This is a genomic window from Pauljensenia sp. 20925_1_27, from assembly GCF_041432835.1.
Taxonomy (GTDB): Bacteria; Actinomycetota; Actinomycetes; order Actinomycetales; family Actinomycetaceae; genus Pauljensenia.
Genome location: NZ_JAPWAH010000016.1, coordinates 1 through 45661, shown reverse-complemented (window position 1 = coordinate 45661; position 45661 = coordinate 1). Strand labels below are relative to the sequence as shown.

Genomic DNA, 45661 nt, shown 5'->3' with positions numbered 1-45661 from the left:
ATTCTCGGGCCTGGGGCGCGCTCATGAGTCGGATCGCGCCCCCAGCCCTGGTCATCACCGACGGGGGCAGCGGGTTTGCGAGGGCGTGCAAGAAGGTCTGGCCGACCACGCGCGTGCAACGCTGCACCTTCCACGCGTATTGCCGTATCCGTCAAGCCACCACAACGCGCCCCAAACTGGAGGCCTCGCGCAGCTTATACGCTCTGGGACGCCAACTTACCCACGTGACAGACATCGAAGGTGCTCAGGAATGGATAGGCGCCTACCAGGGGTGGTGCACGCGTTGGAAGGGCTTCTTGGAGGAGAAAACACGCAGGCCTGAGGGAGGATGGGAATACACCCACGAACGTCTCGTGCGGGCTCGTAACAGCCTCAACAAGCTCATCTCCCAGGGGCTCTTGTTCACGTACCTGGACCCCACCTGGACACATCAGATGCCCGCGATGACCAACCAGATCGAAAGCACGAACGCGCGCCTACGCCAGATGCTGCGCGACCACCGCGGCATGCGCCTGACCCGACGCATGAAAGCCGTGTTTTGGTGGTGCTACATCCACTCTCCTCACCCGCAACCAGCAGCGAGGATTCTGGCGACCATGCCCACCGATGCAGCCCTCGAAAATGCCTGGTACCAGGCCTGTCAAACCCACCAAGCCACCGGCACCATCCCCGGCTGGGGCGACGCAATCTGCTTCAACGAACTCCACCACACCACCCCCTACCACAACACCTGGGACTAACCCCAGCAACACGAAATGTCCTATAACCCGACTTTTCGGCTTTCTGGTGCGGGAAAGTCGGTGTTTTAGTTGGTTGGGACCAACTATGAGGATGGACAAATCGTGTTGCTAGAGGGGTGACTTTTCGGCTTTGTTGCGCGGGAAAGTCACGATTTTAGTTGGTTGTGTTTGCCTCGTTCCTGTGAATACTGCGTCAAGCCCTGTGTATGGGCCCCTGGCGCATGCAGGCCCGATGACCTGCACCTGGGCCCGACGACATGTGTGCGGGCAGCGCCGCCCACGTGCATGTCTAGTGGTTTAGGTGCGTATCAAGGGGTTCAGGCGCACTTTCAAGGGTTAACGTGCGGCCGCGCAGCTGAAGGCGAGACGGAACTCGTCCGGCATTGCCGCTGTGGAGCGTATTCCGTGACAAAATTCGCCCGGCGTGGCCGGTTGGGGGTGCTTGCGTGACAAAATTCGCCCTGCTCGCCAAAATACGCGCATTTTGGGTCGTTTTGCGCATGCAGGGAGAGTTTTGTCCCGTTTTGGCTGCGAGCAAGCTGAGCGGGGAGAGTTTTGTCCCGCGGCCCGGTTGGAGGCCGCTGCGCAACTCGTGGAGGACAGCGGTGAGATGTTGGGACTGGTCACCGCGCCCGTGGGTGGGCAGCTCCCAGGCGTCAACACGCACGCGGATAGGTAACGAGCATCCGGATAGCTTATTAACCTATCCGGATGCGCATAACCTATCCACGTGTGCATAACCTATCCGGATAGTGCTCAGACGCAGAGCACTGCAGGGGTGGCAGCACATGCACAGGGTTAGCCGCACGATCGGAAGCGGCTGCATCGCTGAAGGATCCCACTTTCGAAGCTCGCGGCGGTGGCGGGGCCCGGCTCCATAAATTTCGCATGCAATTCGATTTGGTGAAGATTCAACAAAGTGTGAAAACGTTGCAATTCCAACGCTGTGAATTCATAGTTTGAAACAATTGCGAGGGAATTGCATGCGAAATTGGTGGTAGACCCAGCGATGAGGGATGCGAGGCCTACGGGATGATGGTCGGGCCTGGCTGTGGTGCCGTTGGGCCGCGGGCCAGGGTGGAGAACGAGGCGACGCTCCGAGCAACCGATCAGCCACCAGGTGCCACTGGTGTGGAGGGTGCCGGAGGGCCTGGCCGGACAACGAGTCGACGCGCCGAGCGAAGCTCGCGGCGCGGACGGTGAGCGGGCGGGCCGCCGCCCACGGGCACATCAAGCAGCCCGGCCCGGCAGGGCAAACAGAGCAACCCGGCAGGGCGTACGAAGCAAAACCTCAGGAACTGGGCGGCGTCACGACCCACGGCTCGGTCGACAAGGAACGCAATCCGGAAATCCCCAGCGCATCCGCGATGTCGGAGGCGCAACGCGCCCCGGGCACTCCCAGGGACGACCCGATAAAAGAAACGACGTCGGTGGTGGACCAGCCCAGGCCTCGTAAATCGGCGAGCGTGACCGCGCCGTCGCGCTTGGCTAGGCGCGCCCCCGAGGGCGCGAGCGCGAGGGGCACGTGCGCGTAGGTCGGCTCGGGCGTGCCCAGCAGGTGCGCGAGCTGCGCCTGCGCGGGTGCCTGGGAGAGCAGGTCGAAGCCGCGCACGACCTGGTCGACGCCCTGGTAGGCGTCGTCGACGACGGCTGCCAGGTTGTAGGCGGGCACGCCGTCGGCGCGACGTACGACGAAGTGGTCGACGGGCCCGGTGTAGGAGCCGTGCAGCTCATCGAACACGGTCCACTCGGGTGATGGCGCGGCGAGGCGCAGCGCGGGCTTGCGCCCCAATGCGGCCAAAGACGCGCGCTTCTCGTCGCGCTCCGACTCACTCAACGACAGGCATGTGCCCGGGTAGTGGCCGGGCGGCACGTGCGGCGCGGAGGCGGCCTCGCGGATGTCGCGGCGCGTGCAGTAGCACTCGAAGATGAGGCCGCGCGCGGCCAGCGACGCCAGGGCGGCCTCGTGGGCGTCGGCCCGTGCGGTTTGGATGAGGGGTTCGCCGTCCCAGTCGATGCCGATCGCTTGCAGGTCCTCGATCTGGTGCCCCGCGGACCCGGCGCGTTCCCGGTCGATGTCCTCGATGCGCAGGACGAACCGCCGCCCGGTCGTGCGCGCCCACGCCCACGCGAGGATCGCGGTGCGCAGGTTGCCCAGGTGGAAGTCGCCCGTGGGGGAGGGCGCGAATCGTCCGGTGTTCGTCATGCGCCCAGTGTACGAGGCTGTGGCCGCCTCCCGGGATCCGCCTCCCCGGGCGCTAGGGTCGCAGGCGTACAGTGGGTGCATGGTGAGTTTTCGAGTGCCCGACTGGGTGGCGGTTTTCGTGGGTGGCGTCGTGGGGACGGCGGCGCGCGCCGGCTTGGATGAGGTGGCGAAGGCCTCGCCCGTGCCCGGCCTTTTCCTGTCGTGGTCGACGCTGACGGTCAACGTGGTGGGCGCGTTCCTCCTGGGCACGCTCGCCGCGTGGGTGGCGGGGCGCCTCGCGCGCGGCGCGGGGGATCCGGCGTCGTTGAAGACTCTGAAGCTCCTGGTTGGCACTGGTTTCGCGGGCGCTTTCACCACGTACGGGACGTACATTGTCGCGTCGGTGGGCTACGTGTCGCTCAACGGCATTGTCGAGGCCGTCTCTCAGTCCCTGGGTCTCCTCGCCCTGGGCGGAGCGTGCGCCTGGGTGGGGATGCGCGTGGGGGAGTGGCTGTGCGGCCCCTCGGCGGCCTCAGCTGCCTCCTCGGTTTCTGCGACGTCCGTGAACGACGAGGGGGAGCGAGCGTGAGCCCGGTGACGTTCCTGTTTGTGGCCCTGGCTGGCGGCGTGGGCGCGTGCGCCCGCTTCTGGCTGGATCGTGGTGTGCAGCGCGCCCTGGACTCGTGGGGTGACCCGGCGGGGGCGAAGCTCGGCATCCTGGTGGTGAACGTGATCGGGTGTTTCCTGGCCGGGGTGGCAACGCAGCTTGCCCCAGCGAGCATCATGCCGATCGTGTCGACGGGGTTCCTCGGTGGCTTCACGACGTTCTCGACCGCTCTCGTGGACGCTGTGACCCTGTGGGCCGACGGATTCCGAGGACGTTCGTTGGCGCTCGCGCTGGGTACCTGGGCGGCCTCCTGGGGAGCGGCGCTCGCGGGCATCGCCGTCGCGTGAGCCTCGTCGGGGCGTTCCGGGCTCTGCTTGTTATCTGGCTCTGTTTGTTATCTGGCTTTGCTTGTTATCAGCCATTGCGCGCGACTGAGCGCAGGCCTGGCCTGCGCTCATCCTTACCCAAAATGTCGCATGCAATTCCCCTGCGTCTATTTCAGAATTTGAATTGTGATCGTTGGGATTGCAACGCTTTCTCGGGTCCTAAGAAAAGTAAGGGTAGCCAAATTGCATGCGACTTTTGGGGGTGGGGGACGAGGCCGGGGGCGGGATCAGGGAGGAGGAGGGGATGCAGGAGGAGGGGATGCAGGAGGAGGGGATGGAAGAGGGGATGCAGGGCGCTCGTGGGTATCGCTTGCGCCGGATAGGGAGTTTTCCGCGTAACTACAGCCGCGATGTGGGCTGTTCGGTGAGGGTTTAGCCACGATACGGAGTTTTGTAACAGCATTCCGAGCGCTGACGCCGCTGGCCCTCATATGCTGATGATGCGGGCCGCGGGGCCCAGTAACGGAGAAGCACATGATTGACCTCACCGGGGTGTCCAAGATCTACCCCGTGAAAGGCGGCGGCCAGGTCGTCGCGCTCGATGGGGTAAACCTGCACGTCGATCGCGGTTCGATCCACGGGATCGTCGGCCGTTCTGGTGCGGGTAAGTCCACGCTCATCAGGTGTCTGACGGCGCTCGAGAAGCCCACCGAGGGCCGCATCGTCGTCGACGGCCTCGACCTGTCGACCCTGTCGGGTTCCGCGCTGCGCGCCGCCCGTCGTCGCATCGGCATGGTGTTCCAGGCCGCAAACCTCCTGGACGCTCGCACTGCCGCCGACAACATCGGCTACCCGCTCAAGCTCGCCGGCGTGCCTCGTGCGCAGCGCCGTCAGCGCGTCGAGGAACTCCTCGCCCTCGTGGGGCTCGAGGGCCGGGGCGACTCCTACCCGTCTCAGCTGTCGGGCGGCCAGCGTCAGCGCGTCGGCATTGCCCGCGCCCTGGCCGACGACCCGGCTGTGCTCCTCTGCGACGAGCCGACGAGTGCCCTCGACACGGAGTCGACCGCCCAGATCCTCTCCCTGCTGCGCCGCGTGCGCGACGTCGCCGGCGTCACCGTCGTCATCATCACCCACGAGATGGCCGTCGTCCGCGAGATCTGTGACTCCGTGACCCTCCTCGGCCATGGCCAGGTCCTGCAGACCGGCCCCCTCGAAGAGGTCGTCGCCGATCCCTCGACCCCGCTGGCCCGCGAGCTGGTCCCCATGCCCGTCGTCGAGACCGTCCCCGCCCCCGGGGCTACGAGCCTGGATGGCCTGACGAAGAGCACCGTCCTCCTCGACGTCGTCTTCACCTCGCATCCGGGTGTCCCGACGGGTGCGACCGTCCTGCACCTGGCCTCGTCCATGGGCGCGGACGTCACCGCGGGAACCTTCGAGTCCCTCGGCAGCGTGCAGGTGGGCCGCCTGGCCCTCACCGTCCCCGCGTACCACGCCGACAAGATCATCGAGCAGCTGCGTAAGAACAAGGTTCACGCGGAAGTGAGGACCCAATGACCACCGCATACCTCGCCGCCGCGACCGCCGCGCAAGCGCTCCAGCCGACGGGCAAGGGCGACCCGACGTGGCTCGACAACCCCGCCCTCACCCAGAAGTTCGTCCCAGCGATCCTCGAGACCCTCATGATGACGGGCCTGTCGACGCTCTTCGCGGTCATCATCGGAACGCTCCTCGGCCTCCTCCTCGTCCAGACCGGCAAGGGCGGCCTCACCCCCAACAAGGGCGTGTACCAGGCCGTGTCCTTCGTCGTGAACATCGTGCGCTCCCTGCCCTTCATCATCGGCATCATCATGCTGATCCCGGTCACCAAGATGATCGTCGGCAAGTCCACGGGCTCGCTGGCCACCGTCGTGCCGCTCGTCATCCTCTCCGCGCCCTTCTTCGCGCGCCTCGTGGAGACGAACCTCCTGGCCGTCGACCCGGGCAAGGTCGAGGCCGCCCAGATGATGGGTGCCTCCAACCGGCAGATTCGCTGGGGAGTCCTCATCCGCGAGGCCATGCCCTCCCTCATCCAGTCCATCACGACGCTGGCGATCACGCTCATCGGCTACTCCGCGATGGCGGGTGCCGTCGGTGGCGGAGGCCTGGGCCAGATGGCCATCAACTACGGCTACAACCGCTGGCAGGACGACGTCATGATCTCCACGGTCATCGCGATCATCATCATCGTCCAGGTCATCCAGCTGATCGGCGACCTCATCTCGCGGGCGGTCGACCACCGCTCGCGCTGAGGCGCACGCACACCCTTGTCCACCCGAGGCCACCCCGGCCTCGTCCCATCCCATCGACGACCACAGAAAAGAGAAACATCATGCGTCATCGTTCCTTCGCGGCCCTCGCGCTGGCCGCCGTTGCCTCCCTCGGCCTGGCGGCCTGCGGCGGCTCGGGCTCCACCTCCTCCGATGCGTCCAGCTCCTCCTCGGACGTCGTCACCCTGACCGTGGGCGCGACCCCCTCGCCCCACGCGAAGATCCTCACCTACATCAACGACAACCTGGCCGAGGCCGAGGGCATCAAGCTCAATATCGTTGAGTACACCGACTACGTTCAGCCCAACACGGCGCTCAACGACGGTGAGCTCGACGCCAACTTCTACCAGACCGTCCCCTACCTGGAGAACGCGGAGAAGCAGGCCGGCTACGATTTCGAGGCCGGCGAGGGTATTCACCTCGAGCCCCTCGGCGTCTTCTCCCAGAAGCACAAGTCCCTGGACGAGCTGCCCAACGGCGGCACGATCGGCATCATCTCCGACACCTCCAACCAGGAGCGCGCGCTGCGCCTGCTGGCCACCCAGGGCCTCGTGTCCATCCCCGAGGGTGAGGGCGACGTCAACGTCAACACCGTCACGAAGCTGAAGGACTTCTCCTTCAACGAGGTTGAGGGCCCGCAGCTGGTCCGCTCGCTCGAGGACTTCGACTACGCGGTCATCAACGGTAACTTCGCCCAGGAGGGCGGCCTGAGCCTGAGCAGCGACGCCCTCGTCGTCGAGTCCCCGGTCGACAACCCGGCCGTGAACGTCCTCGTGTGGAAGAAGGATTCGAAGAAGGCCGACGCGATCGCCAAGCTCGAGAAGCTCCTGCACTCCGATCAGGTGAAGCAGTACATCGAGCAGACCTGGTCGGACGGCTCGGTCATCCCGGCGTTCTGACCTGCGAGGCCGGGGCGCGCAGGCGTCGAGGCTGACGGATCGCGGACGTAAGGTTCGCGCAGGTAAGCGGGTGGCCCCCGGAACCCAAGGGTTCCGGGGGCCACCCGTATGTCCGCGTGAGCGGCGCGCGTCAGTTGGTGCGTGCCTCGAGCGGGAACTCGGCGTCTGGCTCGTGCGTGATGCGGTTGCGCATGTCGCGGCGGAAGACTTCGATGACCCACAGCCAGATGATGTGGCCGAAGAATTCGGAGAAGTGCTCCGCGAAGGGCTGGTTCCAGGGCGCTGGGACGGTGCCCATCAGCGGCATGAGGACGACGTGGAAGGCCACGTAGACGAAGATACCGAAGGCGGCACCCTGCCAGAGCTTGATCTGCGGGAAGCGCTCGGCGAGCACGCAGTAGAGAACCGCGAAGGCGATCGAGAACGAGAAGTGGACGATGAAGGAGATCCAGGGGAGTCCTTCGTTACCGTTGAAGGTGTAGGACAGGTGCGTGACGCTCTCCGGGACGCCCAGCTGCTGGAGCAGCTCCTGGGGCGGGTTGGTGGCGTTGCGCTCGGGCGTACGCGGAGGCAGCGGCACCTCCCAGCCGAACTTCACGATGGCGGAGACGATGCCGCCGAGAACACCTGCGATTGCTGCGACGCCGTAGCGGCGGCGCTTGGGATTGGTCTGAATCAGTGCCATGTGACAAGCATGAAACGCTCACGCGGTATTTTCGAGGCTGATGAACTCTTAGCGTTTAAGGTCACATAAGGCTGTCATTAGGAAAAATAGGCTACAAATAGCCACGACGGTTAGTTTATGCGTCGATTAATAGGTAAATACGAGGGGTGGTGGCGGGACCTGGGTCCCGCCACCACCCCTCGCGTGGCGTTAGCTGCCTCGCACGCGAGACTTCACGCCTCGCGCCGTGACGCTTGTGAGAACGTCCGTCAGTCGATGATGCCGTACAGGCGGTCGCCCGCGTCGCCCAGGCCGGGGACGATGTAGGACTTCTCGTTGAGGTGATCGTCGACTGCTGCGACGACCACGTTCACGTCGGCGCGGTCGCCGATCGCGTCCTCGAGCGTCTTGATGCCCTCGGGAGCGGCCAGGATGCACACGCAGGTTACGTCCTTCGCGCCGCGCTCGAAGAGGTAGTTGGTGGCGGCGACCATGGTGTGACCGGTGGCCAGCATGGGGTCGAGAATGAAGCACTGGCGGCCCGACAGGTCGTCGGGCAGGCGGTTCGCGTAGGTCTCGATCTCCAGGGTGTCCTCGTCGCGGCGCATGCCCAGGAAGCCAACCTCGGCCGTGGGCAGCATGCGGGTCATGCCCTCGAGCATGCCCAGGCCTGCGCGCAGGACGGGGACCACGATCGGGCGAGGCTCGGAGAGCTTCAGGCCGACCGTGGGGGCAACGGGGGTCTCGATGGGGGTCTCGGTGACGGCCACCTCGCGGGTCGCCTCGTAGGCGAGCAGAGTGACCAGTTCGTCCACGAGCTGGCGGAACGTCGCCGACGGCGTTTCGCGATCGCGCAGAACGGTGAGCTTGTGGGTGATCAGGGGGTGATTGGCAACGTGGAGGCGCATGGTTATAGGCTACCTTGTCCGCCGGTGGATGTGCACCCTGGTGCGTCGGGGACGAGGCCGTGGCCGGTCAGCTCTGATCCGCGCGACTGTCGGTGGGGTGGGCACCGCGTCCGGATCCGGGCAACGTCGACTCATGCGTCACATGAAGCTCACAAGCCACTGTGGACTCCAACTATCCCAACACTGATTTGGCCGGTAAGCTAGTAGTGTGACCGTGAATGAGCAGTACCGCGAAGCAATGGGGAAGGCCCTTTTCCTGGCCAACCGCGCCCGCGAGACGGGAGATGTCCCCGTCGGGGCCGTCGTCGTCGACGAAAACGGCCGGATCATCGGCCGCGGGTGGAACTGCCGCGAGGCGCACCACGATCCCGCTGGTCACGCCGAAATTGTCGCGCTGCGTGAGGCTGGTCGCGCCAGGGGAACCTGGCGTCTGACGGGCTGCACGCTCGTCGTCACCCTCGAACCTTGCACGATGTGCGCGGGTGCCATTCTCGCCTCCCGCGTCGACCGCGTTGTCTTCGGCGCGTGGGACCCGAAGGCAGGTGCCGCTGGCTCCCTGCGCGACGTCCTGCGCGACGCCCGCATGCCCCACCCGACCGAGGTGATCGGCGGAGTCCTCGCCCAAGAGGCCGCCATGCAGCTGCGTTCCTTTTTCCTCGGTTGCCGCAGTGCCGACGAAATGCCCGTCGTCCAGGCCCCCGTCCACGAGCCCGACGCTATCCCCGCGCCCCCCGTTGTCCCCTACGAGGAGGACGAGGTGCCCGCGGCGGTCCGCGCCGAGAAGCCCGCGCTCGAGAATGCGCCTCGCCACGAGGGCGTTCCCGCTCAGCTCGTGACGCCCGAAGCCCCCGCAGCCCCGGTCCCCGCTGCTCCGGCGGCGCCCGCAATCCCGGCGGCACCCTCGCACTCCGCGCACACGCCCAGCCGTCACCGTGGGACCGAGGCCTCGCCCCTGCCTCGTCGGGCGGGCCGCCCCTTCTCCGAGCGTGTCTCCGGCAACGCCGACAACCCCGCCGACATCCCCGCGGGCGAAAGTGTTGCGCCCGCGACGCAGACCCCGCCCTCGCAGCCGCCCTACCGCAGCGCCGCCCCCGTCATGCCCGCCGTGTCGCCCGACACCACACGCGGCCCCGTCACCAAATCCGTCCCCCAAATCCGCCCCGTCCACGTGCGCCCCACCGCGACCGTGCCCGAGGGGCTCTACACGCCCGCGCAGCCCGGCCGCCCGCTCGCCCAGCCGCTGCGTGAGAGTACGCCCCGGCCTCCGGCCGCCGCGGACGCGACCGTCGCGGACGAGCCGATTCCCGCGCCACCCGTATTCCCCCAGCGTGCCCAGAAGCGTGTGAACGAGCGCCCGCAGCGTCCCCTCCCGCAGGCGTTCGAACCCGAGCCCGCGCGGCGCGTCGACTACGAGCTCTCCCCGCGCCAGTTCAACGACGTCGACCCCATTACCTCCGGGATCCGCGTGCGCCGCTCCGGGCGTCGCCACGGCAACGCCCGCCACTGACATGATTCCCGCACGCGTCATCACTGTCTCCGACCGCTGTTCCGCCGGCGTCGCCGAGGACCTCTCCGGGCCCCTCGCCGCGCGCCTCCTCGCAGACCACGACATCGAGGCGTCGGTCGAGATCGTCCCCGACGAGGTCGACGCCATCCGCGCAGCGATCACCGCAGCCGTCGAGGACGGCGCCCGCTTCGTCTTCACGACCGGCGGCACCGGCCTCGCGCCCCGCGACGTCACCCCCGAGGCGACCGAGCCGCTCCTCGTGACGCGCATCGACGGCCTCACCGACGCGATTCGGCGCCGCGGCGAAGAAAAGGTCGCCTCCGCCGCCCTCTCGCGAGGCCTCGTCGGCGTCACCGCACGTTCGCCCGAGGGCGCCCTCGTCGTGAACGCCCCCGGCTCCCGCGGAGGCGTCACCGACACCGTGGCCGTCATCGGCCCGCTCGTCGCCCACATCATCGACCAGCTCGCGGGCGGCGACCACCCGCGAGCCTGATCAACCCGCTGATACGACGAGGCCGCCCGGCGCGTGCGCTTCGGGCGGCCTGCGTACGTGACGGCGTACGTTTCGGGGCGTCTCAGTCCTGCGGGTCCTCCGGGCGCACCCAGTCGCCGCTGCGACCGCCCGACTTCGCCACGATCTTCGCCTCGCGGATGCGAGCGGAGCGATCCACACCCTTGACCATGTCCACGATCGCGAGAGCCGCCACCGTCACCGAGGTCAGCGCCTCCATCTCCACGCCCGTGCGGTCAGCCGTGCGCACGGTCGCGCGAATCGCCACGTGATCGTCCTCCAGGCTCAGGTCCACCGCGCAGCCGTGCACGCCGATCGTGTGTGCGAGGGGCAGCAGCTCGGGGACGCGCTTCGCCGCCGAAATGCCGGCCACGCGCGCCACCGCCAGGACGTCGCCCTTCGGGACTGTGCCGTCACGCAGGGCTTGCATGACCTCGGGTGAGCAATCCACGCGGCACACGGCGCTCGCCTGGCGCACCGTCGGATTCTTCGCGGTCACGTCCACCATGTAGGCGGCACCGTCCTCGTTCAGGTGTGTAAACTTCACGGATTTCCTTTCGTTATGTCTGAGCAGCGGGGTGAGCTCTTACGGGCAGCGGGGTCAGCCTACGAGCGGGACGACCGCCAGCTCCTGGCCCGCCTCGACCGTCTCGATCTCCGGCGCGACCACGCCGATTGCCTCCGCGTTCGCCAGCGAAGCCACCAGGTGCGACTTCGACCCCAGGGAGTGCACCGGCTCCACCCAGCGGGTCCCGGCCTCGTCCCCGGTGCGGGCCCCGGCCTCGTGCCCGGGGGCGGAGACGAAGCGAAGCGGGATGAACTGCGTCTTTCCGGACGGGGAGTCCCACCTGGTGCGCGCGCGGGCGTGGATGCCGCTCGGGGCGGTCGCGCCGCGCTCGGGGGCGACGAGGCCCGACATGACCGCCAGCGCACCCGCGACGTACATGTGGAACGTCGTAAAGACCGACACCGGGTTGCCCGGCAGGCAGATGATCGGCGTCTCGCGGCCGCCCGGGCACACCGGCGTGGACCCCACGCCCTGCGGGCCGCCCGGCTGCTGAGCGACGTGGTGGAATCCTGCGTCCGTGCCGAGGATGAGACGCACGACCTCGTACGCGCCCGCCGAAATGCCGCCGGCGGTCAGGACCAGGTCGGCCTCGGGTGCCGTGTCGAGGGCGTGGCGCAGTTCGGCCGGGGTGTCACCCGTGCGCAGGTGAGCGACGACCTGCCCGCCGGCCTCCTCGACGAGGCCGCGAAGCAGGATGCCATTCGAATCGGGAATCTGGCCGCGCTCGAGGGCCTCGCCGGCGCGCTTGAGTTCCGTGCCCGTCGACACGACGATGACGCGGGGCCGGGGCAGAACCGTCAGGGTGCCGTGCCCGACCGAGGTCGCGGCCGCCAGCGCCGCCCCATCCAGGACGCGTCCCGCCTCCAGGACCGGGGAGCCAGCCGCGAGGGCCTCGCCGGCAACACGCACGTTCTCGCCCAGCTTCGGGGCAACGCGGATCTCCACCGTCTCGGGCGCCTGCGCGATGCCCGCCGCATGATCCGTCTGCTCGACCTTCACGACGGTATCCGCGCCAGCCGGGATGGGGGCGCCCGTCATGATGCGCCACGCCTGCCCCGCCTCAAGGCGATTGTCGCGGGTGTCGCCCGCCGGAATATCACCGGCGACGGGCAGGGTCCACGGGCCCTCGCCCGCCAGGTCCTCCCGACGCACCGCGAACCCGTCCATCGCGGAGTTCGTGAACGGCGGCAGCGGGATCAGCGAGCGGACGTCGACCGCCAGGCGGCGACCCAGGCACTCCTCGACGGGAAGCGTGTCGTGAGGGAGGACATGACTATGCGCCAGCGCCTCGATCAGCTCGCGATGCTGCGCGGTAGACAAGGTGGGATCGTGCATGTGTCCAGTGTAGAGCCAGGTGGCGTGGGGGAGGGACGTAGGCGGCGGATGGCGGGTGGTGCGACGGTGTCGGTCGGTACTTGTGTCGGCACTTGTGTCAGCCTGGGCATCGTGACGGGATGGCGGTCGTGTGTGCGCTGCGTGGTCGGTTGCCCCGCGCGCGTGGACGAGGCGTGGGCCGGGTTCGGCAGTGGGAGTACGGGGGGAATTGCACTACAAGGCGGTTCGACACGCCGGCGACGCGCCGTTGGGAGGCTTGGTGTAGTGCAAAACCCCCGTTGAGTCGACAGCTCTCACGTCGTCTCAACCCAGTTCTCACCTCGTCTCACCCAAGGCGCGCGGCGAGCGCCGCGCGGACCTGCGCAACAAGCTCATCGGGGTGGTCCAGATCGTGCCATCCGACGCGGATAATGTGCCAGCCCTCGGCCTCGAGGTGGCGTTGGCGTTCGCGCTCGCGGGCGAGTGAGGCGTGAATACTGCCCGGGTTATCACCGTATTTGGCGCGTCCGTCGAACTCAATGCCGACTTTCTCGGCGGGGAAGGCGCAATCGATGAAGTAACGACGGCCCCGCGTGTGGACCTCGACCTGTGTGCGCATGCCGGTGAGGCCTGCTGCGCACAGCTCATACAGCACGCGTGCTTCTCCGGGGGAGGCGCATCCGGCATCAGCATGGGCGATGATCCACTGTGCTTGAGAGCGGCCCCGAGCCCTATTGCCAAGACGCGTAAGCTCTACGCTCAGTAACTCTTTCCAGTACTTCTCGTGTCGGCGTGAGTCTGTGAGGTGGAAGTTATCGAAGTGAGTGAAGGCATTACCGATCATGCAGAGCTGGGTGAAGGCGGCTCTCCGGTTCGGTGATGTTCGTGCGACGGTGACCTGCGCTGCTTCGAGGCTTTCGATGTGGAGGCCACGTGCGTCGGCGGTTGGCGGTAATCGACGAACGCGACTCGGTGTGATCGTTATCGGCTCGAAATGATGCGTGCCGACTGAGACTGCGGGTAGTTGGACCGAATGGGTTGACGTTGAGGAAGCAATAGTGAGCGCAGGTATGCGAGGGACGGACCCGTATCCGTGTGCCCACAGTGCGCATTGTCCGGTGACCACCATGGCACGGTGCGTGTGTGCGAGGTGATAGAGGCGTGCGGCGAGCATGACCTCCGGAAGCTGGCTGGCGTCTATGCCCTCGAGGCGCGCGAGATCGAGGTACGTCCTGCCCGCGATTCTTACAGCCGTCGGTATCTTTGTGAGGCCGTGGTGGCTGGAGCGCGGCACGCGAATGATCGCGCGTTCAACGGCGTCGAGGACGAAAGGAGCGTCGTTGCCCCTGACTTCTTGGCTCATGAGTGAATTCTAGAGCTTTACGTTTCAATTCGGTGCGGTTTGATGCTTCTAATTTTATTTAATCATTAATGATGTTCATGTGTGGCTCGGCGGTGCGCGGGTTTGGGTGCATCGGTGCGCCGTTTGTGCGTGGTGTCACGAGGCGTGGGGTGGGTTCGGCAGTGGGAGCACGGGGGGAATTGCACTACAAGGCGGTTCGACACGCCGGCGACGTGCCGGTGGGAGGCTTGGTGTAGTGCAAAACCCCCTCGTGGAGTCTCAGTCGGTGGCGTTGCGTGCAAACGACACCGGGCAGCCCCGCGAGGTGGCGGGGCTGCCCGGGCAACGAAGCTGTGCAGCATGTGACTGCACGGACGCGGTCGTTATGGCGGCGTTCGGATCAGAAGCCCACGAGACCGCTGGCATGCAACAGAATCAGACGGTGAGCATCACCTTCGTGGCGCGACGCTCATCCATCGCGGCGTAGCCCTCGGCGGCCTGCTCGAGCGGCAGGACCAGGTCGAAGACGGTACCCGGGTTGATCTCGCCGCGGTAGATCAGGTCGATCATGGTGGGCAGATACTTGCGCACGGCGGCCGGCCCGCCGAACATGTGCACCTCGGCGGCGAACATGCGGCTCATATCCAGGGAGACGCCGTGGGGAACGCCCACGAAGGACAGGTGACCACCGGGGCGCACGCAGCCGAGCGCCTGATCGAAGGACGCCTCGTTGCCCACCGCCTCGACGACACCATCGGCGCCCAGGCCGTCGGTCAGTTCCTTGATGCGCGCGATGCCCTCCTCGCCGCGCTCTTCGACGACGTCGGTCGCTCCGAACTGGCGTGCCAGCGCCTGGCGGTCCGCGTGGCGCGACATCGCGATGATGCGGGATGCACCCAGCTGCTTGGCGCCGATGATCGCGCCCAGGCCCACGGCGCCGTCGCCCACGACGACGATGGTCTTCCCGGGGGCGGCCCCGGCCTCGTCGGCGGCGAACCAGCCGGTGCCGAGGATGTCGGAGGCAGCCAGGAGCGAGGGGAGCTGTTCGGGCGTGGGGGCTTCGGGCGTCTTGACGAGCGTGCCGTCAGCGAGGGCAATGCGGGCGTACTCGGCCTGGGTGCCGCCGGCGCGCATGCCGACGAAGGCGTCGCCCTGGGCGGCGGCGGTCGTGCAGCGCGAGGGGTAGCCGGAGCGGCAGGTCGCGCACTCGCCGCAGGAAATGCAGAAGGAACCCACGACGAAGTCGCCGGGCTTGACGGTCGTGACGGCCGCGCCCACCTCGACGACTGTTCCGACGTACTCGTGGCCCATGCGCTTCTCGTGGACGGGCTCCAAACCGCGGTAGGGCCACAGGTCCGAGCCGCAGATGCAGGTGGCCGCCAGCTTAATAATGGCGTCCGTGGGCTCCAGGATCGTCGGCATCGGCATCTCTTCGACGGTGACATTGCCGGGCTCGTGCATGACGACGGCGCGCATGATTCTCCTAGTGATTGGTGCATTGGTCGTGGGGCAACGGTAGCCGTCAAGTCCGCCAGTTCGTCAGCGCCGGCCGCTGTCTCGTTTCTCTCAGCGACGAGGCAGGGGCTGCGTGTCACCGTTCGCGCTCGGTTTTTCGAGGGGCGGACACAGGGCAAATCGCGGTAGGGTTGCGCCATGTCTGTCGAGTTCGTTTCCGCCTCTCAGGCGGCAGATGCGGTGGCGTGCGACGCGCCGCTGCGGCTCGTCGACACCTTCGGACGCGTGGCCCGCGACCTGCGCGTGTCGCTCACCGACCGCTGCAATCTGCGCTGTTCCTACTGCATGCCCCCCGAAGGCCTGGACTGGCTGCCCACCGAGGAAACGCTGACGGACGCGGAGGTTGTGCGCCTCATTCGCATCGGCGTGGACATGCTGGGGATCCGCCAGGTGCGCTTCACGGGAGGTGAGCCGCTTCTGCGCCGAGGCCTCGAGGGGATCATTACCGAGTGCTCCCACCTGCGCACCGACGAGGGGAAGCCGCTCGACCTGGCTCTGACGACAAATGCGCTCGGCCTGGCCAAGCGCGCCCAGGGGCTGAAGGATGCGGGCCTGAACCGCGTCAACATTTCGCTTGATTCGCTGGACCCCGAGCACTTCGCGGCGATCACCCGCCGCGACCGACTCGGCGATGTTCTGGAGGGTATCGAGGCTGCCGCCCGCGCGGGCTTGAGTCCCATTAAGGTCAACACCCTCGTGCTGCGCGGCATGAACGAGGCCGACCTGCCTGACTTGGTCGACTACTGCCTGGACCTGGGCATCGAGCTGCGCGTTATCGAGCAGATGCCGATCGGCCCGGCGGACACGTGGGATCGCCAGAACATCCTGACTGCCGACGAGATCCTGCACATCATGGGGACCCGCCACACGCTGACTCCCGCGCCGCGCGAGGACCCGCATTCGCCGGCGGGACGCTGGATCGTCGACGGTGACCCGAGCAAGAGGCTCGGCGTCATCGCCTCCGTCTCTGACCCGTTCTGCAATGCCTGCGATCGCACGCGCCTCACCTCCGATGGCATGGTGCGTTCCTGCCTGTTCTCCACCGAGGAGACCTCGCTGCGCGACCTGCTGCGCGGTGGGGGAGACGACGCTCAGATTGCCGCTCGATGGGCCGATGCGATGTGGACGAAGCCTGCCGCGCACGGCCTCAACCTCGATGCCTTCGCGCGCCCGTCGCGCACGATGAGTCGTATTGGCGGGTAACCTCCCTTAATTTCCGTAATGCCGGTGTTTTCTAACGGCGGTAAATTGCTTGTTTGTCGTCGGGTATAACGTCCCTAGCGGCAAGACTTTTCCTAGTTCTCGCAAGGGTGATGCACGTCCCAATGCGTTCTTGTGGGTTACGTCATTTCAATTGGTAGCCTCCGTGTTAAAGAATGTCCGGCGCACGCCCGCGCCCGGACTCCCTTCAGACCCGAGGAGAGCCATGAGCGCGACCGAACCTGCGGCCAAGAAGAGCCGCTACCTGCTCACTGACTGGAACCCCAACGACGAGTCCAAGTGGGACTCGAAGCTCGCGTGGCGCACGCTGTGGATCACGACCTACTCGCTGATCCTGGCCTTCTGCGTGTGGTTGCTGCCCAGCGCGATCGCGCCGAAGCTGACGCTTCTCGGCTTCGATCTGAACAAGTCGCAGCTGTACTGGCTGACCGCCCTCCCCGGCCTGGCCGCCGGCATCCTGCGCCTCATCTACATGTTCCTGCCCCCGCTCATCGGCACCCGCAAGCTCGTGGGCATCACCTCCCTGCTGTGCATCATCCCCATGGCCGGCTGGTTCTTCGCGGTCCAGGACAAGACGACCCCCTACTGGGTCCTGCTGACCCTCGCCTTCATGTGTGGCATCGGCAGCGGCTCGTTCTCCGGCTACATGCCCTCCACCGGCTACTTCTTCCCCAAGCGCCTCGCCGGGACGGCCCTCGGCCTGCAGGGCGGCATCGGCAACCTCGGCATGTCTGTCATCCAGCTGGTCGGCCCCATCCTCATGGGCTTCGGCCTCTTCGGCATGACCTGGCTGGCCCCGCAGACGCAGGTGAAAGGTGACCACGTCGGTGAGAGCATCTGGGTCTACAACGCCGCGATCTTCTTCATTCCGTGGTGCCTCGTTGCCGCGATCCTCGCCTTCATCTGGCTGCGCGACGTGCCCGTCAAGGCCAACATCAAGCAGCAGCTGGACATCTTCTCCAACCCCAACACCTGGTACATGACCATCCTCTACGTCATGACCTTCGGCCTCTTCTCCGGCTTCTCCGCCGTCTTCGCTCTCCTCATTAACAATCAGTTCGGTGGTGACTCCACCCTCGGCCTGAGTGTCAAGGGCGCGACCTTCGCCTTCCTCGGTCCTCTCATCGGCTCGATCATCCGCATGTCCTGGGGCATCTTCTGCGACCGCATGGGCGGCGCCATCTGGACCTTCATCTCCGGCGTCGGCATGGCGATCACCCTGGGCGGCATCGCCTGGGTCCTGTACAACCCCACCGGTTGGACCGACTTCTACATCTTCATGGCGCTCATGCTCACCATGTTCCTGTTCTCCGGCTTCGGCAACGCCGGCACCTTCAAGCAGATGCCGATGATCATGCCGGCCCGCCAGGCCGGCGGCGCCATCGGCTTCACCTCCGCCATCGCATCCCTCGGCCCCTTCCTCGTCGGCGTCGCCCTCTCCGCGGTCGGCACCGGCGGCGCCTGGGCCTTCTTCCTCGGATGCGCCATCTTCTGCGCCCTGTGCTCGGTCCTGTGCTGGATCATGTACGCGCGCAAGAACGCCCCGTTCCCCGGCTGATCCACCCGGCACTGCGCGGTGCCGAACGGACCTGCCACTGCCTCGTCAATCGACTCTTAGGAGCACCCCATGACGAATCTCGAATCCGATATGACCTTCCCGACCTACGACGGCGAGGTCAAGCCCGCGACCGGCGCGACACTGTTCGCGCTCGGCTCGTGGCTGCGTCGCGGCAAAGCGTCCGCCGACGCGCGCCAGCTCTTCCTCGAGGGCGGCCGCGAAGGCGACTCCTTCTACCGCGACCGCTGGAGCTACGACAAGATCGTGCGCTCCACCCATGGCGTGAACTGCACGGGCTCGTGCTCGTGGAAGATCTTCGTCAAGGACGGCGTCATCACCTGGGAAACCCAGCAGACTGACTACCCGTCGACCGGCGCCGACATGCCCGAGTACGAGCCCCGCGGCTGCCCGCGTGGCGCGGCGTTCTCGTGGTACGAGTACTCGCCGACCCGCATCAAGTACCCCTACGTGCGCGGCGTCCTGCTCGACATGTTCCGCGAGGCCAAGAAGCGCCTCGGGGATCCCGTCGACGCGTGGGCCGAGGTCGTTGAGGACCCGGAGAAGGCGCGCGCCTACAAGTCGCAGCGTGGCCGCGGCGGCATGGTCCGCGTGTCCTGGGAAGAGGCGATGGAGATCGTCGCCTCCGCCTACGTGCACACGATCAAGCAGTACGGCCCGGACCGCATCGCCGGCTTCTCGGTGATCCCCGCCATGTCGATGATCTCCTACGGTGCGGGCGCCCGCTTCCACGAGCTCATCGGCGGCACCATGCTGTCCTTCTACGACTGGTACGCGGACCTCCCGCCGGCCTCCCCGCAGGTCTTCGGCGACCAGACCGACGTGCCCGAGGCCGGCGACTGGTTCAACTCGCAGTACCTCATCATGTGGGGCACCAACCTGCCGCTGACCCGTACCCCCGACGCCCACTTCATGGCCGAGGCCCGCTACCACGGCCAGAAGGTCGTCGTCGTGTCCCCAGACTTCGCGGACAACACGAAGTTCGCGGACGACTGGTTGCGCGTCCAGCCCGGCACGGACGGCGCCCTGGCCCAGGCCATGGGTCACGTCATCCTCAAGGAATTCCACGTCGGCAAGCGCGAGCCCATGTTCCTCGATTACATGAAGCGCTACACGGACGGCCCGTTCCTGGTGGAGATCGGCGAGGTCGGCGAGGGTGCCCACGAGGGCGTCGCCCCGACGACGCTGGTACCCGGCAAGTTCCTCACGGCCGCCAAGATGCCCGAGGGCACGACCGAGCGCACCGAGAACAACGAGTTCCGTCCCCTCGTTATCGAGGCCGACGGCACGGTCAAGGACCCGGGTGGCACGCTCGCCGATCGCTTCGGCGAGGAGGGCGCAGGCCACTGGAACCTCAACCTCGAGGGTGTCGAGCCGGTCATGTCCATCATGGACACGAACGAGTGGGAGGGCGTCGAGATCGCTCTGCCGCGCTTCGACCTGCCGGCAGCTGACGGTCAGGCCTCGGTCGGTGGCGGCTACGTCCTGCGTGGCGTACCCGCGCGCCGCGTCAACGGCCGCCTCGTGACGACGGTGTACGACATCATGCTGGCCCACTACGCGGTTGAGCGCGAGGGCCTGCCGGGCCAGTGGCCCACCGACTACATGGACGCCTCCACGCCGGGCACCCCCGCGTGGCAGGAGGAGTTCACCTCGGTTCCCGCCGGAGCGGCCATCAAGATCGGCCGCGAGTTCGCACAGAACGCGGTCGAGACGCAGGGCCGTTCCATGATCCTCATGGGCGCTGGCACGAACCACTACTACCACTCCGACCAGATGTACCGGACGTTCCTGGCGCTCACGGAAATGTGTGGCACCCAGGGCCGCAACGGCGGCGGCTGGGCCCACTACGTGGGTCAGGAGAAGGTCCGCCCGATCATGGGCTGGGGCTCCTTCACCTTCGCCCTGGACTGGGCGCGCCCGCCGCGCCAGATGATCTCCACCGGCTGGTACTACATGACCACCGACCAGTGGCGCTACGACGGGGCCCCGGCCTCGGCGATGGCGAACCCGATCAAGTCCTCGCACCTGGACGGCAAGCAGCTGGTCGACACGCTCGTCGAGTCGGTTCAGCGCGGCTGGATGCCCTGCTACCCGACGTTCTCCAAGGGTTCGACCCAGCTGGGTCGCGAGGCCGCCGAGGCCGGCATGGCTCCGGCGCAGTACGTGTCCCAGGAGCTGCGTGAGGGTCGCCTCCAGTTCGCGATTGAGGACCCGGACGCCCACCACAACGTCCCGAAGATCCTCGCGAACTGGCGTACGAACCTGCTCGGATCGTCCGCGAAGGGCACCGAGTTCTTCCTGCGCCACATGCTGGGCACCGGCAACGAGGTCAACGCGCAGGAGCTGGAAGAGGGCAACCGTCCCGCGACCGTCAACTGGCGCGACGCTCACCCCGGCAAGCTCGACCTCATGTGGGTCGCGGACTTCCGTAACACCTCGACGACGCTGCACTCCGACGTCGTGCTGCCGGCCGCCACGTGGTACGAGAAGCACGACCTGTCCTCCACGGACATGCACCCCTTCATGCACTGCTTCGACGAGGCCGTGAACCCGCCGTGGGAGGCGCGCACCGACTTCGAGGTGTTCCAGACGCTGGCGCACCTCGTGGGACGCCTGGCCGCCGACCACCTGGGGACGCAGACGGACGTCGTCGCCGTCCCGCTGGGTCACGACTCCCCGGACGCCATGACCATGGCGAGCGGCGTCGTCCCCGAGCAGACGTGGACGCCCGGCAAGACCATGCCGAAGTTGGTCCCGATCGAGCGCGACTACACGCAGGTCGGCTACAAGTTCGACCGCATGGGACCGCTCCTGCCCAAGGCCGGCCTGGCCTCGAAGGGCGTGGCGTACAACGTGCAGGAGGCGTACGAGCAGCTCGGCGACCTCAACGGCCGCGCGCCCATGGACGGCAACGCCGGCGAGGGTGCGCCCCTGTGTGACACCGCGATCAAGGCGGCGAACATGGCGCTGCGCTTCTCGGGCACCACGAACGGCTCGCTGGCCGTTCAGGGCTTCCGCACGCTGGAAAAGCGCGTCGGCAACGAGATGGCGTTCCTGGCCGAAGGTGACGAAGAAAAGAAGATCACCTACCAGGACACCGTCCTGCAGCCGCGCAGCGTTATCACCAGCCCCGAGTGGTCGGGCTCCGAGCACGGCGGCCGCCGCTACAGCGCCTTCGTGCAGAACGTCGAGTGCCGCAAGCCGTGGCACACACTCACGGGCCGCCCGCAGTTCTACGTCGACCACGACTGGATGATGGACATGGGCGAGTCCCTGCCGATCTTCCGTCCCCCGCTCGATCTGGCGCACATCTACGGTGAGCGTCCCGTCGGCGACCACCGTCCCGGTCAGCCGGGTCAGGCCGAGGTCGCGGTGCGCTACCTGACGATCCACAACAAGTGGGCCATCCACTCCCAGTACTACGACAACCCGTACATGCTGACGCTGGGTCGTGGTGGCCAGACGGTGTGGATGAGCCCGGCCGACGCTGAGAAGATCGGCGTGCGCGACAACGAGTGGATCGAGGCGAAGAACCGTAACGGCACCGTGTCGGCTCGCGCCGTTGTCTCCCACCGCATCCCGGAGGGCACGGTGTTCATGCACCACGCCCAGGATCGCCAGATCAACACCCCGCTGAACGAGGAATCTGGCAAGCGCGGCGGCACGCACAACTCGCTGACACGAATCTTTATTAAGCCGACCCACCTGGCCGGCGGATACGCGCAGTTCGCCTACGCGTTCAACTACTACGGTCCCACCGGCAATAACCGCGACGAAGTCACGGTTATCCGCCGCCGCTCCCAGGAGGTGCAGTTCTGATGAAGGTCATGGCTCAGATCGCGATGGTGATGAACCTCGACAAGTGCATCGGCTGCCACACCTGTTCGGTCACCTGTAAGCAGGTGTGGACGAACCGTGAGGGCACCGAGTACATCTGGTTCAACAACGTCGAAACCCGTCCCGGCGTGGGCTACCCCCGCGGCTGGGAGGACCAGAAGAAGTGGAAGGGCGGCTGGAAGCGTACCGCCACGGGCCGCCTCGTTCCCCGTCAGGGCGGACGCGTCGCCTCGCTCGCGAAGATTTTCGCGAACCCGACGCAGCCGACCATGAAGGACTACTACGAGCCGTGGACCTACGAGTACGACAAGCTGCTCCAGGCGCCCGCGAACTCCCGCGCGATCCCGACGGCCCGCGCGAAGTCCGCGATCACGGGCGAGCACATCGACAAGCCCGAGTGGGGCCCGAACTGGGACGATGACCTCGGCGGCTCCATGGAGACCCTGGATCAGGACCCGGTCCTGCACCAGATGAACCTCCAGGTCGCGAAGACCATCGAGGACGCGTACATGTTCTACCTGCCTCGCATCTGCGAGCACTGCCTGAACCCGACCTGCGTGTCGGCGTGCCCCTCGGGCGCGATGTACAAGCGCACAGAGGACGGCATTGTCCTCGTTGACCAGGACCAGTGCCGCGGCTGGCGCATGTGCGTGTCGGCCTGCCCCTACAAGAAGGTCTACTTCAACCACAACACGGGCAAGGCCGAGAAGTGCACGCTGTGCTACCCGCGCCTCGAGGTCGGCCAGCCGACCATCTGCTCGGAGACCTGCGTGGGCCGCCTGCGTTACCTGGGCGTGCTGCTCTACGACGCGGACCGCGTCACCTGGGCCGCTTCCCAGGAGGACGAGCGTGACCTGTACCGGGCCCAGCGCGAGATCCTGCTCGACCCGAATGACCCGCAGGTGGTCGCCCAGGCTCAGGCCAACGGCGTTCCCCACTCGTGGATCACGGCCGCGCAGCAGTCCCCGATCTGGAAGCTCATCACCGAGTACGAGGTCGCCCTGCCGCTGCACCCCGAGTTCCGCACCCTGCCGATGGTCTGGTACGTGCCGCCGCTGTCCCCGGTCGTCGACCAGGTGACGGCGTCCGGCAGCGACGGCGAGGACCACAAGGTTCTGCTGTCCGCCATCTCGCAGATGCGCATCCCGCTGGAGTACCTGGCCGGCCTGTTCACGGCCGGAGACACGGCTCCCGTGGAGCTGGCGCTGCGTCGTCTCGCCGCGATGCGCTCCTACATGCGCGACGTCTTCGTCGACAACCCGACGAACGAGGAGATCCCGGCCTCCGTGGGCATGACCCCGGAGAAGGTTAAGGAGATGTACCGACTGCTGTCGATCGCCAAGTACGACGACCGCTTCGTCATCCCGACCGCCCACCCCGAGATGCCTCGTGGTATCAAGGAGCTCGAGGGCTGCCCGGTGTCCTACGACGTCGAGGCCTTCCACGGCCTGGCCCCCGGCACGTCGAACCGCCCGACGGGTGGCTCGTCGCCGGAGGGACGCCAGATGCTCCCCCTTGAGGTCGTTCGATGAGTACTTTCGTCGGCATTCCGCGTATTCCTACGGCCGCTCCGGAAACGGAGATGGATCCGCAGGACGCGCGCGGCGTGCGCATGGCGGTCTCGGTCCTCCTGGACTACCCGGGGGACGACTTCGAGACCAAGCTGAACGCCGTCGAGGAGGCTCTGGCGGACCTGCCGGAGCCGGCCTCGTCGGCCCTGGCCTCGTTCGTGAGCTACGCTCGCGCCGCGGGCCTGCGCGCCATGCAGACCACCTACGTGGAGACGTTCGACCAGCGTCGCCGATGCGCGCTCGGCCTGACGTACTACACGCACGGCGACACTCGCGGACGCGGCCAGGCAATCCTGGCGTTCAAGGAGGTGCTGCGCCGCGCCGGCTTCGAGATGGACCGCGAGGAGCTGCCTGATCACCTGCCGGTGGTCCTGGAGTTCGCGGCCTTCGACGAGACGGGCACGGCCGAGGGCCTGCTGCGCTCGAACCGTGAGGGCATCGAGGTGATCCGCACGGCGCTGCGCGCCGCGGACTCCCCGTACGCGCCGCTGCTGGATGCGCTGGTCGCGACGCTGCCCGAGCCGGACGAAAAGACCATTGAGGGCTTCCGTAAGCTCATTAGCCAGGGGCCGCCCACCGAGCTGGTGGGTGTGGGCGATCTGTCTGCCACGCCCTCCCCGACTTCCGAAACAACGATGGGACGGTAACGTTCATGGAATCCGCACTTTTGCATGCCGCGTCTGCAGCCGAGACGCAGTCGCTGTCCTTCCTGGACATTGCCCTGTGGGTGGTCCTGCCCTACGTGTCCTTCGCGATCCTCATCGTGGGCCTCGCGTGGCGCTACAAGACGGACCAGTACGGCTGGACGTCTCGTTCCTCGCAGTGGAATGAGCCGACCATCCTGCGCTGGGCGTCGCCGCTGTTCCACTTCGGTGTTCTCTTCGTGTTCATGGGCCACATCCTCGGCCTCGTGATCCCGAAGACGTGGACCGAGGCGGCCGGCGTGCCCCAGCACGTGTACCACCTGATGGCGACGATCCCCGGTACGATCGCCGGAATCATGACGATCGTCGGCCTCGCGATGCTGATCTACCGCCGTCTGGTGTACAAGTCGGTACGCGTGGCGACGACCCGCATGGATATCGTCACCTACGTCATGCTGACTATCCCGGTGCTTCTGGGCGGCGCGGCGACGCTGCTCAACCAGGTGCTCGGCGGGCACGAGGGCTACGACTACCGCGAGACGATCTCCGTGTGGTTCCGGTCGATCTTCTACCTGCACCCGCAGGCGCACCTGATGGCCGACGTGCCCCTCAGCTTCAAGCTGCACATCGTCGCCGGTCTGCTGCTCTTCTGCATCTGGCCGTTCACCCGCCTCGTGCACGCGGTGAGCGCGCCGGTCGGCTACGTGGCGCGTCCCCCGGTGGTGTACCGCGCGCGCGACGAGCGCCGCGAGCACCAGCTGACGCGTGGCGGCATGTCTGACTGATCGATAGTCGGTGCCCGCGCCGCGGTCCTGCCGAAGGGGCGAGGCCGTGGCCGGGTGATCGGCGAGATGAGGGGGTGGGCGAAAGCCCGTCCCCTCGTCTTTATCCTCGCCGCGCGCATTTATCGTGGGGTGCGCTGCCAGACCTGCGCGAATAGAGGCGTCGACCCCGCGTAATGAGACCAGTCGGTGGTATTGGCCGTGCGGAGCGGCTTGTATGCTGGGTAGAATAAAGAGCACTTTGTAAGTAACGTAACAGGTCTAAAGCCGTTTGGTGATGCTCGTCATGTGCATTTCCGCTGATTATGAGGGAGAGAGGACTATCGATGAATGACACCTCCCGTTCTCGGCCTCTGGCTGAAACACTCGCCGCGATGGCTGCCCTGACCCCCGCGCAGCACGCTCTCCTGGAGCGCATTTCGCACCACGCGAGCCCCGTCACCGTCGCCGAACTGGCCCAGGAGGCCGGCTTGCACGTGTCGAGCGTGCGCGAGACCCTTGAGGGCCTATTCTCGCTCGGCCTGGTCGAGAAGCAGCAGCTTCCCTCTTCGGGGCGAGGCCGTCCGGCGCTCGGCTATTCGACGACGACCCCGGCGGATCCGTCGTTTGCGGCGCAGATGCTCCATCAACTGACGTCGTCCCTGCTGGCCTGGTTGCGTGCTGATGCGGCGGATCCCGCTGCGTCCGTGCGTGAGATCGGCTCGCGGTGGGCGGATGCGGCCCTCGTGACGATGGCGGTTCCGGATCATAGCCACGCGCCGAGTCGTCGTCCGGTGCGCGACACCTTCAATATTGCGGCTCACCTGGGCAAGGTGCGCCTGTTCATGAATGCGATGGGCTTCGCGTCGATCCCTCATGACACCGACCCGATGGCGGTCGTGCTGACGGCGTGCCCCTTTACCGAGCCCGGCGCGCCGGATGATCTGGCGCTGGAGCTTCGCCGCGGCATCGTCGAGCGCGTGTTCGAGCGTACGGCGACCGGATTTGCCACGTGGTCACTTGATGTCGATCCGATGGATCCGCTGCGTATGACGATCTACATTCGTTCGCTGAATGAGGCAAACCCGAAGCCCCTGTCGACGACGCTGCACTTCTTCGGTGGCGCCGCTGAGGCTGCCGGTGGTTACGTCCGCGAAGTGCCCTCCTCTGAGACGCCGGAAACGCTCGGTGAGCTCCTTGAACAGCTGAGCGCGGAGAGCCCCGAGCTGGCCCGTATCCTGAGTGTGTCGAGCTACCTGGTGAACGAGCGCTCGGCCCGCCCGGATAGCGAGCTCGCGCCGGGTGCACGCGTTGACGTGCTGCCCCCCTTCGCTGGAGGGTGAGATTTACTAATCATTTGTGTGGGGCGGTCAGGGTTGTAAGACAATCCTGACCGCTTCATCGTAGGATGTGGATATAGCCTCTCCCATCATTGGAGGATCCCATGTCCGCAGAGATTGCAACCGGTATTACCGAGGACCCCCTGGATGCGGCTGCGCTGATCAACAGTGCCCGCCGTGACACCTGTGGTGCCGTCGCGTCTTTCATTGGCGTGGTGCGTAATCATGACGGAGGCGAGAGCGTGGATGCGATCGAGTACTCATCGCACCCGTCATCCCCGCAGATTCTGCGGGAAATTGTCTCGGAAATGAGGGATCGTCCCGGCGTTCATTGCATTGTGGCGTGGCATCGCGTGGGCCGTCTGGAGATCGGTGACGATGCGATGGTTGTGGCCGTTGCGGCGGAGCATCGCGCGCAGGCGTTCCGCGCGGTGGAGACGATCGTCGAGGATGTGAAGGCGAAGCTGCCGATCTGGAAGAAGCAGGAGCTGTCCGACGGCTCTCACAACTGGTCGGGTCTGTGACATGACGATCGGAGATCCCTATTCGCGCCAGAGCGCCGTTTCGGGCCGCTCGGTTGCGCTGCCGCTCATCAATCAGCCTGTCCCGTACGAGGCCGGGGACCCTGCTCTGGAACGTTTCCGTCGCAATTGGCTGGTGTCGGGTATCGGCGAGGCCGGTCAGGCGCGCCTCGCTGCGTCTCGCGTGCTCGTGGTGGGCGCGGGTGGCCTCGGCTCGCCCGTCCTCCTGTACCTGACGGCCGCCGGCATTGGCACGATCGGCATCTGCGACTCCGACGTGGTCGAGGTGTCGAACCTGCAGCGTCAGCTCCTGCACGGCGAGGGCGACGTGGGGGATCCGAAGCCGGATTCAGCCGTGCGTCACCTGACCGGGCTCAACTCGTCGGTGCATTTTGAGCGCTTTGGGCACGTGACCCGGCAGTGGCTGGATGAGCACGGCCACGATTGGGACTTGATCGTGGAGTGCACGGATAACTTCGACGCGAAGTACCTGGTGGCGGACTACTGCGCGGATTCGGGCGTGCCGCTCGTGTGGGGCACGGTCGTGTCCATGGCCGTCCAGGTGAGTGTCTTCTGGTCCCAGGCACCGGCCCCCGTGCCGTCGCTGACGCTACGCAGCCTGCACCCGGTCCAGCCTGCTCCCGGGACGACGCCGGCCTCGCCGAAGGTGGGCGTGCTCGGTCCCGTCGTCGGCCAGGCGGGCACAGCGATGGCGACGGAGGCCATCAAGGTACTGGTGGGCTTCGGCGAGCCGCTCATCGGGCGCGTCCTCATGATGGATGCGGCGACGCAGCGTGCTGACGTGCTGACTTTCGCCCCGTGGGAGTGAACCCCGTGGCCCCGCGCGCTGACGTGGCGGCGATCGTCGTCGGCGGAGGCGGAGGCGAGCGCCTGGGAGGCGTCTCGAAGCCTGACCTGACGCTGGGTGGCGTTCGCCTGATCGACCGCGTGTGCGGGGTTTTGGTGGAGGCGTGCGGTGCGGGATGCGTGGCCGTCGTGCCGCCGAGCGTGCGCGTCCCGGAAGGGGTTATGCGTACGCTCGAGGATCCGCCGAACGGAGGGCCGCTGGCGGGCATCGACGCGGGCTTGCGCGCGCTGGGCGTCGACGACGACGTCCTGGTCGTCGTGGTCTCCGTCGACGCGCCCGGCTTGGCGGGCTCTGTGCCCGCCCTCCTGGATCCTCCTTTGGGGCCGGATAGTGAGGGGCGCATTGCGGTCGGCGGTGACCCGGAGCCCTTCGATCAGTACCTGATGGGCGTCTACCGCGCGGGGGCGCTGCGCCGCATTCTCGACGAGGCCGTGGCTGCCCTCGTGTCCGTTCGCGGCGTGGGGGTGCGTCGGGTGCTGCGCGCGCTCGCGCTCGAGCGAGTGAGCGTCGACGCTGACGTCTGCCGGGACATCGATACCCCCGAGGATGTGGCCTGGTGGCAGGATCTCCTCGGCAAATGATTTGTAAGTAATGCCACAGAGGGTATAGGTTGGGAGGGTCAGTGTCTCACGGCTCACTCCCATCAAGGTGCCCTCATGAAACTTCGTCACGGACAACTGTGGCGGCGGCTCGGACCCGCCGTATTGTCAGGAATTCTCATCGCAAGTCTCGCTCCCTCCACTATCGCCGCGCCAATAGACGGTCAGGACATGCATAGCGACGCGGAGTCCGCCGACCTCGACCTGTCACGCTCGGACGCCGGGGTGGCCGATCCGGCTGACTCCCAGGACCGTGCGGCCTCGGACGGCGCTGACGCCTCAGAATCCGCCGAATCCGCCGAGTCCGCCGAGTCCACCGACGCAGCCACGGCCTCGTCCCAGGAGGAAAGCGCCGACGTCCATACCTACGTCTATCCCGGGACCTCTGGACCGACCCGCGTTCACGTCATCTCCACCCAGGGATCGGACGCAATCCTGCTCGAATCCAAGGGAGTATTCGGCATGATCGACGGAGGCGAGGGGCAAGGTGCGCCCGATGGATCCGATCCTCGCTACCCCCTGCGACCGGGGACCACCCCGGCGTCCAAGGGGGATACGCAGCGGATCCTGGACTACATGTCATCCCAGGGGGTGACCTCCTCGAACCTGGCTTTCTACCTGGGTACCCACCCTCACTCCGATCATATCGATAATGCGGACGACATCATCTACCGCTTCCATCCGCAAGTCATCTTCAGCCCGGAATACTCCGACGCCTGGATCTCAAACCCGAATGCGCTCTGGGACAATCAGTGGGTCTATGACCGCATGATTGCCGCCGCCTCCTGGGCACAGCGCAGCTACGGCGCGCAGATCGTCCAACACGTACGGAACTACGACACGCACGTGCAGCTCGGTGACATGGACGTTCAGCTCATTCCCTTTGATCCCCAGGAGTCCTATCAGCGTCACCCCATTCGCGATGCGAACCTGCTCGGCTGGGGAAGTGTCGTCTCGGCCTTCGGGCACCGCGCGTTCCTCGCCGCCGACCTCGAAATCGAGGGGGACCTCGAGGATCGGATAGCGGCCGTCGTCGGACACGTCGACATGCTCAAGGCGGGGCATCACGGGCTCGCGACCTCGAACTCAGAGTCGTTCATGGCCGCCCTCTCGCCCTCGATGATCATCCAGACCAACCCCGAATGGGTGACCCCGGACCGCCTGACGACCTCGGTCACTGTCAGCGGCACCGCGTCATGGGCGCCAACCGCTGACCTGTGGGACCGGGCGCGCATTCCCGCCGTCGTGGGAACCTTTAGCGAATCGGGCATCAGCTACAACGACCTGTCAGCCGCTTCGTGGGGACATGAGTACTACCAGGGCGTCACGCCGCGGGCGTGGTGGTTCCAGGGTGCGCGCCCCCAGTCGACGTACGGCTGGTGGAAGGGCTGGTCAGGCAACTGGTACTTCTTTGCGGATCACCCCTATTGTGCGACGAGCCAGTGGGTGAACGATCGCGGCACCTGGTACTGGATGGATTCCACCGGTGCCATGGCGACAGGATGGATCTACGACGGAAGCTCCCGATACTACCTCGACGACAAGGGGAACCCGACCGCGCAGGGGTGGCAGAGTGTCGACGGGAACTGGCATTATTTCGTCGACGGTCGTGCGTCAACCGGATGGCTCGCCGACCGGGGAACCTGGTACCGCTTGGACGAGTCGACCGGCGCGATGCTCACAGGCTGGCAGAAGATCGACGGACGCTGGTACTACATGCGTTCCTCTGGCGCTGTGGTGACGGGCTGGCAGGGTATCGACGGCACCTGGTACTACTTCGACGGTGCGGGCACGATGGCCACCGGGTGGATCCAGGACGGTGGTTCCTGGTACTACATGAACGAATCCGGGAAGATGGTCTCAGGCTGGCTGCGCGATGGTGACGCCTGGTACTACATGAGCTCATCGGGCGCGATGACTGTCGGTTGGCAGAACGTGGGTGGGTCCTGGTATTACTTCCACGACTCGGGCGTCATGGCCACGGGGTGGATCCAGGACGGTGGTTCCTGGTACTACATGAACGAGACGGGTGCCATGGTCACCGGTACGCAGGTTATTGATGGCCGACGCGCGACCTTCACGGCCTCGGGTCGCTGGACCGGCTACGCCTCCTGATCGATGCCTCCCGACCGAGGCCTCGTCCCTGATCGTCGGCATGGTTCCCCACAAATGTCGCATGCAATTCCCATGTCAACCTTTCGAACTTTGAAATGGGAATGTTGGTATTTCAACGTTTTCTCGATACCTAAGAAAACTTAGGAGAGCCAAATTGCATGCGACATTGAGAGAGGGGGAGAGGGGGAGGGGGACGGAGATAAGGGTTAGCGCTGTTCGTCGAGCTGGTGGAAGATCGCTCCCAGCAGGGGCGTGACCACCTCGAGGGTGTCCAGCGCTCCGCCGCGCGAGCCGGGGGAGGAAATGACGAGCGCGCCCGAGGCGTCGCGCGCCGTCACGCCGACGACCTCCCGAGACAGACCCGACAGAGGGGTGTCGGCGAGGCCGTGGGCGCGGATCTGCTCGGCGATGCCCGGGATCTCGACCTCGACGATCGAGCGGACGACCTCAGGCGCGTAGTTGCCCACGCCGAAGCCCGATCCGCCCAGAACCAGGATGAAGCGCGCGCCGGCCTCGAGCGCGTCGCGGATCTCCGTCTCGAGGATGTCGGCGCTCTCGGGGATCGCCGCGACCGTCACCGGGCCAAGGCCCGCCTCTGCCAGTGCGGCAGTGCAGGCGGGGGTTACCCGATCCTCCTTCGTGCCGCGCTGAATGCGGTCGGAATAGGTGATGACGTGGGCGCTGATCTGGCTGAGGTCGTAGTCGACGGGCTTGGGCATGGTGTCCTCCGGTGGCGAATGCGTATAAGTGTGATCCTAGTCCCTTCTTCGTAACAAGGCGGGGTGGGGATGGGTGCGGGTGTGACGGCGATTTTGTGAGCGTCTCGGCCGAGGCAAATGAGGCCTGTGTGGGGCCTCGCGCGTCCGGCCATCGTCGAGTGCGCGGAGTTGCTGCCGATCGCCCGTATTTACTACGGGTGCAAACAGGTTAAATAGAGATCTTGATTTCGCTGAAATGAGGGGGAAAAGTAACGATTCGAATGCGGATCTGTGAATCGTTGCGCGCACGTCGCGCACCTTGTTAGATTTAATGTGTTTCATTCCCTCATTAAAGGAGAGGCGAGTGCGCTCCCTTCGTATCCTTCCTGTCCTCGGCGCGGCGGTCCTGGCCCTCGCCGCCTGCACCTCCGGCTCCCCCGCCACCGACTCCACGGCCTCGTCCGAGGCAACCCAGCCCGCAGCCGAGACCACCGTCCTCAACGTCTACGCCGCCGCCTCGCTGACCGAGACCTTCGGTGAGCTCGAGAAGACCTTCGAGGCCGCCAACCCCGGCGTGGACGTGCGCTTCAACTTCGCGGGCTCCCAGGACCTCGTGACCCAGCTCAGCGAAGGCGCGGACGTTGACGTCCTGGCCACCGCCAACGAGTCCACCATGAAGAAGGCCGCCGACGCCTCCCAGGTCGACGCGCAGACCATCTTCGTCACCAATACGCTGACCCTCATCACGACGCCCGGCAACCCCGCGGGCATCACCGGCCTCGACTCCTCGCTCGAGGGCGCCAAGCTTGTCATCTGCGCCCCCGAGGTGCCCTGCGGCAAGCTCACCAAGACCCTCACCGAGAAGCTCGGCGTGACCCTGAGCCCCGTCTCCGAGGAGCAGGCCGTCACCGACGTGCGCGGCAAGGTGGCCTCCGGACAGGCCGACGCCGGTATCGTCTACAAGACCGACGCCCTCGCCGAAGGCGACGCCGTCGAGACCGTCGCCATCCAGGGCGCCGACGAGGCCGTCAACAAGTACCCGATCGCCCTCGTGAGCGCCTCGACCAAGAAGGACGTCGGCCAGAAATGGATCGACCTGGTCCTCTCCGCCGACGGCCAGAAGGTCCTCGAAGACGCCGGCTTCACGCCCGCCGCGAAGTAACATCGACAGGTGACATCGCGTCGAACGCCCGCCGTGAGCCCCCTGCCCATCTGGGCGGGGGGCATCGGTGCGCTCGCCCTGTGCTTCCTCATCCTGCCCCTGGCCTTCATGCTGGGGCGCGTCAACTGGGCGACCCTCGGCGCGACCCTCGCCACCGCGGAGGCTCGCGACGCCCTCGGCCTGTCCATGCGCACCTGCGCCATCGCGCTCGGCGTCGACCTCCTCCTCGGCGTCCCCGCGGCCCTCGTTCTGTCGCGCTCGTGGCGAGGCGTGCGCGCCGCCCGCATCCTCGTCGCTCTACCGCTCTCGCTGCCGCCCGTCGTCGCCGGCATCGCGCTCCTCGCGGCCTTCGGTAGGCGCTCGACCCTCGGGGCGATCCTCAGCGGCGCCGGCCTCGACATCGCCTTCACGACGAGCGCCGTCGTCATCGCGCAGGTTTTCGTGTCCCTGCCCTTCCTCATCGTCACCCTCGAATCCGCGCTGCGCTCCCGCGAGCAGGGGCTCGACGAGATGGCCTCCTCCCTCGGCGCCTCGCCCTCGCGCGTCTTCTGGCAGATCACCCTGCCTACGGTCCTGCCCGGCCTCGGTCGCGGCGCCGCCCTCGCGCTCGCCCGCTGCCTCGGCGAATTCGGCGCGACCCTCACCTTCGCCGGGTCCATGCAGGGCGTGACCCGCACGATGCCCCTCCAGATCTACTTGGCACGAGAGTCCGACGCCGACCTGGCCCTCGCGCTCGGCGTCGTCCTCCTCGGTGTCGCCGCGGCCGTCGTCGCGCTCACGGAAACACCGTGGGGGCGCCTCGCCTCTGTCGTGCGTTCGCGCCTGTCATCGACGAGGCATGGGCGCGCCGCCGCTCCCGGCGCTCCTTCCGCTTCCTCCTCCGCGGCCCCGACCGCGCTCGCGGAAGATACGGGGGAGGGTGCGGACGTGCGCGTCACCGGAACCATCGCCGAGCGCGGCTGGAACGTGGACGCGGAGCTGCGCCCCGGCCTCGTGACGGCCGTCGTCGGCCACAACGGCGCCGGAAAGTCGACGCTCGCCCAGGTGATCGCCGGAACGCTGCGCCTCGACGAGGGCAGCGCCCGCATCGGCGAGCGCGTCGTCGACGACGCCGTCACGTTCGTACCCGCGCGCCGACGCGGCGTTGCCATGGTCTCCCAGGTGCCACGCATCTTCACGCACATGAGCGTGCTCGCCAACGTCGCCTTCCCGCTGCGCGTGCGCGGCGTCGGGTGCGCCCAGGCCCGCGAGGCCGCACTCGAGCAGCTGCGCGCCGTCGGCATGGACGACCTCGCGCACAAGCGTGCCTCCGACCTGTCCGGCGGCCAGGCCGCCCGCGTCGCGATCGCCCGCGCGCTGGTCTTCCGCCCCGAGGTCCTCATTCTCGATGAGCCCACGGCCGCCCTCGACGTCGAAGCCACCACGCAGGTGTCCTCCCTCCTGCGCCAGCGCCTTACCGGCGCGGGAATCACGACCCTGCTCGTCTCTCACGACATCGCCGAGGTCCTGGCCCTCGCCTCCCACATGATCGTCATGGGAGACGGGCGCGTCGTCGAGGAGGGCGAACCCGCCCGCGTCCTCGCCTCGCCTACCTCGGTGTTCGCCGCCCGCCTGGCCGGGCTCAACATCGTGTCCGGGCCCATTGCGATGCGCTCCGGCATGGTCGGAGTGAGCGTCGGCGAGGCAGAGCTGTGGGCGGCCGACCTGTCCGGGTTCGACTCGACTGATGCGGGTCGTGTCGACGTGGCGTCCGGCGATGCGGCCGACGACGTCGCTTCCGGCGGAAGCAACCAGGGTGGCCGCGTCGCTCTCACCTTCCCGCCCGAGGCCGTGGCTCTCTCCCGCGAGGAATCCCACGCCTCGCCGCGGTCCGTCCTGCCCGGTGTCGCCTCGGGCATCGACGTCGACGGCTCCCTCGTCAGCGTGCGCGTCGCGCTCGCGGAGGGCGTGTCAGTGACCTCCCGCGTGACCGCCTCCGCCTGGTCCGACCTCGGCCTCGGCGTCGGTGATCGCCTCTGGGCGAGCGTCAAGGCCACCCAGGTCCGCGCGATCCGTATCGCCACCCGTGAGTGAGTCTCGGTGCGTAGATCTGGTTGCAGCCACCGAGTAGTCGATGGGTGTCAGCTTCGTCAGTTTCCGTTCTGCCTGTCGGCAATATCCCGAGATGAGACGTTGAATGGCGCTCAGTGTTGAATTGACGAGCTGATTGCGTGGTGTTTCGACGTGCAAATCCCCGAAGAACAGTGGACGATGCCGCTCGATTCGCTCACTAAAACGCTTGAGATCGGACATCATGTGGCTGAGAGCTTTGTGTGAATCAGCAAACTCGAGATGGCAGAGAAGGGCAGCGGCGAAATTGTTGACAACGAGGCGGTCCAGTGCCTCGTTAAGAGCCTTTTTCTTGCCAGAATTACGACGTGGACTGACTTCGCACATGCGAAGCGCGGCGAGCGTCACCTCCTTGTCGTATTTCTTCCCCTCAGATTGGCGACGTTGCTCCGAAGGACGCGAGACGTCAGCGAGTAGACAGTTGCCATGAGAAACGGCGTTTCGTAGTTTGCGCAGGATGAGTAGCAGGTGGGCGAACGGAGCGGTCTCTCCCCTGTAATCGAAGTACGACGTGTAGAGGCGGATATGTTCGTTCAAGGGGAGCAACTCCCACAGGTGCCAGATGGAAGGGGCGTCATTGCAAGCCATCCACATATCCTCGGTGTAGGGATTGTAGCGGATGGAGGATGTGTCGCCGTTGAGAATGCGACGTACGAGTACCTCTGACAGGTCCGATTTCGGATCGCTCATGATGAGCTGATTGAGTCGCACTTTGAGGAAATGCTCCGTGCTCAGCGCCAGTGAGAGACAGATACGGCTCAGGGCGAAGTCGAGGTACGAGAGTTCAACGAGGTGGGCGAAGTCGAGTCTCAAGTAAGTGTAGGAGCCTGCAGTGTCAACACGGGTGTAGTTGCGTTCATAGGATTTGATTTTGAAGAAATAGGAGCGTGAGTAAAGGAACTCTCGGGCGTCGCTCTCGGACATAAGCTCGAAGGAGACTCCGTGGCTCTTTAGTAGGGCAATCTGCTCATCGACGGTGATGCACTGCTTCATGCGGACCTCGTTGTGCCAAAAATTATGAGGGGGTCGAATCTGAGATCCGACCCCCCGATACCCTGGAGCAGAACCCCTGGGCATCTGACGTAGTGGTGAACAGTCTAGCGCTAGATGAATCTTTTGGTCAACGACTAATCTGTGACTTCTATTGGAATGATGCTACTCGCCGGTGGGGCGGGAAGTTCCGGTTGGCGGATCTTCAGACGCTGTTTCAATGCGTGATCCGCGGCAGTTGGGCCCCACGGATGGCAGTGTTAACCCCCCAATGCGCATCTGGGACCTACTAGTGGAGTATGGGCACGCCCGCCCACGCTCCACCTCAGGGGTTAACGTGCGCATTGAGGGGTTGAGGGTGCCTCCTGTCGGGTTAACGCTCCACTTAGCGGGTTAACGTGCGGCGTGCGTTGAAAATACGCGGGGCGGGGCGGGCGCGGCAGGCAGGTCGGTGCGGAGCTCTCGCGACGAGGCCGGGACGGGGTTTTTGCCGATGGGTTGAATTTTGTTACGCTTCATATGTTGTAATTCTTTGTTTTGCCGCGAGTGGGCGCGTGCTCAGTGCGGGGGATGCCACCCCCTATTTTGCCGGGTATTCAGCGGTTTTAGTCAGTGCGAGCCCGCTCATAGTGGACGCCTTTGACTCTGTGCTTTGGGTTTCCTAAGTTGTGGTGAGGACTCAGGAGGTACGTCATGACAACACAGGGTCACCACGAGGCCACGCGCCCCTATCAGCTCGGCATCGATGTCGGCTCGACGACGGTCAAGGCCGTCGTTTTGGATGGAAATCGCCGTCTTTTCTCCGACTACCGGCGCCACAACGCCGACGTGCGCGCATCCCTGGGGGCCCTCCTCGCCGACGTCGAGCGTGCCCTGCCCGGCGCGCGCGTCCACGCGGCCATTACCGGCTCCGGCGGCCTGACGACCGCCCGTGCCATGGGCATCCCCTTCGTCCAGGAGGTCATCGCGGGCACCGAGGCCACCCAGCGCCTCCACCCCGAGGTCGACGTCGTCATCGAGCTGGGCGGCGAGGACGCCAAGCTCACCTACCTGCACCCCACCCCCGAGCAGCGCATGAACGGCACGTGCGCGGGCGGCACAGGCGCCTTCATCGACCAGATGGCGACCCTCCTGCACACGGACGCATCCGGCCTCGGCGAGCTGGCGACCCGTCACACCCAGCTCTACCCGATCGCCTCGCGCTGCGGCGTGTTCGCCAAGTCCGACATCCAGCCCCTCATCAACCAGGGTGCCGCCCACGAGGACCTGGCCGCCTCCATCTTCAACGCCGTCGCCACCCAGACCATCGCGGGCCTGGCGTGCGGGCGCCCGATCCGAGGAACCGTCATGTTCCTCGGCGGCCCCCTGCACTTCCTGCCCGCCCTGCGCGAGGCCTACAAGGCCCTCCTGCCCAAGGCCGACGCCTTCGTCACCCCCGACGACGCCCAGCTGTACGTCGCGATCGGCGCCGCCCTCCTCGCGCAGAAGGAAGCCGCCAAGAAAGCGCGCCAGGCCGAGGAAGCGGGCGCGACCTCCGTCGAGACCCGCGGCGAGAAGCTCACCACCCTCATGGAGCGCCTCGCGGCCGCACCCGTGCAGGTCGAATCCCCGCGCATGGACCCGCTCTTCGCCACGCCGGAGGATCGCGAGGAGTTCATCGCCCGCCACAGCCTCGACGTCATCCCCAAGGCCAGCCTCGACGAGGCCGAGGGACGCTGCTGGCTCGGCATCGACGCCGGCTCCACAACCATCAAGGCCGTCGTCATCGATTCCCAGGACCGCATCGTCTTCACCCACTACGCCTCCAACGAGGGCGACCCCGTGGCCGCGGCCGTCGACATCGTGCGTGCCGTGCGAGGCGCGCTGCCCGAAGGCTGCGAGATCGGCCGCTCGTGCGCGACCGGCTACGGCGAGGGCCTGGTCAAGGCCGCCCTCACCATGGACGAGGGCGAGATCGAGACGATGGCGCACTACCGTGCCGCCGAGTTCATCTGCCCCGGCGTCACCTCCGTCATCGACATCGGCGGCCAGGACATGAAGTACCTGCGCATCCGCGACCATGCGGTGGACTCCATCTCCGTCAACGAAGCGTGCTCCTCGGGCTGCGGCTCCTTCCTCCAGACCTTCGCGCAGACGATGGGCACCGACGTGCGTTCCTTCGCCCGGATGGCCATGGAGTCGGAATCTCCCGTGGACCTGGGCACCCGCTGCACGGTGTTCATGAACTCCTCCGTCAAGCAGGCGCAGAAGGAAGGCGCTGACGTGCGCGACATCAGCGCCGGCCTGTCCTACTCCGTCGTGCGCAACGCCCTCTACAAGGTCATCAAGCTCAAGGAGCCCTCGGACCTGGGTGAGCGCGTCGTCGTCCAGGGCGGCACCTTCCTCAACGACTCCGTGCTGCGCGCCTTCGAGCTGCTCACCGGACGCGAGGTCGTGCGCCCCGACATCGCGGGCCTGATGGGCGCGTACGGCGCGGCCCTGACCGCGCGCATGCACGACACGGGGGAGGGAACCTCGTCCCTGGCCACGATTGAGGCCCTGGAAGGCTTCAGCGTGGACACGACCCGCAAGACGTGCCGCCTGTGCCAGAACCACTGCCAGATGACCATCTCGACGTTCTCCAACGGCGAGCGTCACGTGTCGGGCAACCGCTGCGAGCGCGGCGCATCCCTGGAGCGCGTCCCCAAGAAGTCCGACCTGCCCAACCTCTACGACTGGAAGTACAAGCGGATCTTCGGCTACCGCCGCCTCACCGAGAAGAAGGCGTTCCGCGGCGACATCGGCATCCCGCGCGTGCTCGGCATGTACGAGAACTACCCCTTCTGGTTCACGATGCTCACCGCGCTGGGCTTCCGCGTCATGATTTCGGGCCGTTCCAACCACGACCTGTTCGAGACGGGCATGGAGTCCATCCCCTCGGAGAACGTGTGCTACCCGGCCAAGCTCGTCCACGGGCACATCGAGTCCCTGCTGGACAAGGGCATCACGACGATCTTCTACCCCTGCGTCGACTTCGAGCAGAAGCTCACCGAGTCCGAAAACTCCTACAACTGCCCCATCGTGGCGACCTACCCCGAGGTCATCCGCAACAACATGGAGCGCCTGCTCGAACCGGGCACGAAGTTCATCAGCCCCTTCGTGAACTTCGGCAACCGCGAGTACCTGCCCGCCCACCTGTCCAAGACCTTCAAGGAATACGGCTACGACATCCCCGTCGAGGAGATGAAGGCCGCCCTCGACAAGGCGTGGGAGGAAGACGCCGCCGTCAAGGCCGAGATCCGCGCGAAGGGCGTCGAAACCATCGAGTGGATGCGTGAGCACGGCGTGCGTGGCATCGTGCTCGCGGGCCGCCCATACCACCTCGACCCCGAGATCAACCACGGCATCCCCGAGGTCATCGTGGGCCTGGGAATGGCCGTCCTCACCGAGGACTCCATCATCGACGCACGCCTCGAGCGCCCCCTGCGCGTCCTCGACCAGTGGTCCTACCACTCGCGCCTCTACGAGGCCGCCGCCCGCGTCGGCGACGAGCCCGACCTCGAGATGGTCCAGCTCAACTCCTTCGGCTGCGGCGTCGACGCGATCACCGCCGACCAGGTCCAGGAGATCCTCGAGGGCCGCGGCGACGTGCACACCGTCCTCAAGATCGACGAGGTCTCCAACCTGGGTGCCGCGAAGATCCGCCTGCGTTCCCTCGACGCGGCGATCACCGAGCGCGCCACCCTCACCTCCGCGATTAACGAGGCCGGGGCCGGGGACGGCACGGACGGCGCGGAACTGGCTCCCGCCTCGTCCGTGGGACTGGTGTCGGGTTCCGTCGACACCGCCACCCTGCGCGACCCCTCCGGGGACGCCGCCCGCGAGGAGGCGGCCGGGCACATCAAGCCGCGCACAGCCTTCACCGAAGAGATGCGCGAGGCCGGCTACGAGATCCTGGCCCCCCAGATGTCCCCGATCCACTTCCGCTTCCTCACCCCGCTGTTCGCCAGTGCGGGGCTGAAGGTGCGCGTTCTGGAGCACACGAGCCGCACCTCCATGGAAGTCGGCCTGAAGTACGTCAACAACGACTCCTGCTACCCGGCGATCGTCGTCATCGGCCAGCTCCTCGATGAGTTCATCTCCGGGCGCGCCGACCCCGACCGCACGGCCGTCGGCATCACGCAGACGGGCGGCATGTGCCGCGCCAGTAACTACGCGGCCCTGCTGCGTAAGGGCCTGCGCGACGCCGGATACCCGCAGGTGCCCGTCATCGCGCTGTCGGTCCAGGGCATCGAGGACAACCCCGGCTTCCACCTGGGAATTCCCCACATCCACAAGGCCATCCAGGCCTTCGTCATCGGCGACGCCATCCAGTCGATGCTGCTGCGCGTGCGTCCCTACGAGGCCACGCCCGGCTCCGCAATGGAGCTGTACCGCACGTGGGACGCCTACGTCCAGGAGTGGATCACGTCGGGACGCGTGGCGGCCCTCGGCGGGCGCGTCTCCTACGGGAAGATCATCCGCGAGTGCGTGCGCGCCTTCGACGCCCTGCCCCTGCGCGACATCCCGCGCAAGCCGCGCGTCGGCCTCGTCGGCGAGATCCTCGTGAAGTTCCACCCGGACGCCAACAATCACGCCGTCGACGTTATCGAGGCCGAGGGCTGCGAGGCCGAACTGCCCGGCCTCATGCAGTTCTTCCACAACTCCGTCGCGACCGCCGCGTGGGACAAGGAGAACCTGGGTATCGACGGCAAGCAGCGCTACATCATGCCGATCGTGCTCTGGGCGCTCAAGAAGTACGAGAAGCCCGTGCACCGCGCCTTTGCGGCCACGAACGGCAAGTTCGAGGCGCACCGGCCCATCGAAGAGATGATCTCGCGCTCCCAGGACATTGCGCGCCTGGGCAACCAGGCCGGCGAAGGCTGGTACCTGACCGCCGAAATGGTCGACATGATCGAACACGGCTGCCCGAACATCATCTGCGCCCAGCCGTTCGCGTGCCTGCCGAACCACGTCGTCGGCAAGGGCATGTTCCGCGCGCTGCGCACCCGCTACCCCGAGGCCAACATCGTGGCCGTCGACTACGACCCGGGTGCCTCCGAAGTCAACCAGCTCAACCGCATCAAGCTCATGCTGGCGACTGCCCTGCAGGACCCGGAGGCGCGCGACGGCGACGTTCTGCAGCTGGTCGACGTCGAAGAGCCGACGTCGTGCGGCGGATCCGGCTCCGTCATGCTCGGCATGCCGACCATCCCGACGAGGCGCGCCGCCTTCCGCTGAGCGTTTCGCCTCGCCGTGCACGAGGCCTGGGCTGGGTTCCCGGGCCTCGTCGCGCTATCCGGGGCACCGTGCGCGCTGCGGGCGCTGCGGGCTGTGCGAGCCGTGCGTGCCCCGGTCGTCGCGGCGCATTGCGAGGCCGGCGGCCTACACCGCCAGGCTTCCGTGCGCGATCTCAAAGCCCGCTGACGCCCAGCCCGTGCTGTACGACAGACGCACCGAGACCTCGCGCACGCCCGAGGACGGCCAGGGCACCTCAAGGAAGCCCGTCTCACCCGGCGCGACATCCAGGGACGCCGAATACTCCCACGTTTCGTGGCCCTCCTCGACCACGCGGCACAGGAACTCCAAGTCCGACGTGGACGTGAACGTCATGTGGTTGCGTACCGTCACCCCCGAATAGGAAGGAGCCACGGTCACCGGCGCGTAGTGCAACTCCTCGCCTCGCACCTTGCGCAGGTTCGGGAAACGCGCCTGGGAGTACTCCGGGCGCGTCGGGTCGAGAGCGTGGGCTGCGCGGAGCTCGTCTTCCTCGTCCCCGATCGCCCAGGCGATGACGCTCGGGTGCGCGCGATCGCGGCGGAGCGCGGCCTCGATGGCCTCGTCGCGTGCCACCCCCGGGCCGTACAGGTTTGACGCGCAGTCGATGACGTACAGGCCGTACTCGTCGGCCAGATCCAGGAAACGGGCGTGCCCGGGCGCGTCGGCGATCACGACCGTGTTGACGCCGTGGCGCTTGCACCACACGATGTCGTCGAGCATGTCCGGGATGTTGACGGCCATGCCCGTGCGCCCGTCGCACTCGTTGCGGGTCACTCCCCGCAGGGCCAGCGCCTTGCCCGCCAGGCTCACCCCCTGGGAGGTCGCCTCAACGTCGCGGAAGCCGAGGTCAAGGGAGACCGTGTCCTTGACCCCCTCCTCGTCGCGCAGCGTCACGATCAGCCGGTACAGCGCCGGTTCCTCCGCGCTCCACGGGATCACGTCCAAACCCCGCACGTCGAAAACTTCATCCGGAGAAGCGACCGCAGACCACAGCCTCTCCTGATCGGTCTCGTTCACGAGCGCGGCGTGAACCTCGACACCGCCCGTCGTTTCAACCCGCAGCGTCAGCGCGCCCGCACGACCATCGTGGGACGCCACCGGCACCACGTCCACGATGTGCGCCGGAGGCCTGGCCTCCAACGACACCTCGCGGAACAAACCGTGGCAGCACACCGGCGAATCCATCAGCAACACGACGAGCGTATGCGAGTGAATGGGCCGCAACGCGCCGGTCACGTCGAAGGCCGCAGGAATGAAACCGTCCGCACAGAAACCAACGAACGTTCCATCAACCCACGCGTAGAGGGGGCCGGAGAACCCGCCGAAAGTCAGCGTCATCATCCAGCCGCGATCAACCGCCTCCTTCAATGGGGCGTCGAAGATGAACTCGCGGCGCAGAATCGAGGCGCGCGCCAGGTCGGAGGGCTCGTCGTCGCCGACACGGGAGGCGTCCTCCTCGTGGGCCTGACCCTCACCGCGCATCCACGAGCCGTCCAGCTCGAGGATGCCGGGCACAGACGTCGCGCCGAAATTCTGATGAGAGGGAGCACGATGAATCAGCTCCGAAGCGGTGCCAGTGGCACCGGTAACCTGCCAGGTGCTCGACAGCATTTGAAGCGGCCTGCGCGACCTCCACGTCGAGTGCACCGTCAGGCGGTTCACCGACGCCCCCGGGTCCCGCAGCCACGTGACGTCTGGTTCCGGGATGTGCTTCATGTAATAAAAGTACCATTTAATTTTTAGTCATGAAACGGCAATTTTTCTGAAATGCAGGTAAATGTGCCTTGACATGCGCAATAAGTGTGGGTGGCAAACGGGACGTGGACCACATTGTGGGATTTTTGTTCCAGCGCGTGGGCAAAAAGCGCCGTGCCGTGGGGGTGGTGTGCGGATGGGAACCCCGACCTCGTGCCGTCGGCGTGCGCATAAGGAACCCCGGCCTCGTCCCTGAGAGAAGGAACGAGGCCAGGGCTGATGCGCGGCGCGAGGCCGTGCCCCGCTGACGACGCGCTTACTTCGAGGCCGACTCGCGATCGGCGTCGCGCGTGATCTTACGGGCGAAGCCGTAGAGCAGCCACGTCGCACCCGCGAAGAACACGATGCCGAGCACGTTCGCGACCGGGGTGAAGCCGTCGCCGATGAACGGCAACGCCAGCGGGGATTCCGACCCCGTCGCGCCCGCGATGCCCGCGTAGACGACGCCGAACAGGGACTCGCCCACGATCAGGCCCGTCGCAGCCAGCGTGCCGAAACGCTTCGCGCGCTCCGCGTCCGCCTGCTTGGAAGCCCACCTGTTGTACAGGAAGCCAATCAAGCCGCCAAGCGGGATCAGGATCGTGAGGGAAACAGGCAGGTAAATACCCATGCCAACCGCCAGCGGAGGCAGGGCCAGCTTGCCCTTCGAGGCGGGACGCAGAACCTCGTCAATGATGATGACGACAACGCCGATCGCCGCGCCAATACCCAGGAGCTTCCAGTCGATGCCGCCGCCGAGCACGCCCTTCGCGAGCGAGGAAATCAGCGAGGCCTGCGGAGCCGCCAGCGCATCCGGGCCGGCGCCCGGCGCACCCTGGAAACCGAAGGAGTTCTGCATGAGCTCCAGGACCGGAGGAATGATCAGCGAACCGAAGACAACGCCGATAACCAGGGCAACCTGCTGCTTCCACGGGGTCGCGCCCACCAGCTGGCCGGTCTTGAGGTCCTGCAGGTTATCGTTCGCGATCGTCGCAATGCAGAACACGATCGCGGACGTGAACAGCGTGTAGGCGATGAGCGCCGTGTTCTCCTCCGTCGTCGAACCGCGGCCGTGCACCGCCAGGATGACGACCGCCGTGATGACGACGACCAGCAGGCCCACGCCCGACACGGGCGAGTTCGACGAGCCGATGAGGCCCGCCATGTAACCGCACACCGCCGCGACCAGCAGGCCGGCGAGCAGGATGAAGAGAACCGACACGGCAATCAGAACCGCCGTGTTGTGCTCGATCTGCGTGCCGCGCATGAACCACCACAGCAGGCCCGCGATCGGAACCATTGCCACGAAAATGGAGACGATAACCCACTTGCCGGGGATGTCCTGCTCGGTGCGGTCGATCTGCACGCCGTTCTCCTTGGTGCTGCGAGAGGCGCGCAGCGACTCCGACATGCCGCGGACAATCGGGCCCATGATCTTGATGAGCGTCCAGATGGCGGCGACCGCCATGACGCCCGCGCCGATGAAGCGCACGTCCGTCTTGAAGACCGTCGACAGGGCCTCAGTCAGGTCCTTCGCGCCGTCCAGCTGGCCGTTCGCGTACAGGGGCAGCAGGACGCCGTAGGAAATCACCATGCCGATGAGCATCGCGACGCCCACCGTCATGCCGACCAGGTGGCCCACGCCGATCAGGGCGAGGGACAGGGAGGTCGAGAGCATCGTGCCCGTCGAACCGATCTTGAAGGCGGTGCCGACCTCGGAGGCCGTCACCTTCAGGTAGCCGAACAGGGCCATCGCCGCCGAGGCCAGAGCGCCCCAGGTGATCGCGAGCAGGCCGCGCTTGTTGTCCTCGCCGGAATCCGTCGAATCGCCGACCTTGAGGATCTCCGCGCCCGCCACGCCCTCGGGGTACGGCAGGTCCGAACCCGTCACGAGCGCGCGACGCAGAGGAATCGAGTACATGACGCCCAGCGAACCGCCGACCGCGCACACGAACATGGTCTCCCAGTACGGGAAACCGCTCCACCAGCCGACGATCACGAGGCCGGGGAGGACGAAGATGACCGCCGACAGCGTGCCCGCCGCCGACGCGATCGTCTGGACGATGTTGTTCTCCTGGACGGTGTGATCGCCCCAGAAGCGCAGAACCGCCATCGAAATGACGGCCGCCGGAATCGACGTTGCGAACGTCAAGCCGACCTTCAGACCCAGATACACGTTCGCGGCCGTGAACAGCAGTGTAATAATGCCGCCGATGATGATGCCGCGCAGGGTCAGTTCTTTGAGCGACGTTTGCTTCGTCGCAGTTGGCGCAGACACGAAAAATCCTTTCGCTGCGTTGAGTAGATACCCTGCAAGAGTAGAGCATGTATGCGCTGCCGTGAATGGTATGCGGTCGCTTAATCTCGTTTTCAACTGTTCTAAATGGGGAGGTGGTGGTTGCTTTGTGTGTTGTCGTGTGATCTTGCGGGGTTGTGTGGCCCTGCTCCCAGCCTGCCCGGTCGATTTGCGTTGCCCGGGGTGTTCTGTAGTAGAGTATCCGGGTAAGGTAGCGTGTCCGAGCGGCCGAAGGTGCAGCACTCGAAATGCTGTGTGGTGTCACAGCCACCCTGGGTTCAAATCCCAGCGCTACCGCCACTGCCGCCCGGCCCCATTGGGGCCGGGCGGTTTTGTTATACCTGGATGGTGTGGGCGCGTGCGCGTGTGTGCTTGTGGTCCCTCGGGTGTTTCTGACGCTGCTTGTGTGTTCGGGCCGGGCTGCTTGATGCGCCCGTGGGCGGCGGCCCGCCCGCCGTCCGCGCCGCGAGCTTCGCTGGGCGCGTCGTCTCGAAGCCGGCCAGGCCCGGCCGCCGCCCACGGACACCGCAGCCTGGCCCTGTGGTGTCCTCCGGTGCCCTCCACACCGGCGGCACCTGGTCGCTGATGCGGGGTTCGGCGCGTCGGCACGTTGTTTGGTCATGCTTTGGGTTGCTGTCTGTTGCCCAGTCCTGGCTGTCAATCATTAATTTCGCATGCAATTCCCCTGAGAGTATTTCAGGTATTGAAATCTAATCGTTGATATTCTGCGGTTTTTGAGCTTGCGTTGGATCGTGCCGTGGGGGAATTGCATGCGAAATTTGTCTGGCGGTGGTCTTGACGCAGCCCGCCGGTCATGCGGCGGGTTCCTGTGGTTCCCCCGGTGCCTTCCGCACTTGTGGTGCCTGTTGTGGTGTCGTGGCTAGCCCCAACTCTGCCTTGTGTTCGGTACAAAATTCTCCCTGCTC

Annotated in this window: 32 protein-coding genes and 1 tRNA gene; 23 read left to right on the top strand and 10 right to left on the bottom strand. The window is 66.3% G+C overall.

What is annotated here, in order from left to right:
- Positions 1-740, top strand: a 740-nt coding sequence (locus tag O3684_RS08385) for a transposase (protein WP_500066287.1), incomplete at its 5' end; no start/stop codon positions are given.
- A gap of 1291 nt (positions 741-2031) precedes the next feature.
- On the opposite strand, the gene gluQRS is transcribed toward O3684_RS08385, so the two are convergent.
- Positions 2032-2946 carry a tRNA glutamyl-Q(34) synthetase GluQRS gene (gluQRS, locus tag O3684_RS08380; protein ID WP_500066285.1) on the bottom strand — a complete coding sequence of 305 codons (915 nt, stop codon included), beginning with the start codon at positions 2944-2946 and terminating at the stop codon, positions 2032-2034.
- Positions 2947-3025: 79 nt separating this feature from the next.
- Here gluQRS and O3684_RS08375 point away from each other — a divergent pair, with 79 nt between their 5' ends.
- The 5 genes from O3684_RS08375 to O3684_RS08355 all read left to right on the top strand — a co-directional run bounded on the left by O3684_RS08375 (position 3026) and on the right by O3684_RS08355 (position 7063).
- On the top strand, positions 3026-3514 hold the full coding sequence (locus O3684_RS08375) for a fluoride efflux transporter FluC (RefSeq protein ID WP_500066283.1): 489 nt from the start codon (positions 3026-3028) through the stop codon (positions 3512-3514).
- A complete protein-coding gene (locus O3684_RS08370; RefSeq protein WP_500063211.1) occupies positions 3511-3879 on the top strand; it encodes a fluoride efflux transporter FluC in 369 nt (122 codons plus the stop codon). Before O3684_RS08375 ends, O3684_RS08370 begins: the two co-directional genes overlap by 4 nt.
- A gap of 513 nt (positions 3880-4392) precedes the next feature.
- Positions 4393-5412: a methionine ABC transporter ATP-binding protein gene (locus tag O3684_RS08365; protein WP_500066281.1), complete on the top strand. Its 1020-nt coding sequence runs from the start codon at positions 4393-4395 to the stop codon at positions 5410-5412.
- Entirely contained in the window at positions 5409-6146 is a 738-nt protein-coding gene (locus tag O3684_RS08360; protein WP_500066280.1) for a methionine ABC transporter permease, read from the top strand. Before O3684_RS08365 ends, O3684_RS08360 begins: the two co-directional genes overlap by 4 nt.
- An 80-nt stretch (positions 6147-6226) precedes the next feature.
- Complete coding sequence (locus tag O3684_RS08355; protein ID WP_500066278.1) at positions 6227-7063, top strand: MetQ/NlpA family ABC transporter substrate-binding protein; 837 nt, start codon at positions 6227-6229, stop codon at positions 7061-7063.
- A 130-nt stretch (positions 7064-7193) separates the two neighbouring features.
- On the opposite strand, the gene O3684_RS08350 is transcribed toward O3684_RS08355, so the two are convergent.
- Both O3684_RS08350 and upp read right to left on the bottom strand, forming a co-directional pair.
- On the bottom strand, positions 7194-7748 hold the full coding sequence (locus O3684_RS08350; protein WP_500063215.1) for a YagU family protein: 555 nt from the start codon (positions 7746-7748) through the stop codon (positions 7194-7196).
- 248 nt (positions 7749-7996) lie between these two features.
- Positions 7997-8635, bottom strand: a complete 639-nt coding sequence (gene upp / locus O3684_RS08345; RefSeq protein ID WP_500066277.1) for a uracil phosphoribosyltransferase — start codon at positions 8633-8635, stop codon at positions 7997-7999.
- 208 nt (positions 8636-8843) lie between these two features.
- Here upp and tadA point away from each other — a divergent pair, with 208 nt between their 5' ends.
- Both tadA and O3684_RS08335 read left to right on the top strand, forming a co-directional pair.
- The gene (gene tadA / locus O3684_RS08340; RefSeq protein WP_500066276.1) at positions 8844-10142 is read left to right on the top strand and encodes a tRNA adenosine(34) deaminase TadA; all 1299 of its coding nucleotides are present in this window, start codon (positions 8844-8846) and stop codon (positions 10140-10142) included.
- 1 nt (position 10143) lies between these two features.
- Positions 10144-10635 (top strand): MogA/MoaB family molybdenum cofactor biosynthesis protein, encoded by a 492-nt coding sequence (locus O3684_RS08335; RefSeq protein WP_500066275.1) that lies wholly within the window; start codon positions 10144-10146, stop codon positions 10633-10635.
- Positions 10636-10717: 82 nt separating this feature from the next.
- On the opposite strand, the gene moaC is transcribed toward O3684_RS08335, so the two are convergent.
- From moaC to O3684_RS08315, 4 genes are all read right to left on the bottom strand, one after another.
- Positions 10718-11200, bottom strand: a complete 483-nt coding sequence (moaC, locus tag O3684_RS08330; RefSeq protein WP_003791807.1) for a cyclic pyranopterin monophosphate synthase MoaC — start codon at positions 11198-11200, stop codon at positions 10718-10720.
- A 54-nt stretch (positions 11201-11254) separates the two neighbouring features.
- Complete coding sequence (locus O3684_RS08325; RefSeq protein ID WP_500066273.1) at positions 11255-12556, bottom strand: molybdopterin molybdotransferase MoeA; 1302 nt, start codon at positions 12554-12556, stop codon at positions 11255-11257.
- A gap of 325 nt (positions 12557-12881) precedes the next feature.
- A complete protein-coding gene (locus O3684_RS08320) occupies positions 12882-13898 on the bottom strand; it encodes an endonuclease domain-containing protein (protein WP_500066272.1) in 1017 nt (338 codons plus the stop codon).
- Between the two features lie 414 nt (positions 13899-14312).
- Positions 14313-15353, bottom strand: coding sequence for a zinc-dependent alcohol dehydrogenase family protein (locus O3684_RS08315; protein WP_500066271.1), 1041 nt, complete (start codon positions 15351-15353; stop codon positions 14313-14315).
- 177 nt (positions 15354-15530) lie between these two features.
- Between O3684_RS08315 and moaA the strand changes: the two genes are divergently transcribed.
- From moaA to O3684_RS08260, 11 genes are all read left to right on the top strand, one after another.
- The gene (moaA, locus tag O3684_RS08310; RefSeq protein ID WP_500066270.1) at positions 15531-16595 is read left to right on the top strand and encodes a GTP 3',8-cyclase MoaA; all 1065 of its coding nucleotides are present in this window, start codon (positions 15531-15533) and stop codon (positions 16593-16595) included.
- Positions 16596-16818: 223 nt separating this feature from the next.
- Entirely contained in the window at positions 16819-18171 is a 1353-nt protein-coding gene (locus tag O3684_RS08305) for an MFS transporter (RefSeq protein ID WP_455957030.1), read from the top strand.
- Positions 18172-18240: 69 nt separating this feature from the next.
- Positions 18241-22011, top strand: a complete 3771-nt coding sequence (locus O3684_RS08300) for a nitrate reductase subunit alpha (protein WP_500066267.1) — start codon at positions 18241-18243, stop codon at positions 22009-22011.
- Positions 22011-23561, top strand: coding sequence for a nitrate reductase subunit beta (gene narH, locus O3684_RS08295; RefSeq protein WP_500066265.1), 1551 nt, complete (start codon positions 22011-22013; stop codon positions 23559-23561). The genes O3684_RS08300 and narH overlap by 1 nt, the downstream gene beginning before the upstream one ends.
- Positions 23558-24247, top strand: a complete 690-nt coding sequence (gene narJ / locus O3684_RS08290; protein WP_048776045.1) for a nitrate reductase molybdenum cofactor assembly chaperone — start codon at positions 23558-23560, stop codon at positions 24245-24247. Before narH ends, narJ begins: the two co-directional genes overlap by 4 nt.
- Before the next feature lie 5 nt (positions 24248-24252).
- Positions 24253-25029: a respiratory nitrate reductase subunit gamma gene (gene narI / locus O3684_RS08285; protein WP_500066263.1), complete on the top strand. Its 777-nt coding sequence runs from the start codon at positions 24253-24255 to the stop codon at positions 25027-25029.
- Between the two features lie 323 nt (positions 25030-25352).
- Positions 25353-26348 carry a MoaD/ThiS family protein gene (locus tag O3684_RS08280; RefSeq protein WP_500066261.1) on the top strand — a complete coding sequence of 332 codons (996 nt, stop codon included), beginning with the start codon at positions 25353-25355 and terminating at the stop codon, positions 26346-26348.
- A gap of 101 nt (positions 26349-26449) precedes the next feature.
- Positions 26450-26869, top strand: coding sequence for a molybdenum cofactor biosynthesis protein MoaE (locus tag O3684_RS08275; RefSeq protein WP_500066259.1), 420 nt, complete (start codon positions 26450-26452; stop codon positions 26867-26869).
- A 1-nt stretch (position 26870) separates the two neighbouring features.
- Positions 26871-27695: a HesA/MoeB/ThiF family protein gene (locus O3684_RS08270; protein ID WP_500066257.1), complete on the top strand. Its 825-nt coding sequence runs from the start codon at positions 26871-26873 to the stop codon at positions 27693-27695.
- 5 nt (positions 27696-27700) lie between these two features.
- Positions 27701-28315, top strand: coding sequence for a molybdenum cofactor guanylyltransferase (gene mobA, locus O3684_RS08265; protein ID WP_500066255.1), 615 nt, complete (start codon positions 27701-27703; stop codon positions 28313-28315).
- A gap of 189 nt (positions 28316-28504) precedes the next feature.
- Positions 28505-30448, top strand: coding sequence for a ComEC/Rec2 family competence protein (locus O3684_RS08260; protein WP_500066253.1), 1944 nt, complete (start codon positions 28505-28507; stop codon positions 30446-30448).
- Between the two features lie 206 nt (positions 30449-30654).
- Here the strand turns inward: O3684_RS08260 and O3684_RS08255 are convergent, their stop codons facing one another.
- Positions 30655-31167, bottom strand: coding sequence for a molybdopterin-binding protein (locus tag O3684_RS08255; RefSeq protein WP_500066252.1), 513 nt, complete (start codon positions 31165-31167; stop codon positions 30655-30657).
- A gap of 343 nt (positions 31168-31510) precedes the next feature.
- Here O3684_RS08255 and modA point away from each other — a divergent pair, with 343 nt between their 5' ends.
- The 3 genes from modA (at position 31511) to O3684_RS08240 (ending at position 40666) form a co-directional block, all read left to right on the top strand.
- Positions 31511-32308, top strand: a complete 798-nt coding sequence (modA, locus tag O3684_RS08250; RefSeq protein WP_500066251.1) for a molybdate ABC transporter substrate-binding protein — start codon at positions 31511-31513, stop codon at positions 32306-32308.
- Between the two features lie 9 nt (positions 32309-32317).
- Positions 32318-34381: an ABC transporter permease gene (locus O3684_RS08245; RefSeq protein ID WP_500066250.1), complete on the top strand. Its 2064-nt coding sequence runs from the start codon at positions 32318-32320 to the stop codon at positions 34379-34381.
- A gap of 1719 nt (positions 34382-36100) precedes the next feature.
- Positions 36101-40666 (top strand): acyl-CoA dehydratase activase-related protein, encoded by a 4566-nt coding sequence (locus tag O3684_RS08240; protein WP_500066248.1) that lies wholly within the window; start codon positions 36101-36103, stop codon positions 40664-40666.
- 144 nt (positions 40667-40810) lie between these two features.
- Here the strand turns inward: O3684_RS08240 and O3684_RS08235 are convergent, their stop codons facing one another.
- Together O3684_RS08235 and O3684_RS08230 are read right to left on the bottom strand one after the other, a co-directional pair.
- The gene (locus tag O3684_RS08235; protein ID WP_500066247.1) at positions 40811-42421 is read right to left on the bottom strand and encodes a glycoside hydrolase family 2 TIM barrel-domain containing protein; all 1611 of its coding nucleotides are present in this window, start codon (positions 42419-42421) and stop codon (positions 40811-40813) included.
- Positions 42422-42716: 295 nt separating this feature from the next.
- A complete protein-coding gene (locus O3684_RS08230) occupies positions 42717-44717 on the bottom strand; it encodes an OPT family oligopeptide transporter (protein ID WP_500066246.1) in 2001 nt (666 codons plus the stop codon).
- Between the two features lie 228 nt (positions 44718-44945).
- Here O3684_RS08230 and O3684_RS08225 point away from each other — a divergent pair.
- Positions 44946-45035: transfer RNA gene (locus tag O3684_RS08225), tRNA-Ser, on the top strand.
- The last annotated feature ends 626 nt before the right edge of the window (positions 45036-45661 follow it).

Excerpts from the sequence above, each read along its gene's own strand:
- gluQRS (WP_500066285.1), bottom strand. The coding sequence starts at position 2,946 with ATGACGAACACCGGACGATTCGCGCCCTCCCCCACGGGCGACTTCCAC.
- O3684_RS08375 (WP_500066283.1), top strand. The coding sequence starts at position 3,026 with ATGGTGAGTTTTCGAGTGCCCGACTGGGTGGCGGTTTTCGTGGGTGGC.
- O3684_RS08365 (WP_500066281.1), top strand. The coding sequence starts at position 4,393 with ATGATTGACCTCACCGGGGTGTCCAAGATCTACCCCGTGAAAGGCGGC.
- O3684_RS08360 (WP_500066280.1), top strand. The coding sequence starts at position 5,409 with ATGACCACCGCATACCTCGCCGCCGCGACCGCCGCGCAAGCGCTCCAG.
- O3684_RS08355 (WP_500066278.1), top strand. The coding sequence starts at position 6,227 with ATGCGTCATCGTTCCTTCGCGGCCCTCGCGCTGGCCGCCGTTGCCTCC.
- O3684_RS08350 (WP_500063215.1), bottom strand. The coding sequence starts at position 7,748 with ATGGCACTGATTCAGACCAATCCCAAGCGCCGCCGCTACGGCGTCGCA.
- upp (WP_500066277.1), bottom strand. The coding sequence starts at position 8,635 with ATGCGCCTCCACGTTGCCAATCACCCCCTGATCACCCACAAGCTCACC.
- O3684_RS08335 (WP_500066275.1), top strand. The coding sequence starts at position 10,144 with ATGATTCCCGCACGCGTCATCACTGTCTCCGACCGCTGTTCCGCCGGC.
- O3684_RS08325 (WP_500066273.1), bottom strand. The coding sequence starts at position 12,556 with ATGCACGATCCCACCTTGTCTACCGCGCAGCATCGCGAGCTGATCGAG.
- O3684_RS08320 (WP_500066272.1), bottom strand. The coding sequence starts at position 13,898 with ATGAGCCAAGAAGTCAGGGGCAACGACGCTCCTTTCGTCCTCGACGCC.
- O3684_RS08315 (WP_500066271.1), bottom strand. The coding sequence starts at position 15,353 with ATGCGCGCCGTCGTCATGCACGAGCCCGGCAATGTCACCGTCGAAGAG.
- moaA (WP_500066270.1), top strand. The coding sequence starts at position 15,531 with ATGTCTGTCGAGTTCGTTTCCGCCTCTCAGGCGGCAGATGCGGTGGCG.
- O3684_RS08305 (WP_455957030.1), top strand. The coding sequence starts at position 16,819 with ATGAGCGCGACCGAACCTGCGGCCAAGAAGAGCCGCTACCTGCTCACT.
- O3684_RS08300 (WP_500066267.1), top strand. The coding sequence starts at position 18,241 with ATGACGAATCTCGAATCCGATATGACCTTCCCGACCTACGACGGCGAG.
- narH (WP_500066265.1), top strand. The coding sequence starts at position 22,011 with ATGAAGGTCATGGCTCAGATCGCGATGGTGATGAACCTCGACAAGTGC.
- narJ (WP_048776045.1), top strand. The coding sequence starts at position 23,558 with ATGAGTACTTTCGTCGGCATTCCGCGTATTCCTACGGCCGCTCCGGAA.
- narI (WP_500066263.1), top strand. The coding sequence starts at position 24,253 with ATGGAATCCGCACTTTTGCATGCCGCGTCTGCAGCCGAGACGCAGTCG.
- O3684_RS08280 (WP_500066261.1), top strand. The coding sequence starts at position 25,353 with ATGAATGACACCTCCCGTTCTCGGCCTCTGGCTGAAACACTCGCCGCG.
- O3684_RS08275 (WP_500066259.1), top strand. The coding sequence starts at position 26,450 with ATGTCCGCAGAGATTGCAACCGGTATTACCGAGGACCCCCTGGATGCG.
- O3684_RS08270 (WP_500066257.1), top strand. The coding sequence starts at position 26,871 with ATGACGATCGGAGATCCCTATTCGCGCCAGAGCGCCGTTTCGGGCCGC.
- O3684_RS08260 (WP_500066253.1), top strand. The coding sequence starts at position 28,505 with ATGCATAGCGACGCGGAGTCCGCCGACCTCGACCTGTCACGCTCGGAC.
- O3684_RS08255 (WP_500066252.1), bottom strand. The coding sequence starts at position 31,167 with ATGCCCAAGCCCGTCGACTACGACCTCAGCCAGATCAGCGCCCACGTC.
- O3684_RS08240 (WP_500066248.1), top strand. The coding sequence starts at position 36,101 with ATGACAACACAGGGTCACCACGAGGCCACGCGCCCCTATCAGCTCGGC.
- O3684_RS08235 (WP_500066247.1), bottom strand. The coding sequence starts at position 42,421 with ATGAAGCACATCCCGGAACCAGACGTCACGTGGCTGCGGGACCCGGGG.